This is a genomic window from Pantoea sp., assembly GCF_028283705.1.
Classification (GTDB): Bacteria; Pseudomonadota; Gammaproteobacteria; order Enterobacterales; family Enterobacteriaceae; genus Pantoea.
This window is the reverse complement of sequence record NZ_JAPWKD010000008.1, coordinates 115344-173014: the sequence shown is the minus strand read 5'-3', so window position 1 is coordinate 173014 and position 57671 is coordinate 115344. Positions and strand designations below refer to the sequence as shown.

General features: G+C 58.4%; 51 protein-coding genes (2 of these 51 cut by a window edge). 4 read left to right on the top strand and 47 right to left on the bottom strand.

Annotation, left to right across the window (positions count from 1 at the left end; translation table 11 throughout):
- The 11 genes from PW844_RS06240 to PW844_RS06190 all read right to left on the bottom strand — a co-directional run.
- Positions 1-643, bottom strand: the 5' portion of a protein-coding gene (locus PW844_RS06240) for an ABC transporter permease (protein WP_299449538.1). The gene continues 308 nt to the left of window position 1, outside the view; only the first 643 of its 951 coding nucleotides appear in the window; it begins with the start codon at positions 641-643; the stop codon falls past the left edge of the window.
- A gap of 53 nt (positions 644-696) precedes the next feature.
- Positions 697-2379 carry a peptide ABC transporter substrate-binding protein gene (locus tag PW844_RS06235; protein ID WP_299449537.1) on the bottom strand — a complete coding sequence of 561 codons (1683 nt, stop codon included), beginning with the start codon at positions 2377-2379 and terminating at the stop codon, positions 697-699.
- Between the two features lie 51 nt (positions 2380-2430).
- The gene (locus PW844_RS06230; protein WP_299449536.1) at positions 2431-3762 is read right to left on the bottom strand and encodes an FAD-binding oxidoreductase; all 1332 of its coding nucleotides are present in this window, start codon (positions 3760-3762) and stop codon (positions 2431-2433) included.
- Between the two features lie 132 nt (positions 3763-3894).
- Entirely contained in the window at positions 3895-4359 is a 465-nt protein-coding gene (locus PW844_RS06225) for a MarR family transcriptional regulator (protein WP_299449535.1), read from the bottom strand.
- 128 nt (positions 4360-4487) lie between these two features.
- Positions 4488-6119 carry an ABC transporter ATP-binding protein gene (locus tag PW844_RS06220; RefSeq protein ID WP_299449534.1) on the bottom strand — a complete coding sequence of 544 codons (1632 nt, stop codon included), beginning with the start codon at positions 6117-6119 and terminating at the stop codon, positions 4488-4490.
- Positions 6120-6363: 244 nt separating this feature from the next.
- Positions 6364-7776, bottom strand: a complete 1413-nt coding sequence (locus tag PW844_RS06215; RefSeq protein ID WP_299449533.1) for an EmmdR/YeeO family multidrug/toxin efflux MATE transporter — start codon at positions 7774-7776, stop codon at positions 6364-6366.
- Between the two features lie 114 nt (positions 7777-7890).
- On the bottom strand, positions 7891-8640 hold the full coding sequence (locus tag PW844_RS06210) for an ABC transporter ATP-binding protein (protein ID WP_299449532.1): 750 nt from the start codon (positions 8638-8640) through the stop codon (positions 7891-7893).
- Positions 8633-9508, bottom strand: a complete 876-nt coding sequence (locus tag PW844_RS06205) for an ABC transporter ATP-binding protein (RefSeq protein WP_299449531.1) — start codon at positions 9506-9508, stop codon at positions 8633-8635. The genes PW844_RS06210 and PW844_RS06205 overlap by 8 nt, the downstream gene beginning before the upstream one ends.
- Entirely contained in the window at positions 9501-10784 is a 1284-nt protein-coding gene (gene livM, locus PW844_RS06200) for a high-affinity branched-chain amino acid ABC transporter permease LivM (protein ID WP_299449530.1), read from the bottom strand. The genes PW844_RS06205 and livM overlap by 8 nt, the downstream gene beginning before the upstream one ends.
- 10 nt (positions 10785-10794) lie before the next feature.
- Positions 10795-11709, bottom strand: a complete 915-nt coding sequence (locus PW844_RS06195) for a branched-chain amino acid ABC transporter permease LivH (RefSeq protein WP_299449528.1) — start codon at positions 11707-11709, stop codon at positions 10795-10797.
- A gap of 82 nt (positions 11710-11791) precedes the next feature.
- Complete coding sequence (locus tag PW844_RS06190; protein ID WP_299449527.1) at positions 11792-12907, bottom strand: branched-chain amino acid ABC transporter substrate-binding protein; 1116 nt, start codon at positions 12905-12907, stop codon at positions 11792-11794.
- Between the two features lie 337 nt (positions 12908-13244).
- Between PW844_RS06190 and PW844_RS06185 the strand changes: the two genes are divergently transcribed.
- On the top strand, positions 13245-14699 hold the full coding sequence (locus tag PW844_RS06185) for an AMP nucleosidase (RefSeq protein WP_299449526.1): 1455 nt from the start codon (positions 13245-13247) through the stop codon (positions 14697-14699).
- A gap of 269 nt (positions 14700-14968) precedes the next feature.
- On the opposite strand, the gene PW844_RS06180 is transcribed toward PW844_RS06185, so the two are convergent.
- Positions 14969-16267, bottom strand: a complete 1299-nt coding sequence (locus tag PW844_RS06180) for an NCS2 family permease (RefSeq protein WP_217621306.1) — start codon at positions 16265-16267, stop codon at positions 14969-14971.
- Between the two features lie 431 nt (positions 16268-16698).
- Here PW844_RS06180 and PW844_RS06175 point away from each other — a divergent pair, with 431 nt between their 5' ends.
- Entirely contained in the window at positions 16699-17445 is a 747-nt protein-coding gene (locus PW844_RS06175) for a response regulator transcription factor (protein ID WP_299449524.1), read from the top strand.
- Here the strand turns inward: PW844_RS06175 and PW844_RS06170 are convergent.
- From PW844_RS06170 to PW844_RS06145, 6 genes are all read right to left on the bottom strand, one after another.
- A complete protein-coding gene (locus PW844_RS06170; RefSeq protein ID WP_299449523.1) occupies positions 17382-18434 on the bottom strand; it encodes a carbohydrate kinase family protein in 1053 nt (350 codons plus the stop codon). The genes PW844_RS06175 and PW844_RS06170 overlap by 64 nt on opposite strands.
- 1 nt (position 18435) lies before the next feature.
- Entirely contained in the window at positions 18436-19296 is an 861-nt protein-coding gene (locus PW844_RS06165; protein WP_299449522.1) for a ketose 1,6-bisphosphate aldolase, read from the bottom strand.
- A gap of 12 nt (positions 19297-19308) precedes the next feature.
- Positions 19309-19992 carry a D-lyxose/D-mannose family sugar isomerase gene (locus PW844_RS06160; protein ID WP_299449614.1) on the bottom strand — a complete coding sequence of 228 codons (684 nt, stop codon included), beginning with the start codon at positions 19990-19992 and terminating at the stop codon, positions 19309-19311.
- A gap of 58 nt (positions 19993-20050) precedes the next feature.
- Positions 20051-20989 (bottom strand): ABC transporter substrate-binding protein, encoded by a 939-nt coding sequence (locus PW844_RS06155; protein WP_084875732.1) that lies wholly within the window; start codon positions 20987-20989, stop codon positions 20051-20053.
- Between the two features lie 113 nt (positions 20990-21102).
- Positions 21103-22086 carry a ribose ABC transporter permease gene (locus PW844_RS06150; protein WP_084875734.1) on the bottom strand — a complete coding sequence of 328 codons (984 nt, stop codon included), beginning with the start codon at positions 22084-22086 and terminating at the stop codon, positions 21103-21105.
- Positions 22087-22096: 10 nt separating this feature from the next.
- Positions 22097-23602, bottom strand: coding sequence for a sugar ABC transporter ATP-binding protein (locus PW844_RS06145; protein WP_299449520.1), 1506 nt, complete (start codon positions 23600-23602; stop codon positions 22097-22099).
- A gap of 144 nt (positions 23603-23746) precedes the next feature.
- Between PW844_RS06145 and PW844_RS06140 the strand changes: the two genes are divergently transcribed.
- Positions 23747-26323, top strand: coding sequence for an ATP-binding protein (locus PW844_RS06140; RefSeq protein ID WP_299449519.1), 2577 nt, complete (start codon positions 23747-23749; stop codon positions 26321-26323).
- Here PW844_RS06140 and phnE (PW844_RS06135) read toward each other — a convergent pair.
- The 13 genes from phnE (PW844_RS06135) to phnF all read right to left on the bottom strand — a co-directional run bounded on the left by phnE (PW844_RS06135) (position 26277) and on the right by phnF (position 36881).
- Entirely contained in the window at positions 26277-27161 is an 885-nt protein-coding gene (phnE, locus tag PW844_RS06135; RefSeq protein WP_299449517.1) for a phosphonate ABC transporter, permease protein PhnE, read from the bottom strand. The two genes, PW844_RS06140 and phnE (PW844_RS06135), sit on opposite strands and share 47 nt — an antisense overlap.
- Complete coding sequence (gene phnE, locus PW844_RS06130; RefSeq protein ID WP_299449516.1) at positions 27158-28021, bottom strand: phosphonate ABC transporter, permease protein PhnE; 864 nt, start codon at positions 28019-28021, stop codon at positions 27158-27160. Before phnE (PW844_RS06130) ends, phnE (PW844_RS06135) begins: the two co-directional genes overlap by 4 nt.
- Positions 28022-28141: 120 nt before the next feature.
- Positions 28142-29071 carry a phosphonate ABC transporter substrate-binding protein gene (phnD, locus tag PW844_RS06125; protein WP_084875744.1) on the bottom strand — a complete coding sequence of 310 codons (930 nt, stop codon included), beginning with the start codon at positions 29069-29071 and terminating at the stop codon, positions 28142-28144.
- Between the two features lie 26 nt (positions 29072-29097).
- Complete coding sequence (gene phnC, locus PW844_RS06120; protein WP_299449515.1) at positions 29098-29928, bottom strand: phosphonate ABC transporter ATP-binding protein; 831 nt, start codon at positions 29926-29928, stop codon at positions 29098-29100.
- 162 nt (positions 29929-30090) lie between these two features.
- Positions 30091-30627: a ribose 1,5-bisphosphokinase gene (phnN, locus tag PW844_RS06115; protein WP_299449514.1), complete on the bottom strand. Its 537-nt coding sequence runs from the start codon at positions 30625-30627 to the stop codon at positions 30091-30093.
- The gene (gene phnM, locus PW844_RS06110) at positions 30627-31763 is read right to left on the bottom strand and encodes an alpha-D-ribose 1-methylphosphonate 5-triphosphate diphosphatase (RefSeq protein WP_208715557.1); all 1137 of its coding nucleotides are present in this window, start codon (positions 31761-31763) and stop codon (positions 30627-30629) included. Before phnM ends, phnN begins: the two co-directional genes overlap by 1 nt.
- A complete protein-coding gene (gene phnL / locus PW844_RS06105) occupies positions 31760-32464 on the bottom strand; it encodes a phosphonate C-P lyase system protein PhnL (RefSeq protein WP_299449510.1) in 705 nt (234 codons plus the stop codon). The genes phnM and phnL overlap by 4 nt, the downstream gene beginning before the upstream one ends.
- 14 nt (positions 32465-32478) lie before the next feature.
- Positions 32479-33240, bottom strand: coding sequence for a phosphonate C-P lyase system protein PhnK (phnK, locus tag PW844_RS06100; protein ID WP_084875754.1), 762 nt, complete (start codon positions 33238-33240; stop codon positions 32479-32481).
- Complete coding sequence (locus tag PW844_RS06095; RefSeq protein ID WP_084875755.1) at positions 33230-34078, bottom strand: alpha-D-ribose 1-methylphosphonate 5-phosphate C-P-lyase PhnJ; 849 nt, start codon at positions 34076-34078, stop codon at positions 33230-33232. The genes phnK and PW844_RS06095 overlap by 11 nt, the downstream gene beginning before the upstream one ends.
- Entirely contained in the window at positions 34071-35147 is a 1077-nt protein-coding gene (locus tag PW844_RS06090; protein ID WP_299449509.1) for a carbon-phosphorus lyase complex subunit PhnI, read from the bottom strand. The genes PW844_RS06095 and PW844_RS06090 overlap by 8 nt, the downstream gene beginning before the upstream one ends.
- Positions 35147-35722 (bottom strand): phosphonate C-P lyase system protein PhnH, encoded by a 576-nt coding sequence (gene phnH, locus PW844_RS06085; protein WP_084875760.1) that lies wholly within the window; start codon positions 35720-35722, stop codon positions 35147-35149. Before phnH ends, PW844_RS06090 begins: the two co-directional genes overlap by 1 nt.
- Positions 35722-36168 carry a phosphonate C-P lyase system protein PhnG gene (gene phnG, locus PW844_RS06080; protein ID WP_299449507.1) on the bottom strand — a complete coding sequence of 149 codons (447 nt, stop codon included), beginning with the start codon at positions 36166-36168 and terminating at the stop codon, positions 35722-35724. Before phnG ends, phnH begins: the two co-directional genes overlap by 1 nt.
- Positions 36168-36881 (bottom strand): phosphonate metabolism transcriptional regulator PhnF, encoded by a 714-nt coding sequence (gene phnF, locus PW844_RS06075; RefSeq protein ID WP_299449506.1) that lies wholly within the window; start codon positions 36879-36881, stop codon positions 36168-36170. The genes phnG and phnF overlap by 1 nt, the downstream gene beginning before the upstream one ends.
- 312 nt (positions 36882-37193) lie before the next feature.
- On the opposite strand from phnF, the gene PW844_RS06070 reads away from it, so the two are divergent.
- Positions 37194-39353 (top strand): EAL domain-containing protein, encoded by a 2160-nt coding sequence (locus PW844_RS06070; RefSeq protein WP_299449505.1) that lies wholly within the window; start codon positions 37194-37196, stop codon positions 39351-39353.
- Positions 39354-39437: 84 nt separating this feature from the next.
- Here PW844_RS06070 and PW844_RS06065 read toward each other — a convergent pair whose 3' ends face one another.
- The 16 genes from PW844_RS06065 to PW844_RS05990 form a co-directional block, all read right to left on the bottom strand.
- Positions 39438-40280, bottom strand: a complete 843-nt coding sequence (locus tag PW844_RS06065; RefSeq protein ID WP_299449504.1) for an oxidoreductase — start codon at positions 40278-40280, stop codon at positions 39438-39440.
- 104 nt (positions 40281-40384) lie between these two features.
- A complete protein-coding gene (locus PW844_RS06060) occupies positions 40385-42358 on the bottom strand; it encodes a hydantoinase B/oxoprolinase family protein (RefSeq protein WP_299449503.1) in 1974 nt (657 codons plus the stop codon).
- Between the two features lies 1 nt (position 42359).
- The gene (locus tag PW844_RS06055; RefSeq protein ID WP_299449502.1) at positions 42360-44408 is read right to left on the bottom strand and encodes a hydantoinase/oxoprolinase family protein; all 2049 of its coding nucleotides are present in this window, start codon (positions 44406-44408) and stop codon (positions 42360-42362) included.
- Positions 44409-44423: 15 nt separating this feature from the next.
- The gene (locus PW844_RS06050; protein WP_299449501.1) at positions 44424-44870 is read right to left on the bottom strand and encodes a GNAT family N-acetyltransferase; all 447 of its coding nucleotides are present in this window, start codon (positions 44868-44870) and stop codon (positions 44424-44426) included.
- Positions 44871-45100: 230 nt separating this feature from the next.
- A complete protein-coding gene (locus PW844_RS06045; RefSeq protein ID WP_021182786.1) occupies positions 45101-45613 on the bottom strand; it encodes an Lrp/AsnC family transcriptional regulator in 513 nt (170 codons plus the stop codon).
- A gap of 141 nt (positions 45614-45754) precedes the next feature.
- The gene (gene gabT / locus PW844_RS06040; protein WP_299449499.1) at positions 45755-47071 is read right to left on the bottom strand and encodes a 4-aminobutyrate--2-oxoglutarate transaminase; all 1317 of its coding nucleotides are present in this window, start codon (positions 47069-47071) and stop codon (positions 45755-45757) included.
- Between the two features lie 130 nt (positions 47072-47201).
- Complete coding sequence (locus PW844_RS06035; protein WP_299449498.1) at positions 47202-48128, bottom strand: glyoxylate/hydroxypyruvate reductase A; 927 nt, start codon at positions 48126-48128, stop codon at positions 47202-47204.
- Positions 48128-48976, bottom strand: coding sequence for a GNAT family N-acetyltransferase (locus PW844_RS06030; RefSeq protein WP_299449497.1), 849 nt, complete (start codon positions 48974-48976; stop codon positions 48128-48130). Before PW844_RS06030 ends, PW844_RS06035 begins: the two co-directional genes overlap by 1 nt.
- Before the next feature lie 10 nt (positions 48977-48986).
- The gene (locus PW844_RS06025) at positions 48987-50318 is read right to left on the bottom strand and encodes an FAD-binding oxidoreductase (RefSeq protein WP_299449496.1); all 1332 of its coding nucleotides are present in this window, start codon (positions 50316-50318) and stop codon (positions 48987-48989) included.
- A 72-nt stretch (positions 50319-50390) separates the two neighbouring features.
- Entirely contained in the window at positions 50391-52055 is a 1665-nt protein-coding gene (locus PW844_RS06020; protein WP_299449495.1) for an ABC transporter ATP-binding protein, read from the bottom strand.
- Positions 52052-52903, bottom strand: a complete 852-nt coding sequence (locus PW844_RS06015; protein ID WP_299449494.1) for an ABC transporter permease — start codon at positions 52901-52903, stop codon at positions 52052-52054. The genes PW844_RS06020 and PW844_RS06015 overlap by 4 nt, the downstream gene beginning before the upstream one ends.
- Positions 52903-53856, bottom strand: coding sequence for an ABC transporter permease (locus PW844_RS06010; RefSeq protein WP_299449492.1), 954 nt, complete (start codon positions 53854-53856; stop codon positions 52903-52905). The genes PW844_RS06015 and PW844_RS06010 overlap by 1 nt, the downstream gene beginning before the upstream one ends.
- Positions 53857-53882: 26 nt before the next feature.
- Complete coding sequence (locus tag PW844_RS06005) at positions 53883-55487, bottom strand: ABC transporter substrate-binding protein (protein ID WP_299449490.1); 1605 nt, start codon at positions 55485-55487, stop codon at positions 53883-53885.
- Between the two features lie 148 nt (positions 55488-55635).
- Positions 55636-56913, bottom strand: coding sequence for an FAD-binding oxidoreductase (locus PW844_RS06000; protein ID WP_299449489.1), 1278 nt, complete (start codon positions 56911-56913; stop codon positions 55636-55638).
- Between the two features lie 17 nt (positions 56914-56930).
- Positions 56931-57599: a haloacid dehalogenase type II gene (locus tag PW844_RS05995; RefSeq protein WP_299449488.1), complete on the bottom strand. Its 669-nt coding sequence runs from the start codon at positions 57597-57599 to the stop codon at positions 56931-56933.
- 31 nt (positions 57600-57630) lie between these two features.
- Positions 57631-57671: the end of an aldehyde dehydrogenase family protein gene (locus PW844_RS05990; protein WP_299449487.1), read on the bottom strand. The gene runs 1429 nt beyond the window's last position; only the last 41 of its 1470 coding nucleotides appear in the window; the start codon falls outside the window, past its right edge — the gene reads right to left on this strand; it ends in the stop codon at positions 57631-57633.

The window sequence follows — 57671 nt, the reverse complement described above, 5'->3', positions numbered from 1 at the left end:
TGAAATCCTGGTTGATTACCTCCAGCGTGGCGGTGCGCATGTAGCGGCTCCAGATCGCCACATCGACAAAAGTCAGCACCAGCACCGGCAGAATCAGATGGCGCAACACATCCAGCAGCGAACCGTCCCCCACGGTGTACATATTTCCGGCGGGCAGCCATTGCAGCTTCAGTGCAAAGAAATAAATCGCCACCAGGCCGAACCAGAAGGTGGGAATCGACAGCGCCACCATCGCCCCCATGGTCGCCATGCGATCAAACAGGCTGTCACGTTTGATGGCGCTCTGAATGCCAATCCACACGCCAATAGCGATGGAAAACACCATTGAGGTGCACATCAGCAACAAAGTGGCAGGCAGATGCGAAAAGATGATGCTGAGTACCGGCTGACCATCACGGTAAGATCGCCCCCAGTCCCCACGCAGCAAATGGCTGAGCCAGTCAAAATATTGCACCGGCAAAGGCCGGTTCAGTCCCATCTGGGTGGCGATGCGTTGCATCGCTTCCTGGGTCATCCCCGGCGTTAAGGCATATTGCGACAGTGGCCCACCGGGTGCCAGGTTCAGTGCGGCAAAGCCGATGATCGACACCAGCAACAGCAAAATGATGCTTTGGCCAACACGTCGTAGCAAAAATGCGCCCATGGCTCTCCTCCCCGGCGTGACGCGCGATCACGTCACGCGATCTGTGAATGGACTCAGGCTTTTTTGTTCCAGTACCAGGTGTTGACGTTCCAGCTATCGATGCGCACGTTGATGTTGGGAATGATATTTTCCGCACCCTGCTTGTGACCGCGCACATTGGCGAAACTGAACAACGTCAGGAACGGCAGGTCTTTGCGCACCAGCGCCTGGATTTGCAGATAAGCCGCCTTACGCTGCTCGGGGGCAAATTCGGCACTGCCCTGCGCCAGCAGCTTGTCCACCCCGGGATTTTTGTACTGGAATACGTTCTGCCCCGCCCCACCCAGGGCCGGAATGGCATCGGAACGCATGTAGGTGGCGGTGTCGGGATCGGAGCCAGTGAGGTAATTCAGACCAACAATGGCGCTATCAAATTTCGACAGCATCCAGTAATCGCCCCACATCACCGCAGGCGGCAGGTTGGAGATCTTCATCTCGACGCCAATTTCCTGGAAGCTTTGCTGCATAAACTGCTGCATTTGTTCGCGCAGATGGTTCCCGGCGGTGGTGGAGTTAGTGAACGACAGTTTGACGCCATTCTTCTCGCGTATCCCGCCCGCACCGGGCTTCCAGCCTGCCTTATCCAGCAGCGCTTTGGCTTTATCGAGACTGAATTCATGGGCCGGTAAGTCGGCGTTAAAATATGACGACTGACGCGGCATATAGGTTTCGGTCGGCTTCGGCAGGCCGTAATACAACGCATCGATAATGGTTTGTTTATCAATGGCGTAATACAGGGCTTCACGCACGGCGGGGTCCTGGAACTGTGGACGCGCCAGATTAAAGGCAAAGTTCTCAATGGTGGCGCTCTGGAACACGTCCACCACTTTACCCGGCAGCTTTTTCGCCTCGTCGTAATGATCCGCCGAGATCCACTGCAACCCGGCAATGTCGATATCGCCGGAGACAAACTGGGTGTACATCACGTTGAGATCCGGGATGTATTTATAAATCAGCCGGTCGAGTTTCGGGCCGTCGCCAAAGTAATCTTTGTTGGCCGTCAGTTCAATATGGTCGCCCGGCACCCGCTGCTGCCATTTGAACGGCCCGGTGCCCACCGGCGCGCTGTTGAACGGCGCGGTGTTTTTGTCCTGCACGTTGGCAAAGCCATGCTTCGGCACAATAAAGGTGGCGGCAAGAATCGAGGTGTAAGGCGAATAGGGTTTTTCCATGCGCCATTTGATTTCGGTCGGCGAGACGATAGTAATGTCGCGCACCAGCTCATGACCGGAACGGCTCCAGCTGCGGAAATTCGGATCTACCAGCAGTTCCAGGGTGAATTTCACATCTTCGGCAGTGAACGGCTGACCATCGTGCCACTTCACCCCTTCGCGCAGTTTGAGATGGAAATTGAGACCATCGGCGGAGATACCGCCGTTCGCCTGCGTCGGCACTTCTGTCGCCAGGGATGGGGTGAAATTGCCTTTCTCATCAATGCCAAACAGCGGATCGAACAAGCTGAAATGCAGGCCGTCGTCTACCTCGATATGGGGCATCAGCGGGTTAAACACCGTCGGTTCCTGGGAGAACCCCACCACCATCTGTCCACCACTTCCCGCTGCCCCGGTCATTGCGGCACGCGCCACGTTGCTGCCGAACAGCCCCGGCAATGCCATCACTGCGGTGCCGGAGGCCAGATAAACCAGGGCCTGCCGACGGGAAATTTTTGGCAGGGAATCTGTAAACTTATCGCTCATTGTTATTCCTCAGGTGAACAGAAACACAACGCCGCGCTGCGGCAATAAGAGTTAGTAGCCGGTCATAATTTCGATCTTTGAACCATCTGTGAAACGGGAGAAACGGAAAGCGTTGGGGTCCACTACCGGCGTGCGGTTGAGTACCAGGTCAGCGGTGAGGCGTCCGGCTCCGGGTCCGATACCAAAGCCATGGCCGGAAAAACCGGTGGCCATCACCAGGCCGGGATAACGCTCGATATGGGAAATTACCGGGATGGCATCCGGCAGCACATCAATGCAGCCTGCCCAGCGCTGCGCGACTTTCAGCCCGGCCAGTGCAGGCAGTTGCTGTTTCAGTTGCTCCAGTACCTTGTCAGTGAGTTTTCTTGACGGCGGCAGATCGAGTACGCGGCAATATTCAAACGGGCTGGGTTCATCCAGATGCCAGTGACGTGGCATGCGCCACTCGTCATAAAATCGTCCGGTGAGACGCAGGCGTAATGATCCCCATTCATGGCGCAGTGCCGGCAGGAAATTGCGGGCAAAACGAAAAGTGTCGGGCACGAAATCCACTTCGCTTTCATGCCCGGAGGCGATGGTGTAGCCACCATCCTGACGTTTACGAATAGCAAAATCGCGCGCCCAGAACGCCGCTTCCGGCCCTCCCGCCAGCGGCTCGGTGCGTACCACGCTGTTCAGCACCTTGAGCTGTGGCAGGCGCAGACCAAAGCGCTGCGCCATCAGCCCTGACCAGGCACCTCCGGCCAGCACCACGCTCTGGCAGGCAATCGCACCGCGTTCCGTCATCACGCCAGAAATACGCCCACCGCTGGTTTCGATACCGCGCACCGCGCATTCCGTCAGAATATGCGCACCGTGGCGGCGTGCCGCCTCGGCAATCGCCGGAGCCGCTTTCTGCGGTTCAGCACGCCCATCATCCGGGGTATAGAGCGCACCCACACCCTGAATTTTGTGGCCGGGGAACAGTTTCTCCACCCCGTCGCGATCCAGCATTTCAGCACGAAAGCCGGTGCCTGCCATATGCCGCGACCAGCTTTGCAGCTCGCTGAATTCCTGGTCAGTGGCGCAGTTAAAGGTGATGCCAGCACGCTGATAACCGGTGTCCGCCTGCACCCGCTGATCCAGTTGCTGCCAGATACGCAGTGATTCGGCCATCAGCGGGACTTCACGCGGGTCGCGGCGCGCCAGCCGCACCCAGCCCCAGTTGCGACTGGATTGCTCCTGACCAATGCCGCCTTTTTCGCATAACGCGACGCTGACGCCCTGTTCGGCAATTTCCAGCGCGGTGGCGCAACCAATAATGCCGCCGCCAATCACCACCACATCGACTTTCTCCGGCAATGTCACATCGCCGTGAACCGGCACAACAAACGGACCAGGCATAATAATTCCCGCAGTTTTGTCATCATTATTTCAGTCTGCCATCAGACGCCATCAGAGATATTTCGAAAACAGTTCGCCGTGCAGGTGAAATTAATTTCTCACCCACAGAAATATGCTGCTTTTATTCATGCATTACGGCTGTAAGACTTTTTTTAATAAACGGATGACGGTGTGTTTTTCTCTGGCCGTCAACCGCTGAAAAAAACGATCTTCCTGCTGTTGCGTCAGTTCGCGCACGCGCTGCGCCAGAGCCTTACCGTGATCGGTAAGAAACAGCGCCTGTGAACGGTTATCGCTGTGGTCGGCCTCGCGCGTCAGCAACTGTTGTTGCTCCATCTGCTCCAGCAGACGTGCCATGGCCGAACGGTCACGCTGGATCACATCGGCAATCACCGAAGGCCGGATACCGGGGTGGCGATCCACCACCAGCAGCGTGCTGATTTTGCCGGTGCCGCGCGCCACTTCGAGTCCAGCCAGTTGCTGGTCAAGGTCACGCGACACGGCGATGTTGATGCTACGAATGTAAAAACTCAGCATATTGCCAAGCGGTCCCAAATCCACGTCAACGGCTTGTTGCGGAACAGCTGGTTTTATCATTCTGCGCTCCACATTACTGAAAAAAAACGTCTCAGAAGAAGGGATTAAGGCAGTCAAAACTTTAATCAAGTATTGGCGAGATAGTGGACAATGACAACGACTTTTGTCATAGCTTTTTCCAATTTAACTTAAGACACCACCCGCTCTTCCGCATGGCCAGGAATGGCGCTAACCAGTTGTTGTGTATAACGATGCTGCGGCTGGCGAAACACCGCCTGCGGCGTGCCCTGCTCGACAATTTCTCCTTTAAACAGCACCGCGATACGGTCACAAATCTGGCTGGCGACACGCAGATCGTGGGTAATAAAAATCATCGCCACCTGGGTTTGCTGCTGAATGCTACGCAGCAATTCCAGTACCTGGGCCTGAATCGACACGTCCAGTGCGGAGACCGATTCATCCGCCACCAGCAGCACCGGGTCGAACATTAACGCGCGCGCGATGCCAATGCGCTGGCGCTGACCACCGGAAAACTCATGCGGGAAACGCTGCCAGGCACTGGCATCCAGGCCCACCCGTTGCAGCAGCTGTTTGGCTTTACGCTCCACTTCCGGCGGCGTCATGCCGCCCAGCGCCAGCGGACCGGCCGAGAGGATGGTGCCGATGGTGTGGCGCGGGTTAAGTGAAGCAAAGGGGTCCTGGAATATCATCTGGATATAACGCCGCAGCGGACGGAAATCCGCTTCTTTCATCGGCAGGATATCGCGCCCGTCAAACAGGATTTCCCCGCTATCCGCCGCCAGCAACTTCAGCAACACCCGGCCTAGCGAGGATTTGCCGGAACCCGACTCGCCGACAATACCCAGCGTTTCGCCCTTGTTCAGGCTGAAGCTGACGTTGTTTAACGCCTTCACCTCACGGCTGCGGCTCAGCCAGCCACCGTCGCTGCGATAGGTTTTCACCAGGTTATTGACCTGCAATACCGTTGGCGTGTCACGCACATCTTTGTCACCGGCATGCATACGTGGCACGGCGGCAATCAACTTCTGCGAATAGGGATGTCGGGGCGCACTTAACACCTGCTGTGCCGGGCCAGACTCCACCATATGGCCTTTTTCCATCACGATGACCCGGTCAGCGATCTCCTCCACCACACCAAAATCGTGGGTGATAAACATCACGCTCATCGCCTTGCGCTGTTGCAGGCCACGGATAAGTTGCAGGATTTGCGCCTGGGTGGTGACGTCCAGCGCAGTGGTGGGTTCATCGGCAATCAGAATATCGGGGTCGAGCGCCAGCGCCATGGCAATCATCACGCGCTGACGCTGCCCGCCGGACAGGCGAAACGGGTGCTGATGCTGGATTTTATCCGGTTCCGGCAACCCGACTTCTTCCAGCAGCGCCAGTACTTTTTGCTGGCGTGACGCGGGGGTGCCGACGTTGTGCGCCAGCATCACCTCGGCGATCTGCTCACCAATGGTCATCAGCGGATTGAGCGCCGACAACGGGTCCTGAAAGATGATGGCGATTGTCTTGCCCTGCAACTGACGCAGCTGATCGGCGCTGTGCTGCAACAGGTTGTTACCGCGCAACAGAATCTCTCCGCCCTGCACGCGCAGCGCCTTCGGCAGCAACCCCATCGCCGCATGGGCGGTGACGGATTTACCTGAACCGGATTCGCCAATGATGCAAAGAATTTCCCCGGGCCAGAGATCAAAACTGAGGTTTTCCACCGCAAAACGGCGGTCCATGCCGGCAGGTAACGCCACAGAAAGCTGGCGCACAGAAAATAACGGGGCGATGTTGTCAGGGTTTTCCATATTGACGCTCCTGGTTGCACTGAAAAATAGTTTTTCGGTATCGAAGCCAGCGGTTAATTAACGGAATTGACCAGCAGATGAATTTAATTTTTTAGTTAAGCAGGGAAAATGGCACAGATTAGCGGCGGGGAAATAATAGTTTTTACTTATTTCGCATTTGACTTATCCGCGCGATAAATCGCGCCGCTACAATTCATTGCACATACCGTAGCGGCGCGATTTATCGCGCATCATTAAAGGGAACTTACCCCCCGGTTTTCGCCAGCATTCGCCGATAATTATTCAGCCATGTGCCGCTGGTCAGACGCCACCAGAAGCAAATGCCGCGCACTGTCCAGTCGAGGAACATGCCGAGCCACACACCAATCACCCCCATACCCAGCACAATACCAAGCAGATAACCGGCTACCACGCGTGCGCCCCACATACTGAACATCGAAACGTACATGGTGTAACGGGCATCGCGCGCCCCTTTCAACCCGGCGGGCAGCACCCAGGAGGCGGTCCAGATCGGCATAAAAGCGGCATTCAGCCAGATCAGGTGTTTGGTCACCGTGATCACCTCCGGATCGCGGGTATAGAACTTTGCCAGCAACCCGGCAATCGGCACGGTGATCGCCGCCAGGCTACACAGGCCAATCATCGCCAGCCAGAATACATGCTTGATCTGGCGTTCGGCCTGCATCACCTGATTACGCCCGAGCCGCTTGCCGGTGATAATGGTCGAGGCCGAGCCTAATGCGTTACCGGGCAGGTTAATCAGGGTAGCAATCGAGAAGGCGATAAAGTTACCGGCGATTTCGTTGGTACCCATCCCGGCGACAAAAATCTGCGTCAGCAGCTTACCGCCGTTAAACAACACCGATTCGATACTGGCAGGCACACCAATGCTCAGCACTTCCATCAGGATGCCGTAATTCCAGCGCCGAAAGTAACTCTGGATGGAGATCTTTAGCGCCGGGTTGATACCCAGATACAGCACGTAAATCGCCGCTATTGCGCCGATATAGCGTGAGATGGTCAGCCCGAGACCGGCCCCGATAAAACCCAGGCCATGCCAGCCAAAACAGCCATAGATCAGCACGGTACTGATGATGATATTGAGGATGTTCATCCCGCCGTTGATCAGCATCGGGATTTTGGTGTTGCCCGCCCCGCGCAAAGCACCGCTACCGATCAGCGCAATCGCCGCTGCCGGATAACTCCACGCAGAAGTTTGCAGGTAGCTGAGCGCCAGCTCCTTCACCTGGGGCTCGGCGCTCCCGGCAATCACATCGATGATCAGGTGACCCCAGATCTCAATGGCGATCACCAGCAAAAATGCCAGTACCGTCATCAATCCCAGCGACTGACGGGTGGCCGCACGCGCGCGTTTGCCATTACGTTTGGCAAGGCTGAACGCCACCACCACCGTGGTGCCGAGATCGATGGCTGCAAAGAATGAGATGATCACCATATTGAAGCTGTCGGCCAGGCCTACGCCCGCCATCGCTTCTTTACCCAGCCAGCTAACCAGGAAGGTACTGAGGACGCCCATCAGCATCACGCAGAGGTTTTCGATAAAGATGGGCACGGCCAGAGGCGTAATTTCACGCCACAACAGCGTGCGATAAGAACGGCGTTTTGGGTACCACGCCGTTTTTCTGATCGCCCGCATCACTGCTACGCCAGGATTTTGCAAGGGAATACCAAATCACTTTGGACAAGAAGAATAATGATGATAGGCCGCTAACAATTATGCAAAGTGTTTCCCGTCAACATTTAATCATTATTACAAACTTTTTGTTCCCGGGGCCGCAGGATCGACCGCACCGCCCAGATAAGCACTGCGTACATCCTCGTTATGCAGCAATTCCTCGCCGCTGCCGCGCAGCAGAATTTCACCGTTGACCATGACATAGCCCCGGTCGGCCAGTTGCAGCGCATGGCGGGCATTCTGCTCCACCAGAAACAGCGTCATGCCCTGTTGTGTCAGTTCACGCAGGATGCTGAAGATCTGTTTCACCACCAGCGGTGCGAGACCGAGGCTTGGTTCATCCAACAGCAGCAGCGTTGGCCGACTCATCAGCGCACGCGCTATCGCCAGCATTTGCTGTTCGCCACCGGACAGCGTCATCGCACGTTGCTTACGCCGTTCCAGCAGGCGCGGAAACAACTGATACATACGGTCCTTATCCTCGCGCACATGACGATCGCCAAGCGAGATGGTACCCATCAGCAAATTTTCCTCCACCGTCATATCGGGGAAAATTCGCCGCCCCTCCGGGGACTGGGCAATGCCGCTGGCGGCAATCGCATGGGTCGATTTGTGGCTGATGGCTTCGCCGCGAAAGCGAATCTCCCCGGCAGCGATACGCGGCTGGCTGAAGATCGACATCAGCAGCGTGGATTTGCCCGCCCCGTTGGCCCCAATCAGCGCCACAGTTTCCCCCTCGTTCACTGTCAGGGAAACCTGTTTCAAAGCCTGTACCGGACCGTAAAACACATCCACCCCTTCAAAACTCAGCATCGGTTCAGCCATGATCACTCTCCTCTTCCGCGCCGAGATAGGCGGCAATCACTTTCGGGTCATGACGGATTTGCTGCGGGGTGCCCTGGGCAATCACATCCCCGTGATCCAGCACCACGATATGGTCAGAGATGCGCATCACCATCGGCATATCGTGTTCGATTAACAACACGCTGATGCGATGGTCAGCGCGCAGACGATGCAGAATCTGGCTTAACGCCTCGGTTTCCACCGGGTTGAGTCCGGCAGCCGGTTCATCGAGGCAGATCAGCTCCGGTCGCGTGCACATCGCGCGGGCAATTTCCAGCCGTCGCTGCTGGCCGTAAGACAAGGTGCCCGCCAGTCGATTGGCGCTGCCGACCAGGTCCACATTCTCCAGCCAATAAAACGCCCGATCCAGCGCGCGATTTTCCGCCTCGCGATAGCCGCGGGTATTCAGAATGCCCGCCAGCAGCTGGCGGTTAACCTGCATATGTTGCGCCACCAGCAGGTTCTCAATCACCGACATCTCACGAAACAGGCGGATATTCTGGAAGGTGCGCGCCAGACCGGCACGGTTCACCAGATGCGCACCGCCAAACATTTTGTACCAGACGCGCGAACCGAGCCGCGCCGGATGCAGCCAGTCAGCGGGGTGAATTTTCTGCCCCAGTACCTGAATCACGTCGGTAGATCGCTGCCTGGCATTCAGGGTGATGCGCCCACCTGTCGCCCGGTAAAAGCCGGTTAAACAGTTAAATACCGTGGTTTTTCCCGCGCCGTTGGGGCCAATCAGCGCCGTCACCGAACCACGTTCAACGGCCAGGCTGACGTCATTAAGCGCCTTAATGCCGCCAAAGCGCATCATCAGGTTATCCACCTGCAAAATAGCATCACTCATGGCGTACTCCTTTACGCAGCGGCACGCCTACGCGTGCGGTTCGCACCAGCCCGCGTGGCCGCCAGATCATCATCAGCACCATCAGCACGCCAAACAGCAGCACCCGGTACTCGGCGAAGCTGCGCAGCAGCTCGGGAGCAACGGTCAGCACAAACGCCGCCAGTACCACACCCAGCGTCGAACCCATCCCGCCCAGTACCACAATGGCGAGAATCAGTGCCGATTCGAAAAAGGTAAACGAGGTCGGATTGACGAAACCCTGATAGCTGGCAAAGAACACTCCAGCGATACCGGCGGTTGACGCGCCCAGCATAAACGCCGACAACTTGACCAATACGTGATTCAGCCCCATCGCCCGGCAGGCGATCTCATCTTCGCGCAGCGCTTCCCAGGCGCGGCCAATCGGCATGCGCGTCAGGCGATGTTTGATAAACAACACCAGCAGCACCACCAGAACCAGCACCACGTAGATAAAGATAAACTTCATGTTCGGGTTGTAGTCGAGGTGGAAAAACTCGTTATACGGCACCCCGCCCTCGCGTGCACGGCGACCAAATTCCAGCCCGAGAAAGGTGGGAGACGGCACCGACACCCCGTTGGGGCCGCCGGTAAATGTCAGCCAGTTGTTCAGCACCAGACGGATGATTTCGCCAAAGCCAAGGGTGACGATCGCCAGATAATCGCCGTGCATCCGCAGCACCGGGAAACCCAATAGCGCACCAGCAAAGGCGGCCATCAGCGCCGCGAGCGGCAACATGCTCCAGAATCCGAGGCCGAGATACTCATAACCGAGGGCCAGCCCGTAGGCACCGATGGCGTAAAACGCCACATAACCGAGATCAAGCAGCCCCGCGAGACCCACCACAATATTCAGCCCAAGACCAAGCAAGACGTAAATCAGCCCGAGAATCGCCACCGTCAGCAGGTATTTGCTGGAGAGGAATGGAAACGCCAGCGCCACCACCAGCAGCAAGGGCAGGATCCAGCGCAGGCGTGAACGATGGCCCGGTTCGCGCACGTACACGCCATCATCATTGCCTTCGAATTTACGCGCGAAGCGCTGCCCGGCAGCGGATTGCTGAAACAAGCTAAACAGCAGACGGCCCACCATCACCACCGCCACCAGCACAGCAACACGCTGCGGCGAAAGATGAAAACTGTAGCCATCCAGCACCACACCGACAATCGGGCCAAACACCACCAGCGCCACCAACCCGGCCATCAGACAATCCAGCAGCGACTGGCGCAGATCAATTCGTTGCGTCATTGCACTCATTTTGGCGTCCTCATACTTTGGCAACCAGCGGTCGTCCCAATAGCCCCTGTGGCCGGAAGATTAAAATCACCACCAGCAGGGCAAAAGAAAAAACATCTTTGTAATCGGAGTTCACCAGCCCGGCGAACTGCGCTTCTGCCACGCCAAGCAACAGGCCGCCAAGCATCGCCCCCGGCAACGAACCAATGCCACCCAGCACCGCCGCAGTAAAGGCTTTGATGCCGATGACGAAGCCAATATAGAAATCAAAGGTGCCGTAGTTCAGGGTGACCAGCACCCCGGCCAGGCCCGCCATCGCCGCGCCAATCATAAACACCAGCGAAATCACCCGGTCGGTGTTGATACCAAGAATGGCGGCCATGCGCCGGTCCTGCTGCACCGCACGGCAAATCCGTCCCAGCCGCGTGTATTGGATAATCCAGGTAAGCAACGCCATGCCGCACAACGCGGCAATCAGGATAAACACTTTGGTCCAGGTGATTTGCACCACGCCATCGCCCACTTCCATGCGCAATACACCGGACATCAGGGTGGGGATACCCTGCTGGTTCGGACCCTGACTTATCTGCACGTAGTTTTGCAAAATCAGTGACATACCAATGGCAGAAATCAGCGGTGCGAGACGAGTGGAGTTACGTAACGGACGATAGGCGATGCGCTCGATAGTCCAGCCGTAGACCGCCGTCACCACAATGGTGAAGATCAGGGTGCCGAAGATCAGCAGTGGGAAGGAGTGAATGCCAAAAAAGCTGAGCAGCCCCAGCCCGATGGCACAAAGATAGGCAGAGACCATATACACCTCGCCGTGGGCGAAGTTGATCATGCCGATGATGCCGTAAACCATGGTGTAGCCAATGGCAATCAGCCCGTAAACCGCGCCCAGTGTCAGGCCGTTCACCAGCTGCTGGAGAAAGAAGGCTTCCATATGCAAGTCCCGTGCTTAAAGGGAGCGCAAACTTCGCGCCCAATCGCGAATGGCCCCGCAACACGCGGGGCCGCGTGTCAGCTTACAGCTGGTGATATTTGCCTTTGTCGTCCCACTGATACACCACATAATCCGAGACTTTCAGATCGCCTTTGCCGTCCCAGGCTTTTTTGCCCATCACGGTATCAACGCTATTGGCCTTCAGCCACTCACTGGCTTTGGCGTTATCTTTACCTGCGGCTTTGTAAGCGGCGGCCAGCGCCTGCACTGAAGCGTAGGCATACAGGGTATAGCCTTCCGGCTCAAAACCACCGGCGCGGAATTTGGCGATCACCGCTTTGCCGTCAGGAATCTGACGCGGATCCTGACCAAATGTCATATAAACGCCCTTGGTGTATTGCGGGCCGCCCGCTGCGGTCACCATATCTTCAGTCACGATACAGTCACCGGAGAAGAAGGCCGCCGTCACACCCTGCTCACGCATCTGACGTACCAGCGGACCGGCTTCCGGGTGGCAGCCACCGAAGTACACCACATCCGGTTTGACTGAGGCGATTTTGGTCACCAGCGCGTTAAAATCTTTCTCGCCACGCGACAGACCTTCATACAGCACCTCGTTGACTCCGCGCTTTTCCAGCGCAGCCTTGGTGGCATCGGCCAGCCCCTGGCCGTAGGTGTCTTTGTCGTGGATCACCGCCACGCGTTTGGCTTTCAGCTTATCGATGATGTAGTTAGCGGCAATCGCCCCCTGCTGATCGTCGCGGCCACACATACGGAACATGGTTTTCATGCCGCGTTCGGTGATTTGCGGGTTAGTCGAGCCGGGGGTAATCGCCAGCACGCCAGCATCGTCATACACTTCGGAAGCGGGCATGGTGGAAGAGGAACAGAAGTGCCCCACCACGGCCAGTACCTTGTCCTGGTCTACCAGGCGGTTGGCAACGGCGACGGCCTGTTTCGGTTCGCAGGCATCATCCCCCTGCACCAGCACAATTTTTTCACCATTCACCCCTCCGGCCGCATTGATGTCATCGGCTGCCTGAGTCGCGCCCTTCCAGTACTGTGCGCCGTAAGTGGCGTTGGGGCCTGAGAACGGACCGGCCACCCCAATCTTAATATCCGCCTGGGCATAAAATGCCGCGCTCAGGCAACCTGCAATCACAACCTTCAATGGTAATTTTATGAATTTCAAAGACATGCTTTCAATCCTCAACGGGTCAGGAACGGAGCCATACCACGGCCTGGGAGAAATCAATTTCTGAAACTTAACGATGTGCAGTCTGTGACCAGCAGGGCCACGGTTAACAATCAAGCAAAAAGCTCGCCAAAGGTAAGCATTGGTGACAAGTTTTTGCACCGGCATCGCGCCAAAGCGGGAGGGAACGCGTCTGCTGATCTTAACCATAGCCAGCGTTTTAAGACGCACCAGCACTCTGTTGGTGCAGAATGCGGTTGATCACAGATTCTTCATGGTGCTGAGGGGTTTACCCGCTATGCTATAGCCAAATCGGCCCAAAATTGATGCGGGAGAACTTATGAATACACAACGGAACGGCATCAGCAGCCAGCAGGCGCTGGATGAACTTGAGCGGTTATACGCCAACGCGGTAGAGGCGTTACGCAACGCGATTCGCGACTTTACTAAAAACGGACGTTTGCCGGATGAGGCAGCGCGCCAGCAAGGGTTATTTGTCTATCCGGAGCTGCGTATTACCTGGGCTGGCGAGGGTCCGCAACGTAATCGTACCCGTGCCTGGGGCCGTTTTACCCACACTGGCAGCTACAGCACCACCATCACGCGCCCGGCGTTATTGCGTCACTATCTCAGTGAGCAATTGCTGATGATTGAGAAAGAGTACGAGGTGGTGATTGAAGTCGGACCCTCGCAGCAGGAAATTCCTTACCCTTATGTGATTGACGGTTCCGATTTGTCTCTGGACCGCTCGATGAGCGCCAGCATTGCACGCCATTTCCCCACCACCGAACTGTCGCAGATTGGTGATGAAACCGCCGATGGTTTGTTCCATGCTGACGCGCAGCTCCCGCTGTCACACTTTGATGCACTGCGTACCGACTTCTCGCTGGCGCGTCTGCGTCATTACACCGGCACCGCCGTGGAGCACTTCCAGCCGTTTGTACTGTTTACCAATTACACGCGTTACGTTGATGAGTTTGTCCGCTGGGCAATTGAACAGGTGCAGGATCCCAACACCTCCTACGACAGCCTCGCCTGCGCCGGTGATGTGGTGATCACCAAAGATACCCAGGACCCGGAAGCGATGATGTCGGATCTGGCGTGGAAGAAACATCAGATGCCGGCCTGGCACCTGACCTCACCCAATCGCCGTGGCATTACTCTGGTCAACATTGGCGTGGGCCCCTCCAATGCCAAAACCATCTGTGATCATCTGGCGGTGGTGCGCCCACATGCCTGGCTGATGATAGGGCACTGCGGCGGCCTGCGTGAAAGCCAGACCATTGGCGATTACGTGCTGGCACATGCTTACCTGCGTGACGATCACGTGCTGGACAGCGTACTGCCGCCGGATATTCCGATTCCGAGCATCGCCGAGGTGCAACGCGCGCTCTACGACGCCACCAAAGCGGTGAGTGGCATGCCCGGTGAAGAGGTCAAACAACGCCTGCGTACCGGAACGGTGGTGACGACAGATGACCGCAACTGGGAACTGCGTTATTCCGCTTCTGCGCTGCGCTTTAATCTCAGCCGCGCGGTAGCGGTGGATATGGAAAGCGCCACCATCGCCGCCCAGGGTTATCGTTTCCGGGTGCCTTACGGCACGCTGTTGTGCGTTTCGGATAAGCCGTTACACGGTGAAATCAAACTGCCTGGTCAGGCGAATCGTTTCTACGAGGGAGCGATTTCCGAACATTTGCAGATTGGGATTTGTGCGGTCGAGCTGCTGCGCGCCGAGGGGGATAAGCTGCATTCGCGCAAATTGCGTACTTTTAATGAACCACCGTTCAGGTAATTTTACGGCAACGGCGGTCTGGCCCTGAGAAGGTTCCGCCCGCCAGACTTTAGGCAATTTCAGGACCGCCGTGCTGAATTGCGCGATAAATCGCGCCGCTACACATGACCGCACGTAACGTAGCGGCGCGATTTATCGCGCAAAGAAGCCGCAATCGGCGCAACGCCGGGAAATGCAAAGAGGGCCGCCAGGCCCTCTTTACTCAGTCGCCGCACCGGTGAACTGAAACGATATCAGCCTGAGGCGAACCAAACCGCCTCAATGCCCGATTACGCACTCAACCAACCGAGTTTAATCACAAACAGGATCGACATAATAATCAGCGCCGCATTCACCTCTTTAGTACGACCGCTCAGCAGTTTCACTACCGTCCAGGTAATAAAACCAAACGCAATACCGTTGGCGATGGAGTAAGTCAGCGGCATGGTCAGCGCAGTCACCGTGACCGGGGCTGCAGTGGTGATGTCTTTCCAGTCAATCTCCGCCAGGCCGGATGCCATCAGTACGGCGACAAACAGCAGCGCCGGAGCCGTTGCGAATACCGGCACGCTACCCGCCAGCGGCGAGAAGAACAGGCTGAGCAGGAACAGAATGGCAACCACAATCGCCGTCAGACCGGTACGGCCACCGGCGCTGACGCCCGCTGCCGATTCCACATAACTGGTGGTGGTTGAGGTACCCAGCAGTGAACCAAACAATGCTGCCGCACTGTCGGCAATCAGCGCACGGCCCATTTTCGGCACGTTACCCTGCTCATCCGCCAGACCGGCGCGCTTCGTCACACCCAGCAACGTACCGGTGTTGTCGAACACGTCCACAAACAGGAAGGCAAAAATCACGCTCACCAGGCCGACGTTAAAGGCACCCGCGATATCCAGATGCAGGAAAGTCGGGGCGATTGACGGCGGTGCAGAGAACACGCCACCAAACGGCGTCAGGCCAATGCCCATCGACAGGAAGGTGACGATCAGAATACCGATCAGCACCGCACCGGTAACGCGACGCGCTTCCAGCACCACGATGATGACAAAGCCCAGCAGTGCCAGCAGTGGACCCGGCTTGGTCAGATCACCCAGACCCACCAGCGTCGCCGGGTTATCCACCACGATACCCGCCCCTTCCAGCGCAATCAGCGCCAGGAACAGGCCGATACCCGCCGCAATCCCGGCGCGCAATGGCAACGGAATGCTGGCAATAATCCATTCACGAATTTTGAACACCGACAAAGCAAAGAAGATACAGGCAGAGAGGAATACCGCACCCAGCGCGATTTGCCAGGTGTAACCCATATGCAGTACCACTGTGTAAGTAAAGAAGGCGTTGAGGCCCATACCCGGTGCCAGCGCAATCGGGTAGTTGGCAATCAGGCCCATCAGGACACAGCCAATCGCCGCCGCCAGACAGGTCGCCACAAAGACCGCACCCTTATCCATGCCAGTGGCACCGAGGATGCTTGGGTTAACGAACAGGATATAGGCCATTGCCAGGAAGGTGGTTATGCCCGCAATAACTTCGGTGCGGACCGTTGTGTTGTGCGCTTTTAGCTTGAATAGTTTTTCTAACATCATCATCTCTCGTGATGGGGAGACGTCACTGACGTGCGTTCTCTTGCCAATGGGGTGTGCATGCGCGTTATTGTTTCGGGAAAAAGCAGACGGGGCTGCATGCTCTGCCATCGATCCGCCTTGTAGTCAAACTCCTTTCCCCTCAGTCCTCATAGCAATTGCTATGCCATGCCGGGACGCAATCGTTTACCTTCTCAATCACAGCACCGGCTAAGACTATTCTGAACCAGAACGAGGCGCGATTATGGTGCATTGCACTATGTGCGCGCAATCGTTTTCCCACACGTCAATGAGGGCATGAAAAAAGATTGCGGTAACGCACGCTTTCGCATTCTGTCAGGCGATGTCGCTCACGTTTCTGTTGCCTGATGCAGCAGGCAAAAGTGGTCGGTATACACTCTCCGTTAACTCTTCCATAACAAAAGAGGCCCGTAATGAAGCCCGCAATTCTGGTAGTGGATGACGATCGTGCCGTCTGCGAACTGCTGCATGATGTGTTGAGTGAACATGTTTTTACCGTTTATAGCTGCCACCAGGGCAAAGACGCGCTGACCTTACTGGCGGCGCATCCGGAAATTTCGCTGGTCATGCTGGATATGATGCTGCCGGACACCAACGGCCTGCTGGTGTTGCAGCAGATGCAACGACAACGGCCCGAACTGCTGGTGATCATGCTGACCGGCATGGGATCGGAAGCGGATATGGTGGTCGGGCTGGAAATGGGCGCGGACGATTATATTGCCAAACCCTTCAATCCCCGCGTGGTGGTGGCACGCGCCCGTGCCGCGTTACGCCGTTGCGGACGGCTGGCGCAACCGGACAACCTTCAGGATGATGGCTGGCAATTTAATGGCTGGCGGCTGGATGAAGCACGTTGCCAGTTGTTCAACCCCCAGCGCGAAAGTGTGCCGCTCACCCAGGGCGAGTATGCGCTGCTGCGCGCGCTGGTGTGCCATGCACGCAAAGTGCTGACGCGTGATCAATTGCTGGAACTCACCCACAGCGAAACCCTGGATGTGTTTGATCGCACCATTGATGTGTTGATTATGCGGCTGCGGCGCAAGATTGAAATGAATCCGCACCAGCCCAGCCTGATTCGCACCATCCGCGGCCTCGGTTATGTTTTTTCCGCTGATGTGATGCGCCCGGCGTCGGTAGCGCTGGTCACGCAAATCGCCTGACCCATCCAGCGCTGCATCTCGCTCAAAGGGCGGGTGCCGTCCAGCGCATTGGCCGCCTGCAAATTGAAACAGGCGCAGGTATGCGCCAGCTTTAAGGTGTCGGTCATCGGCCAGCCCTGGTGGCTGGCATACAGCACCCCGGCACAGAAGGCATCCCCTGCGCCAACGCTGCCGACAATCTCCTCCGGCTGTAACTGCCACGCCGGTTGCCAGTGCCCTTCACCACCGACCTGCAACCCCCATGCGCCCTCGGGGGCATGGATCACCACGCGCTGACGCACCCCTTGCTGCGCCAGCCAACGGGCAGCGGCAGCAAAGCTGGCGGGCGCTGCCAGTCCCTGTGTACTGCGCAGGCTGATACCGGTGAGCGATTGCGCTTCCAGTTCGTTAATCACCAGATAGTCGAGCCAGCGTAACGCGGGCACCACCAATGCCTGATACTCCCCGGCACGCGACACCAGATCGAGTGAGGTCAGATAACCGCGCTGCTGCATCTGCGCCAGCAACTGTGCGCTGCGCGTGCCCCAGGTTGTATCCGGCACATCGAGGGCATCCAGCAGCAGCAGATACCCCAGATGGAAGATGCGATGATCGGTATTCACCGTGGCAAACTGCGCCAGATCGAGCTGCGCATTGGCTCCCCGCGCATGGAAGAAGGTGCGCTGCCCATCGGGCGTGGTCATCACCTGGGTCATGGCGGTATTCACGCTGCGGATACGCTGGACAAAACGTCGTTCAACATGATGCTGGTCCAGCAGTTGCACCAGGTAGTCGCCGTCACTGTCCTCACCAATCATCCCGACAGCCGCCAGCGGCAGGTTGATCTGCATACGTGCCAGGGTGAATAACACATTCGGCACCGCACCACCGCTACATTTTTCGCTGTGGTGGATTTCGGCCAGCCAGCCCTGCTCCGGCCAGTGGCTGATACGCTGCACATGATCCACCAGCATGCTGCCTGCCGCTAAGATGCCGCTGCGTGCCACCATCTCAGGCTCTCCCGGCGCTGCCAAATACCCGCATCTGCTGCGCCACCACGTTGGCGATATCGCGCTCCACTGCCATCAGCAGTTCGGCAAAGGCATCGTAGCGCGCTTCACGCTGGGCAATCTGGCTCTCAATTGCCCCCAGCGCCGCCTGAGACATGCCGGTGTAGAAATTGATTTTATGGATACCCAGACTGATGGCGTGACGGAAATCCGCATCGCTGATGCCGGAACCACCGTGCAGCACCAGCGGCACGCGCGTCGCATCGCGGATCGCCGCCAGCCGGTCGAAATCGAGTTTCGGTTCGCCTTTGTATTTGCCATGCGCATTACCAATCGCCACCGCCAGACAATCAATGCCGGTGCTGCGCACAAACTCCGCCGCCAGTCGGGGATCGGTAAATTTGTCGCTGTCCGCTTCACCAAACAACGCACCACCTTCATCCCCGCCGACCGCGCCGAGTTCCGCTTCCACCGACACCCCGAGCGCGTGGCAGATCTTCACCACTTCCTGGGTCTGGCGCACATTCTCGTCATAACTGAGGGTGGAACCATCAAACATCACTGAGGTAAAACCGAGACGGATCGCCTGCATCACCGCCTCGAAATGCAGGCCGTGATCGAGGTTAAGCACCACCGGAATATCGTGCAATGCCGCCTCTGTGCGGATGGCCGCAATCAGATGATCGAGGCTGACATACTTAAAATGCACTTCGGCGATATTGATGATAAACGGCGAACGCTGCTGCTCTGCCGCATGGAACAGGGCACGCAGAAAGTGGGTATCGAGCACGTTAAACGCGCCGAGGGCATAACCGTTTTGTTGCGCATGAGCCAGGCCCTGCGCCAGTGAGATCAGTGCCATATCGTTGCTCCTTCAGTCCAGCCAGCGGGCATATTCGTTACACAGCAGCCAGCGCGGATCTTCATCCTCATCAATCGGGTTGAAGCGCGCCAGCGGGGTAAGAAAAACATTGTCGTGCTCGTCATCGTTCGGCATGGAAACCTCCCCCACCAGCACGTCGCCATAACCCTCTTCGCCCCAGAAGCTGTGCCAGATACCCGGCACCAGGGTGACGCTCTCCCCCGGCGACAGGCGCAGTTGTGATCCAGCAGCATGGGTCTGACGGATGCCATCGAGGGTGACGTTCACCGGTGTGTTGGCCAGCCGATCGCCATCACGATTGTGCAGTGTCACAATCAGGTTGCCGCCGCCACGATTGATAATGTCTTCCATCTTTTGCGGGTGGTAGTGCATCGGCGTCACCTGCCCTTCCCGCACATGCATGATCTTTTCCGCGTAGGGTTTCGCCCACGGCTTGCCGCCGCGCGAACCGTTACGCAGGGTGAACAGGGTTAAACCCGTCTGAAAGAAATCCTGCGCGCCAAAGCTGGTGACATCCCAGCCGAGGTGCAGCGCCAGCAGCTCGTCGGCCGCTGGCTTATCCAGCGCACGCCACTGGCTCAGGCCGTAATCGGCCCAGCTGGGCAGATGGACATCCTGGCGCATAAAGAATTCACGGGTGAGTTGCAGAATGGTATTCACTTCCGAACGTTGCATCACTGCGTCTCCGGTCAGTGGAAAGTGGGGGCGGCCCATGGCGCACCGCCCGCGTCGGTTATTTCACCGTCCAGCCTTTGTAGCTGCTGACATTGTTGCGGTCGATCATCGACACCGGGATCAGCACTGGCTTATCCGGCGCAGGTTTGCCTTGCAGGATGTCATAACCGATCTCCACCGCTTTCGCCGCCATCACCTGCGGGTCCTGCGCCGGGGTGGCGACAAACAGTGAACCTTTGCGTTTCAGCGCCTCTTCACCGTCCGGGCTGCCATCGACGCCAACAATAAAGAATTCGTGGCGCTGCGCCTGTTTGGCGGCTAAATCCGCGCCGATGGCGGTTGGATCGTTAATGGCGAACACCGCATCAATTTTCGGGTTAGCCGACAGCAGGCCGGTCATCACTTCCAGCCCACCTTCACGGCTGCCTTTGGCGTTCTGGTTGGAGGACAGGATCTTGATATCCGGGTGGGTTTTGAACTCGTTCATGCAGCCTTCCACGCGGTTCTGCACCGCTGAAACCGGCGGTCCGTTAATGATCACCACGTTGCCTTTGTCTTTCAGGCGGTCAGAGATGTATTTACAGGCCATCGCCCCTGCTGCGGTGTTATCGGAGGTGATGGTGGCATCGGCACCTTCAGCGGCCACGTCCACCGCCACCACCACGATCCCGGCATCACGGGCGCGTTTAACGGCAGGCGCGATCCCTTTCGAGTCAGCAGCGTTGAGGATGATCATGTCCACTTTGGCGGCAATAAAGTTGTCGATTTGCGCCACCTGCTGGCCGAGATCGTAACCGCTGGAGACCAGCGTCACCTTCACGTCATCTCCCGCCAGCTTGCGTGCTTCCAATGCCGCCCCTTTGGTGATCTGCACGAAGAACGGGTTGGCGAGGTCGCCGACGGTGACACCAATGGCTTTTAACTCTTTGGCCTGGACCAGCGGTGCGCTGAGAAGCGTGGCCGCCAGCAGTCCGGTGATAATCGGATTAAAACGCATAGTCGATGTTCTCCTGCTTTTTTTGTTGGTATTGCATTGCGCGATAAATCGCGCCGCTACAAAATCGTGCGCCATCCCGTAGCGGCGCGATTTATCGCGCGTCTTTTTCTCTTTCAACCGACGTGATGCCGGGTACGGTACTTGTCGATCAACACGGCGATAATGATCACTCCCCCCTTAATCACCAGTTGCCAGAAGTACGACACCCCCATCAGCGTCATGCCGTTGTTCAGCGTGGCGATAATCAACGCACCAATCAGCGTGCCGGTGATGGTGCCGATACCGCCGACAAAGCTGGTGCCGCCGAGGATCACCGCAGCAATCGCGTCCAGCTCGTAGCCCACCCCGAGGTTGCCGTTGGCGCTGTATAGCCGCGAGGCGCTCATCAACCCGCCCAGCCCGGACAGCAGGCCACTGACGGCATAGACGAACGCCAGCACCGCCCCGACCTTGATGCCGGTGAGACGTGCCGCCTGCATATTGCCGCCCACCGCGTAGATATGAACCCCAAGCGTAGTGCGGCGCAGAATGAACCAGCACAAGGCAATCACCGCAAAGGCAATGACAATCAGCCACGGAATCGGCCCAATATAGCCATTGCCTATCCACTCAAAGTTAATGTCGGAGTTAATCACCGTAGTGCCGTCCGCCAGCAGATAAGCCGCGCCACGCAAGGCGGTGTAGGTGCCGAGGGTGACGATAAACGGCGGCAGTCCGGCCCAGGCCACCAGCAGGCCGTTGAACAGCCCCATGATCAGGCCCGCCCCCAGCGCCGCCGGGATGGTCAGGCTGGCAAACGCCGGGTCGAGCGAGACCACCATCGCCACCACCGCCGTGGTGCCGAGCATCGAACCGACCGACAAATCAATGCCGCCGGTGAGAATGACAAAGGTCATGCCTGCCGCCAGCACGATGTTAATTGATGCCTGACGGGTGATGTTCAGCAGGTTGGCTTCAGTAAAAAAGTTGGGGGCAACAAAACCAAACACCGCGACGATCAGAATCAAAATTGGCAGGATGCCGACGGTCTGCAACAGATCCGCCATCAACGCACGTTTCAGCGTCGGGTTTTTCATACGGGTGGTTTCACTGGTCATCCGCGTCTCCTCAAGGCTCGACCGGCTGTGCGCCGGTGGCCAGTGTCATAATGTTTTCCTGGCTAATCTCTTCACCGCTCAGTTCACCGGCAATGGTGCCTTCGCGCATCACGTATACCCGGTCGCTCATCCCCACCACTTCCGGCAGTTCACTGGAGATCATCAGGATTGCCACGCCCTGCTGCGCCAGCTGGCTCATCATGCGGTAGATTTCACTTTTGGCACCGACATCCACGCCACGCGTGGGTTCATCGAGGATCAGGATGCGCGGGGCAATCGCCACCCAACGCGACACCAGCAGCTTCTGCTGATTGCCGCCGGACAGGCCACCGGCGCGCACCTGGGCATGGGGAACACGAATGTTGAGAGTCTGGATCGCCTCACTGGCGATCTTCTGGCCTTTGCGGCGATTAAGCAGGCCATAGCTGGCATCACGTTCCAGCGTCGCCATCACAATGTTTTCCTGGGCGGCCAGTTCGAGAAACAACCCCTGCTCTTTACGGTTCTCGGTGAGAAAGCCAATGCCGTGGGCGATGGCTTCACGCGGGGAGTGGATTTTGACCTTCTCGCCGTCAATCCAGACCTCGCCGCCACTCGATTTGTGTACACCAAAAATCAGCTGCGCCAGTTCGCTGCGCCCGGCCCCCACCAGACCCGCCAGCCCGACAATCTCCCCGGCGCGCACCGCCAGGCTGCTGGGATGGACTTTTTTGCCGTCTGTCAGATGGTTCACCGCGAGACGAATTTCGCCGAAGGGAATGGTGCGATCTTTGTTGAACAGATCGCTGAGCGGACGCCCAACCATCATACGCACCAGTTCGCTGGCGTTGAGTTGATCACGCGTCAGACTGCCGACGTACTGACCATCACGCAGCACGCTGACGCGGTCGGAGAGTTCATACACCTCCGCCATGCGGTGGCTGATATAGATGATCGCCATCCCCGCGCTGCGCAGACGTTTGATCAAGGCAAACAGCTGCTCGGTTTCACGGTTGGAGAGCGCGGCGGTGGGTTCATCCATCACCAGGATGCGGCTGTTGCGATGCAGCGCGCGGGCGATCTCCACCTGCTGCTGCTCGGCAATGCTGAGACGGCTGACCAGATCGGTGGCGCTGAACTGCGCACCAAGGCGATCGATCACCTGCTGCGCCTCTTCCGCCATCTGGCGACGTTTGACCAGACCTACGCGGGTGATTTCGCTACCGAGAAAGATGTTTTCCGCCACCGTCAGATTGGGGGCCAGATTGATCTCCTGATAAATCAGGGTGATGCCTGCCGCCAGCGCGTCTTTCGGCCCTTTGATGACATAGGGTTGACCATCAATCAGGATTTCCCCACTGCTGGCGGTGTATGCCCCGGCCAGAATTTTCATCAGCGTGCTTTTGCCCGCGCCGTTTTCCCCCATCAGCGCATGCACCTCGCCGGGCCAGACTGTCAGATCCACCCCTTTCAGCGCGTAGAAACTGCCAAAGCGCCGGGTAATTTCCCGCATTTCCAGAATCGGTGTGGCCGCCATCGGTTCGCTCCTGCTGGCAAATCGTGCAGCGAGTTAAGCAATGACAGATAAATGGAAAATGTCAGCCACCATTCATATTTGTCATAAAGCGCCGACCTGGCACTTCTATACTCGCGCAGAAAAGGGCCGGTTGGAGGACGCAGCATGAGTCGAAGTCTGCACTGGCAGGTGGGCGCGCGCGGTCGCCTGCTGCTGTTTAATCTGCTGGTGGTGTGCGTCACCCTGGCAGTGGGTCTGGTGGCAATTAGTGGATTTCGCCACGCCGGTCACATTCAGGAACAGGCGCAGGCACAAACCCTCGCCGATATGAGCGGCAGCCTGGCGCTGGCACGCGACACCGCCAACGTGGCAACCGCCGCAGTACGGCTTTCCCAGGTGGTGGGTGCACTGGAGTACCAAAGTGAATCGGCGCGCCTGCAACAAACCCAGCAGGCGTTGCAGCACTCGCTGAATCAACTGGCGCGTGCACCGCTGGCGTTGCTGCAACCGGTCTTGCTGCAACGCATCCGTGAACGCAGCCAGATGCTGGAGCAAAGCATCAATCAGCTGCTGCTCAAGGGCCATGAGCGCCATCTGCAACGCAACCGGATGCTGAGTGGCCTGTGGCAGGCTCAGTTGCTGCTCAACCATATCGATAGCCTGGCAGTGCAGCAGCCCTTTTCCCCCGACCTGCGCCAGCAAACGACCCGCCTGCTCACCGTCGCCATTCAGTCCACTACGCCACAGGCAGCAGTACGCCAGCTGAATACGCTATTCGATGCCTGGTCAGCGCTGCCAACGCAGGGGGTACTGGCGGATAAAGTGCAGCAACTGGTCAGCACCGAACGTGCACTACTGCCGGTTGCCACCGAGCTGGATCAGAGCGATATCACCATTGCCTACGCCACCTATCGCATCAAAGCGCTGGTGGCCATGCTTAACGATGACATCACCCATTACGTGCAGCTGGTGGCGCAGCAAACTGACACTCGCAGCCAGGCCACCCATCAGGAGCTGGACTCCATCATCGGCTTTATCGGCCTGTTTATGCTGCTGGCGCTGCTGATCACCGGGTATGCCGGTTACTACATTTATCGCAACCTGGGTTCCAGCCTGACGGCCATCGCCCACGCCATGACGTTGCTGGCGCAGGGGGAGAAAAGCGTCAATGTGCCCGGGCTGGCGCGACGTGACGAGCTGGGGGATCTGGCGCGTGCCTTTAACGTGTTCGCGCGCAATACCGCCTCGCTGGCACACACCTCGCGTCTGCTGAAAGAGAAAAGTAACCAGCTGGAGTCCACCTTTCTGGCGATGCGTGATGGTTTTGCCCTGTTCGACAACAGCGGCGGGCTGGTGGTGTGGAATGCGCAATACGCGCAACTGCTGGGCATCGCGCCGCGTGAACTGCATCGTGGCCTGCATTATCAGCAATTGCTGAAACGGCTGGAGATTGAACTGAACGGGCTGGGCGAGGCCCAGGAAGTGCGGCTGGCAGATGGTCGCACGCTGGAGCTGCGTTTCAGCCCGGTGCCACGGCGTGGCATGGTCAACACCGTGCTGGAACGCACCACACGCAAAGCACTGGAAGAGGCGCTGCTGCATAGCCAGAAAATGAAGGCGGTTGGACAACTCACCGGCGGGCTGGCCCACGATTTCAACAATCTGCTGGCGGTGATTATTGGCAGCCTGGCCCTTACCGTGGATCAACTGCCACCCGGCAGCCTCGCCAGTCGTATCGAACGCGCAAGACAAGCGGCTGACCGAGCCGCCCAGCTCACCCAGCGTCTGCTGGCTTTTTCACGCAAGCAGGCACTCTACCCACGCGCCGTGTCGGTGGTCGATTTGGTAGATAATTTGCAGGGCCTGTTGCAGCACTCGCTGCTGCCAGGCCAGCAACTGGTGATTGAGGCCGAGCGCCCCGGCTGGCCCGCGTGGATCGACGCCGGGCAGCTGGAGAATGCGCTGATGAATCTGGTGGTCAATGCGCGCGATGCGATGGAAAAACAGAGCGGCACCATCCGTCTGCGCGTCTGGCATCAGCAACGCGACGAAGGCGACCGTGTCACCATTGAAGTGATCGACCACGGATGCGGCATGTCCGCCGAGGTGCAGACGCAGGTGTTCGAACCGTTTTTCACCACCAAAGCGATTGGCAGCGGTAGCGGGCTGGGGTTGTCGATGGTGTATGGCTTTGTCCGTCAGTCCGGCGGGCAAATCGAACTGGAAACCGCGCCCGGCCAGGGCACCACGGTGCGCCTGTTACTGCCGCGTGCTCCTGATGTGGCACAGCCCGCATCCGTCGTTGCGCCCCACTTGCTGAGCGCCAGTGCTGACCGGCTGGTGCTGGTACTGGATGACGAACCGTCGGTGCGCCAGACGTTGTGCGAACATTTACATCAGCTGGGCTACCTGACGCTGGAGTGTGGCGATGGCGAAAGCGCACTGACGCTGCTGCGCCAGACGCCAGATATCGAACTGCTGATCAGTGACCTGATGCTACCCGGCAACCTCAACGGTGCCGATGTGATCCGCCAGGCGCAGCAGCAGTGGCCGCAACTGGCGACGCTGCTGATCAGTGGACAGGATTTGCGCCAGACGCCGGTGATGCTGCCGCTGTGTGAGCGGCTGGCAAAACCCTGGCATCAGGCGCAGCTGGTGCAGGCGCTGGAACGCGCCTGGCAGCGCAGTGAACGGCTCAGTCGCGCGCGGCGGGCTGCCACAGCGGCACCGCTTTCCCGGTGATGTAACGTTTACGCAGACGGCTGGAGACAACATCCATAATCATCACGATCGCCGCGAGGATCACGGTGATAAACATCACCACATCCCAGTTCCACAGGCGCATGTTCTCGGCATACACCAGGCCGACACCACCTGCGCCGACAAAGCCCAGCACTGCCGCCGAGCGGGTGTTGGATTCAATCTGGTACAGGCTGAGGGCGAGGAAAGTCGGGAACGACTGGGTGAAAATACCGAAGCGGTGTTTTTGCAGGCTGTTGGCCCCGACGGCTCCCAGGCCACGGCTCGGCGAACGCTCCACCGCTTCGTGTCCTTCAGCATACAGTTTGCCGAGCAGGCCAATGTCCTGCATCACAATCGCCAGCACCCCGGCCAGCGGCCCCATGCCGACCGCGCGCACAAAGATCAGACCCCAAATCGCCATATCGATGCCGCGCAATATATCCAGTACACGACGCATCAGCAGCGAAATCGGGCGGGTAAGCGGGTCGTGCATCACGTTACGCGCCGCCAGGAAGGAAATCGGTAGCGCCAGCAGCGTCGCGGTGAAGGTACCGGCAAACACAATCGCCAGCGTGATGCCAATCTGCGACAGGTAATAACCGAATGGCCAGTTGGCGAAATCCTGCCAGACAAACATGCGCAGGAAATAACGTCCCAGCTGCTGGCAGCCAATCAACAGGCGACTCCATTCGATACCAAAAACTTCAAAGAAAAAGATGTAGTAGAGCAGCACGGCCAGCGCGATCAGCGCAATGCGGCGCAGATAACGCTTTTGCGCGGCAAACAGCGCCGGGTGTTCCTGCTTCAGTTTGCCGATATCCGGGGCCAGAGCAATCATGCGCGTTCTCCTTCCACCACGCGACGGCGCAGCCAGCCAGAGATCGTATCCAGCAGCGACACCACCACGATGATCAGCAGCAGCGTAATGCTGACCTGATCGTAACGGTCGAGTTTGATATTGGTCATCAGCTCCTGGCCGATACCCCCTGCCCCTACCAGACCCAGAATGGTGGAGGAGCGGAAATTAATCTCCAGACGCATAAAGCTGTAGGAGAGGAAGGTCGGTTTGACCTGCGGCCAGAAGGCAAAACGCATGCGCTGCAATTTGCTGGCACCGCAGGCGGCCAGGCCGCGTACCGGCTTGTCGGAAGCACTTTCAATCGATTCGTAGAACAGCTTGGTCAGGCTGCCAACAGTGTGCAATGCCAGCGCAAGAAAGCCGGGAATGGCACCGATGCCAAAGGCCATCACGAACATCACCGCCCACGCCAGTTCCGGCATGGTGCGCAAAAAGGCGACAAACGCGCGAATGGCGAGACGCACGCCAGCGGGAGATTGTGTATTGTCGGCGGCGAAAAAGGCCAGCCCGGCGGCGATAGCCACGCCAATCACCGTTGATGAAATCGCCAGCTGTAAGGTTTCCCAGATCAGCGGCAACTGAATATTCAGGCGATAGCCCCAATACGCGAAGGAACCTTCGGTTTTCACATCAGCAAACAGCACCGGAAAATGCAGCACCGGCATGGTTTCGCCAATGTAATCAAAGAAATGTGGCAATGATTGCCAGACAGTGACCAGGTTGAATTCCGCGATTTTGCCCGCAGCAAGATACAGTGCCACCAGCAACAGCGACCACAGCAACGTGTCACGCTTTTGCTGACGACGGATGCGTTGATAGTAGTGTTCGAAATCGGTCAAAGGGGAGGTCCTGTGGTTGGAATGCGTACCATAACGATGCGATTTAACGCGCAATGAATTGCGCCGCTACGGCAGTGTGCACGATTTCGTAGCGGCGCGATTTATCGCGCAGAGAAAGCGTTAGCCGCGGCTGCCCTTCATCAGGTCACGCTTCATATCAATGATGTTCTGATAGTCAGCGACAGTTGCCGGGCCGATATGCTGCTCACCGCCCACTGCTTTAACAAAGCAGCTGTGATCTTCTTTATCCAGTTTCTTGATGGTTGCCACCACTTTTTCTTTAAAGTCGGCTGGCAGATTGTTGCTCACCAGGATTGGGCCGTTCGGGATCAACGGTGATTTCCAGATGATGCGAATCTGTTTCATCAGGTCCGGGTGGTCCATACGAATCAAACGACCAAACGCACCTGAGGTGTAACCGGTGTTGTAATCACCCACCAGTGAAGTCCAGGTTACCGCGCCGTCAAACTGACCATTCAGCACGCCGAGGATGTCCTGCTCGTGGCCGCCGGAGAAGGTCACGTTAGAGAAGGTGCCTTTGTACTTATCATCCACCGTGCCGCCAAACTCTTTCTTGAATGCCTGGTTCGGCATCAGGAAGCCAGAGGTCGAATCCGGGTCGGCCATGCCGAAGGATTTACCTTTCAGGTCTTCCAGCTTTTTGTACGGGCTGTCCGCTTTAACGATCACCACCGAGTGGTAACCTTGTGAACCGTCTTTGTCATCCACCACGATACCAACGATATCGACCGCTTTCGGGTTCTGCAGGTAGACCGAGGCATACGATGCCGGTGACATGCTCAGTACCAGGTCAATTTTGTTACCCAACAGGCCCTGAATCACGCCTGAGTAGTCAGAAGAGTTACGCAGTTGGGTGTCAACATTCAGCTCTTTGTCGAAGAAAGTTTTCACACACTGGTTGTCGCCAATCTGCTGCGTGGCGTTCTGGCCACCCAGAATCCCGAGGTTAAGTTGCTTAGGGGCATCCGCTGCGTTAACGCCAAAAGCCATCAAAGCGCCAGTCAGTAAAGCTAAAGAGGTCAGTTTCATTGGTGGTTATTCTCTTGCCGTGGGAGTTAGTGGAGCTGGTTAATTTCGTCGCCGTACAGCTCATGCAGCAGGCCGTCGGTCAACTCAGAAGGATGTCCGTCAAACAGCACCTTGCCGCGCTGAATACCGATGACGCGGGTGCAGTAGTTTTTCACCAGTTCAATCGAGTGCAGGTTGACCATCACGCTGATGCCCTGCTCGCTGACCTGGCGCAGCACGTCCATGATGCGTTTGGTGTTTTTCGGGTCGAGAGAGGCTACCGGCTCATCCGCCAGCAGAATCTTCGGGTTCTGCATCAGCGCGCGACAAATCGCCACGCGCTGCATCTGACCACCAGACAGGTTTTCGGCGCGTTGCAGCGCCTGCGGCAGCATGTTCATCCACTGCAACAGCTCAATGGCCTGAGCGCGGTCAGCTTCGGAAAAGACTTTAAAGAAGGATTTCAGTGTGGAGGTCTGGCTGAGACGCCCCAGCAGCACGTTAGTCAGCACATCGAGGCGCGGCACCAGGCAGAAATCCTGGAAAATCATGCCGCATTCGCTGCGCCACTCACGCATCTGGCGACTGTTCAGTGCCACCACGTTGCGTTCCGCTTCGCCGCTACGCTGGGTGAGGATAGAACCCTCGCTGGCTGAGATGGTGCCGTTCAGCATATGTAACAATGTCGATTTGCCTGCGCCGGAGCGGCCAATCACCGCCACCAGTTCCCCCGCATGCAGATCGAAACTGACATTATCCAGTACGCGGTTTTCGCCGTACGCTTTGCACAGTCCCTGCACCGACAACACCTTGTTGCCCTGCTGCAGGTGCGGAACATAAGGATTGTCGACCACGGTTTTCAGTAATGCCTGTGCCATATTCCGCTCCGTTTCATCTGAGGTGTGAATTGCCCGCTTATTACGGCCAAACGGGATGAACACTTGATGACAGCAAAATGATCAAACCGTGACAGCGTGCCCACTAACAGCGCGATAAATCGCGCCGCTACGGTTGGGTGCGATTTGTAGCGGCGTGATTCATCACGCGGGGTTTTCCAGCAGCAAACGCAGTTGCCGCAGCGTATCCGCCAGCGCGCCATCGTTATTGAGCGGAAAGCTGTGGGCCGGGAGCGGCTCAGCGGCACGGGCGAGGCGGCGGGCGATCTCCGCCTCGCTTTCGCGTCCACGCTGCCGCAGACGCGCCGCCAGTACCTCGGGTGACACCTGCAACACCAGCGGCAGCAGTTGGCTACCGTAGCGTTGCTGCGCCACCGGCAGATGCAGCCGCGAACCATTGACCAGCACGTTAAGATCGCGTGCCAGCCAGTGGTCGATTTCTTCACCCAGACCATAGCTAAGACCGTGCGCCTGCCAGCTGAGGGCAAACAACCCGAGCGCCTCACGCCGCCGAAACTCCGCTTCGCTCAGCGCCACATGGTTCTCACCCCCGGCATCCGCCGGGCGTGTAATGTAGCGATGGGCAATCACCAGACGCTCCGGCGGTGCTTCACGCAGCGCGTTGAGCAGGCTGTCTTTCCCCGAACCAGATGGCCCGGTCAGCCAGATCAGGCGCGCCATCAGAACACCAGCCTGCCCTGCGACCATACATGACGAATATGCGGATGACCGTGATCGGTGTGCGCCAGTACCAGGTCAGCACGCAGTCCTTCGGCGATGGTGCCGCGATCCTGCAAACCGATGGCCCGCGCCGGATTACGTGTCACCAGCGCCACCGCCTGCGGCAGTTCCAGCGTGTTGCGTTCATCCGCCGTTAGGCGGAACACCGCATCCAGCAGGCTGGCTGGGTAGTAATCCGAGGAGAGAATATCCAGCAGACCGGCACTCGCCAGCTCCCAGGCTGCCACATTGCCGGAGTGCGAACCGCCGCGCACAATATTGGGCGCGCCCATCAGCACCTGCATTCCACAGGCACGTGAAGCGGCAGCGGCTTCCAGCGTGGTGGGGAATTCGGCAATCGCACTGCCGACGTCGTGAGATTCGGCCACGTGCGCCGCCGTGGCATCATCGTGGCTGGCAATCGGAATACCACGCGCCCGGCACATCGCCGCAATGGCGTTGCGGTTCGGCTGTGACCATTCGGCCGCCAGCGCCAGCTGTTCGCGTTCAAACTCGTCCATTTGTGCGTCATTGAGCTGATATTTGCCCTGATAATAATCGCGGTACTTCTCCAGGGAGGCGTACTGACGCTGGCCTGGCGAGTGATCCATCAGCGACACCAGCGACAGTTCCGGCGTGCTTACCAGCGCTTCAAACAGCGTCAGCGTGGTGTGATAAGGCAGTTCACAGCGCAGATGCAGCTGGTGATCGACGCGGTTCAACCCTTTGCGATTGCTGTCGCGGATGGCGTCGATCATCTTGTTGAGGTTATCGAGGCGATGACCGCCGTCACGCACATCACCCACGCCAATCGCATCCAGCACCGTGGTAATGCCGCTGGCAACCATCAGCGCATCATGGCTGCTCATGGCCGAATGGGCAGGCCAGTCCACTTTCGGACGCGGAGTGAAGAATTTATCCAGGTTGTCGGTATGCAGCTCCACCAGCCCAGGCAGCAGATACGCCTGTTCGCCATCCAGCGCGCCAGGTTGCTGGCTGTTGCTGTCGCTAAAGCTGGCGATACGCCCCTCGCGGATCTCCAGCGATCCGGCCACCACTTCATTTTCCAGCACCAGTCGGACGTTATTGACGATCATGCTTCTGCTCCTGTTTGTACCGGCTGCATGACGTGCAGGCGATCGGCCACGCGACTGCGCACCGCTTCGTCATGAAAAATACCTACGATGGCCGCACCCCGGGCGCGCGCCTGTTCAATCAGTTCCACCACCGCCGCGCTGTTGGCGCTGTCGAGGGAAGCGGTCGGTTCATCCAGCAGCAGCACCGGATAATCAGCGATAAAACCACGCGCGATATTGACGCGCTGCTGCTCACCGCCGGAGAAAGTTGACGGAGCCAGTGACCACAGGCGTTGTGGCACATTCAGGCGTGTCAGCAGCTCTTTGGCGCGTTTCTCGCAGAAGGCGCGCTCCACACCACGCTCCAGCAGCGGCTGCATCACGATTTCCAGCGTCGGTACGCGCGGGATGACACGCAGAAACTGGCTGACCCAGCCAATGGTGTTGCGGCGAATGGCAAGGATCTGGCGCGCCGGTGCCTGCGCCATATCGATCCATTCCCCGGCATGTTGCAGCCAGATATGGCCGCTGTTGGCCTGGTAGTTGCCGTACAGCGCACGCAACAGCGTTGATTTGCCGCTACCGGAGCGGCCATGCAGCACCACACATTCGCCCGTGTTGACTTCCAGACTGGCGTCCTGCAACACCGGCAGCGCCACGCCGCTCTGGTTGTGCAGCACAAAGGTCTTACACAGCTTCTCCACGCGCAATTGCGTATTCATGGTTGACTCCGCCATTAGTTGAGCACCGAAGAGACCAGCAGTTGTGTATAAGGATGATGCGGATCGTCCAGCACCCGATCGGTGAGGCCGCTTTCCACTACCCTGCCCTGTTTCATCACCAGCAGACGATGCGCCAGCAGGCGTGCCACACCGAGATCGTGGGTGACAATCACCACCGCCAGATTGAGTTCGCGCACCAGGGTGCGCAGTAAATCCAGCAGACGCGCCTGCACCGACACATCCAACCCGCCAGTGGGTTCATCCATAAACACCAGCGAGGGCTGGGTGACGAGGTTGCGTGCAATCTGCAAACGCTGCTGCATCCCGCCGGAGAAGGTGGTCGGCAGGTCATCGATGCGACCAGCCGGGATCTCCACATCCTGCAACCAGCGCATCGCTTCGGCGCGGATATTGCCGTAATGACGCTGCCCGACCGCCATCAAACGCTCGCCGATATTGCCGCCCGCTGTCACCTGCGGACGCAGGCCATCGAGCGGATGCTGATGGACCACGCCCCATTCGGTGCGCAGCAGGCGACGTCGGTCGCTCTCGCTCAGCTGATACAGGTCCTGATTGCGATAAATAATATTGCCCTGCTGCGGCGCTAAACGCGCTGACAGGCTGCGCAGCAGCGTGGTTTTGCCGGAGCCGGATTCGCCGACGATCCCCAGCACTTCGCCGGGATAAAGTTCAAAGCTGACCTCCTCAAAGCCTTTGCCAGGCGCGTAAAGGTGAGTAAGGTTATTGACCGCAAGCAGCGGCTGTTCACTGTGCATGCTGTTGTTCCTGCTGCTGGTGGCAAAAATCGGTATCGGAGCAAACAAACATGCGCGTACCGGCGTCATCCATCACCACTTCATCGAGATAGCTGTGACGTGAACCGCACAGCGCACAAGGTTGATCCCACTGTTGTACGCTGAATGGGTGATCGTCGAAGTCGAGACTTTCCACTTTGGTATACGGCGGCAGCGCATAGATGCGTTTCTCACGCCCGGCACCAAACAATTGCAGCGCGGGCATCATATGCATCTTCGGGTTGTCGAATTTGGGGATCGGCGAGGGGTCCATCACATAGCGATCGTTGACCTTCACCGGGTAAGCGTAGGTGGTGGCGATATGGCCGTAGCGGGCGATGTCTTCATACAGTTTCACCTGCATGATGCCGTACTCTTCCAGCGCGTGCATGGTGCGGGTTTCGGTCTCACGCGGCTCGATAAAACGCAGCGGTTCCGGGATCGGCACCTGAAAAATCAGCACCTGATCTTCCTCCAGCGGCGTCTCCGGAATGCGGTGACGTGTCTGGATCAGCGTGGCATCCACGGTGCGTTCCGTGGTGGCCGCACCGCTGACACGCTGGAAGAAGCGACGGATCGACACCGCGTTGGTAGTATCGTCTGCGCCCTGGTCAATCACCTTCAGCACGTCCTGATCGCCAATGATGCTGGCGGTGATCTGAATCCCGCCGGTACCCCAGCCATAGGGCATCGGCATTTCGCGTCCGGCAAACGGCACCTGATAACCCGGGATGGCGACCGCTTTGAGGATGGCGCGGCGGATGGTGCGTTTGGTTTGCTCATCCAGATAGCCGCTGTTATAGCCGCTCAGTTCACTCATCATTCTGCTCCTGATGCTGTTGGCGCAGCCGCTTGAGCAGCTCCAGCTCCGCCTGGAAATCGACGTAGTGCGGCAACTTCAGGTGCGAGACAAAGCCCGCGGCTTCAACGTTGTCGGCGTGGGCCAGCACAAACTCTTCGTCCTGCGCCGGGCTGGTGATGCGTTCCTGGTACTCGCGGGTTTGCAGCGCGCGATCCACCAGCGCCATCGCCATCGCTTTACGCTCGGTACGGCCAAATACCAGGCCGTAACCACGGGTAAATTGCGGTGGGTTATCGTCCTGAGAGGCGAAGCCGTTGACCATCTCACATTCGGTCAGCAGGATTTCGCCAATCTCAATCTCGAAACCCAGCTCTTCCGGGCAGATGGCGACGCTGAGATAGCCAGTACGGATTTCACCGGCGAACGGGTGGTTGCGGCCATAACCACGCTGGGTCGAATAGCCCAGCGCCAGCAGAAAACCTTCATCACCGCGCACCAGCTGTTGCAGACGCGCGGCGCGCGATGCCGGAAAAGATGGCGGTTCACGGGTGATATCGCACGGCTCGCTGCCATCATCTTCCTCACGCATGGCCAGCCCTTCGGCGGTCATCATGCTGAACATATGCGGGCAATGCTGCGGCAGCACCTGGTCGTCACGTGCGGCTGACGGGGTTTCACCGTTCGCCAGCAGGGTAAAATCCAGCAGGCGGTGGCTGTAATCATAGGTTGGGCCAAGTACCTGGCCACCGGGCAGATCTTTGTACACTGCCGAAATACGACGCTCAATACGCATCGCATCGGTGTCTAACGCCAGGCTGTCCGCCAGGCGTGGCAACGTGGTGCGATAGGCGCGCAGCAGGAAAATCGCTTCGACTAAATCGCCGCTCGCCTGCTTGATCGCCAGCGCCGCCAGCTGCGGATCGTAGATGCCGCCTTCGGTCATCACGCGATCCACCGCCAGACCCAGCTGCTCTGCCAGCTGGTCACACTGTAGCTCCGCCAACGCACGATCGCCACGACGTAAATCGGCCTGTAATTGATGGGCGCTGGCTATCGCCTTTTCGCCCCCTTTCACCGCCACATACATCAGCACACCTCCACGTCAGTGGTGCGCGGCAACGCCATCATCGCTTCGCCACAGGTGAAAATCAGATCGACGCCCTGCGGGAACGGATGCGGGCGCTCACGCAGGTAATGAAGAATCGCCGCAGGCAGCTGAGGGGCGATGGCACGCGGTTCACGCAGGCCCGGACCAGACAGACGCAGCGTCAGGCCACCGTTCAGCGATGGCACTTCAATAATCAGCGTGGTGCTTTTTTCTGGTGACAGGTTGTCACCGGCAGCGAAGTGCGCCGGATCAGGGTTGGCGCTGGCATGGGTCAGGGCAAAGGGAGCATCGCGCTCGCTGACAATCGGTACGCCGGTATGGAAACGCAGGTTGCTGCGCAGGATCTCGTTATCAATCTTCTCATCCAGCCACAGGGCGCTTTCCTGATCGACCAGCGTCAGCAGCACCGCCGTTGCCGCCGGTGACAGATCGCCCCAGCCCTGGGCCAGCGGCAATGCCACCATCACGCCCGGCTCACTCATCGCTTTCAGAATGCGACGGAAAGCGCGCTGCGCATCAGCCACCGGATGGTTAAAACTTGCCAGTAATGTCATCAGTTATCTCCGCGAACCAGCGTAAAGAAATCCACTTTGGAGCTGGCGATTTCGCGTGCGCGCAGCTGACGCTGCTCTTCACGCAGGGCCGCCAGCGGGGCAATTATTTTTTCTTCGATCAGCGCCTGGGTTTCCGGCTGCTGTAATAAGGCATCGATCAAGGCGCAACGCTCGGCATGGGCTTTATCGCGTCCCAGCACATAGCTGAACCCGAGGGTGCCATCGTGCAGTTTCACCACTGCACGCGTCATCGTGGCATCGCCCATCACAAAGCGCTTGCCACTGCCCCCCATGCGCGCCTGCAAACGGGTCAGACCGGTTTCTGCCGGACGCACCCGTTCAAAGCTCGGGTTGAGTCGGAGCGGTTGCCAGTGAGCGTCAAGCTGGCTGGCTTCGCTGTGAGCCAGCACCGACATCCAGTGCTGACGGGCCGTAGGTTGTTTCATTAGTGCTCCAGGGTCAGTTCAATCATGTCGCCACGCGTCAGGCTGACGGAGTATTCCGCTACCTGGCCGTCGCTGTTTTTATTCAGGGTGCGTACGCACAGCACCGGCGACTGCAAAGCAATCTCCAGCTGCTGGCACTCTTTGGCCTGTGCACGGCGGGTGCTGATGCGGGTCTGCGCGCGGGTCAGTTGCAGGCCGGCATGCTGCTGTAAATAGTCATGCAGCGAACCGCTGTGGAACTGTTGCAGCACCGGCCACCAGCTCAGCTCAGACAGGTAATGGTTGATGACGCAGACCGGTACGCCATTAACGCGACGCAGGGTACGCAGGTGAATAACGCTGTCCCCTTCCCTGATGCCGAGGGCGCTGGCGACGTCACTACTGGCTGGACGCAGCACCGCCAGCAGACGTTCGCTGGTGGGATGGCTGCCCTGCTCCAGCAGGTTCTGAGTGAAACGGGCCTGAGCATGCAGTGGGTAGTCATACGGACGCATCAGCACCAGGATGCCGACGCCATGACGCCGTTGCAGCAGCCCTTTATTCACCAGCTCATCTACCGCACGGCGCAGCGTGTGGCGATTGACTTCGTAATGTGCCGCCAGCTGTTGTTCGGAAGGCAGGTAATCGCCGCAGCGATAGTGTTCCTGTAGCGCCTGCTCCAGTTGGGCGGCGACCGCCTGGTACACAGTGGTCGGATGTCTGGATATCTCCATCACCATCAATACCTCGCTCGCGTAAGGTTGTGGAATCGCAGCCAGAGACGCTGCGGGATGGCGACTACCTTGACGCAGGCAAATGACAACTCCGTGACGGCTCAGTGACGCACTGATGAATTTGCTTTAAGGCAGCAGGATGCGAGTGATTCAGGCGGGAATTTAATAAAAAATTTTTAACTGTTGCCTTTGTGACGCTGCTCAAAAAAATACCGGTTATTTTCACTCCATTTACGCCACCCTTGTGCAATGCAGCTTTTCAGACTTCTGCTAAGTTAAAACATGACACCTCCTTGTTACGCGAACTTTAAAATGATTAATGCAATCAAACTGTCAGACGGTTTTCGGCGCAACTTTGTGCGTGAAGTGATCCTGCCGTTAGTGGCGATTCTGGTGCTGACCTTTGCCGGTGCCGGTGCTGGCCTGTTCTGGGGCACCCGTCTGACCAATAACGAAGCCCAGGAACAGCAGCAACGAATGATTGAGGCTTCGTTTGACCAAAGTCTGACGGAACATTTGCGCCAGCTGCGCAGCCTGACGCGCTGGGCACCGCTGGCTAATCAGCTGGATTTGCCGCAGCCGGATCAGGGCTGGCTGGATGAGAATGTCGGCAACTGGCTGTATGAAATGTTCGACCATGAGCTGGTCCTGATCCTGGGGCAGGATAATCAGCTGGTTGAGGTGTGGCGTAATGGCCAGCAGGTGCCGGATCGCCAGGTGGGGCAGCAGGTGCAGGCGATGCTCGACAGTACGCTGCTGCACACCAGTGACCATTCCGCAGATCGCGCCGATTTTGTGCGTATAGGCGATCGCGCCGCCTCAGTTGCGGTGGGTGATATCAGCCGTGACTCCCGTCTGGCTGGGCGCTACCGGCTGGTGAGTGTGAAATATCTCGATGACGGTTATCTGAACCGTCTGGCGACGCGCAGCCAGCTGCGCCAGTTGCATTTCAGCGGCAGCACACCGCAACCCAATGACCGGGCGCACTATCTGCTGAACTCGCAACAAGGCGATCCGGTGGGCTATATCAGCTGGGAGCCAGACCGCCCCGGCGCGCAGATGTTGCGCACCATCGGTCCGTCCACCCTGCTTTCGGTGGTGATGATTACCCTGGTCTGTCTGTTTATGGTCCGACGTATCTGGACCTCATCACTGAATCTGTCGCAATCCCTGCTCAGGCTGGGGGCCAGCGAAGCGCAGGCGCAGCATCTGGCGTTTCATGATGTGCTCACCGGCCTGCCCAACCGGTCGCTGGTGGAGGACCGGCTCAGCCAGGCACTGGCGATGGCGGCACGCTATGACCACCGCGTGGCGTTGTTGCTGATCGATCTCGATCGTTTTAAGAATATCAATGATACCTACGGCCACCACGCGGGCGATGATTTGATTATCGAAGTCGGGCATCGGCTGACCGGTCTGGTGCGCGCCAGCGATACCGTTGGCCGCATCGGCGGAGATGAATTTATTATCGTGATGCCGGATGTGGAGAATATCGGCCAGGTGCAGACAGTAGCGAAACGCATCATCGGTGCGTTGAGTGAGCCTTACCATTTGTTCGGCAGTGAAGCCTGGATTGGAGCCAGTATCGGTCTGGCACTGGCACCAAAAGATGGGCTGGATCGCCTGGAGTTGATGCGCAAAGCGGATATCGCGTTGTATGAAGCGAAAAACGGCGGACGCGGTCAGTATCGCCAGTTTGAGCGGGCGATGGATGAATCGCTGCGCACCCGCCAGCAAATCGCTGCCGATCTGCGCCAGGCGCTGCTGCATTACGACGGTCTGGCGGTGTGGTATCAGCCGTTGATGGAGATCAGCGGCCAGCGTGTGGTGGGCCTGGAGGCGCTGTTACGCTGGCAACATCCCACACGCGGCGAGGTCGCTCCCGGGGAGTTTATTGCTATCGCAGAAGAAACCGGTTTGATCATCCCGTTGGGCGAATGGGTACTGCGCGAAGCCTGCAAAACCTCGCTACGCATGCCGCAGCTGATCGTCGCTGTTAACGTTTCTCCGGTGCAGTTCCGCGCCAGTGGCTTTGTCGAGCGGATGATTGAAATTGTCCAGTCCGAAGGGGCCGATCCGCAGCACATGGAGCTGGAGATTACCGAAGGGGTGTTGATTGAGGATGAGCATGAGGCGCGCAACAACATCATCGCGTTACGCAATGCCGGTTTCCGCATCGCACTGGATGATTTCGGCACCGGCTATTCCAGCCTGAATTACCTCAGCACCTTCCCGGTGGACAAAATCAAGATCGACCGCTCCTTCACGCAGTCATTAGGGGTGGCGCAGAATTCGGCCGCGATTATTGAATCGGTGGTACGCCTCGGCCACGCCATGGGGTTAATGGTCACCGCCGAAGGGGTGGAAACCGAAGGCCAGATGAGCGCGCTGGCCGATGCCGGCTGTAATCAGTTGCAGGGTTATCTGTTCAGCCAGGCCGTGCCGATCGAGGAAATTGAAAGGATGGTGTGATTTTCAATTGCGCGATAAATCGCGCCGCTACGGTACTTTGCACATATTTGTAGTGGCGCGATTTATCGCGCTAAATATTAAATATTATTGCGGAAAATCCGTATCAATCGACGTTTGTTTCCATGCCTCGACCTGCGCCAGCCGTTCTTTCAGCTTATTGGTCACCGCGTCATAACCCCAGGCCCCCATCACCAGATGGCGCGGTGGGGTGGCGTTTTCGGTGATGGCAATCATCGCGCTGGCGGCGCGCGCCGGATCGCCCGCCTGGGTGCCGCTATATTCGGAGGTGGCTTTCATACGCGCAGCGGCGGTTTCGGCATACTCCGGCAGCTTGCTCGGCGTCTGATGCAGTGAACGCCCTGCCCAGTCGGTACGGAACGGGCCGGGTTCGACGCAGGTGACGTGAATGCCCAGCGGGGCGGTTTCCAGCGCCAGTGAATCCGACCAGCCCTCCACCGCGTGTTTGCTGGCCGAGTAATAACCCGAGCTGGCAAACCCCATAAATCCGGCCACCGAGGTGATATTGATAATGTGCCCGCTGCGCGCCTGACGCATCGCTGGCAGGATGGCGCGAGTCAGAGCAAATAAACCAAACACGTTGGCATCAAACTGGGCACGAATTTCCTGATCCTCGCCCTCTTCTACCGAACTCTGATAACCGTATCCGGCGTTGTTGACCAGCACATCAATGGTGCCGAACGTCGCCAGCGCTTTGGCTACCGCGGCATCAATACTGGCCTGCTGCGTAACATCCAGCGCCACCGCCAGCGCATTACTGTGCCCTTCAACCAGATCCTGCACTTTCCCCGGATCGCGTGCCGTCACCACGGTGTGGAAACCGCGCGCAATCGCCTGCTGTGCCAGTTCACGACCAAAGCCGGTGGAGCAGCCGGAAATAAACCATACGGGATGTTTTGCTGTTGCCATGCTGAGACTCTCCTGAAAAGGTCAGACGCCCAATGAACCTGCCATCGGGCAAAGAGGTTAAGCATGGCAGGAAAGTCGCAACGGTTTTAGCGTGTTGTGCGTCATCAAATCATCATCGCAGGATAACGCTGGCGCAACTGGCTGAAGATGGCGTGCATCTGCGTCGCCATGCCCGTCTCTGGCTGGCTATCCGCTGCCACCGCCTTAAACACCTGATGCTTAAGAAAATGACGCCAGCCAACCGGTGCAGCCGCCAGGAAGGTGGTCAGCAACTGATAGCGTTGCGGTGTCCATATCGCTTCGAACGCGTCACGCGCCGCACCGTGATCAAAGTGTCCGGCAGCAGGCTGGCGCATGGCGTGACGCAGTTCAGCGGTCATGACCTCGTCAACCTGGTCATTAACGATCGCCACGCCATATTGCTCACGGGCCGCCGCCAGACTGACGAAGCCGCAGCGCACATCCCGCAGCACCGCCTGCACATCACGATCCACTGCCAGACCGTAGCCCCCCGCTCCCGGACCACACACCTCGATCACATCCCCAGGCAGGCAACGAATCACATCGGTGTTGCCATGTTCGAGGGTGTCGCCATCACGCAGGGTGCGGAAGTGTGACAAACCGCCCGGTGCGCCGCCGAGCACGCCCGCCGAGGCAAATACCGAACGATTACGGTTACGGGCGGTGACCAGCGTATCCGGGGCAAAAACCTCAAACACCATCTCGCTGGCTAAGCCGCCGCGATAACGTCCGGCACCGGCGCTGTCAGGCACCAGGCCATAGCGATGGAAATGGATTGGCACTTCCGCTTCGTTGATCTCAATCGGCGTGTTTTTCAGGAAGGCGGATAAACCACCGGATCCATCCGGGCCATCGTGACGTGGCGTACCGCCCGCACCACCGCCCACCGGACCAAGCGATGCCACTACGCTGCGGTTAGCTTCATCGCTGGTGCGAATATTCATGATGGAGTTGCCACCCGGCGAGTTGGCAGGCAGACGTTCGGGGATCGCCTGGGAAAATACGCCGATGGTGGCGATCTGCGACAGAGCACAGGTCAGCGAACGCATGCCCACTGCCGCCGGTGCTTCACAGTTCATCACCGTCCCCGGTGGCAGAATGGCGCGCGTCGGGCGCAGCGTCCCCGCGTTCAGCAACAGGTTACGGTCCAGCGTGGAGAGCACATAGGTAACACCCACCAGCGCCAGCGGGTGACGTTCGCGTCCACCGGTTGGCATATTCAGCGAGGAAGCCAGCTGTGGATCGCTGCCGGTGTAATCCAGCTCCAGCGTTTCCCCCTGCACCCGCAGGGTGATCGCCACCCGGCACGGGAAGCCCCCTTCACCATCCTCGTCGGCAAAGTCGGCATAGAAATATTCACCGTCGGGAATGGTGGCGATAATGCTGCGCGCCTGGCGTTCGGCGTACTCCAGCATCCCCTCGATACCTTGCAGAAAATCCACCACCCCGAAGCGGGCGATAATCTCGTGGATTTTACGCTCACCCACGTTCACCGAAGCAAGCTGGGCTTTGAAGTCGCCCCAGTTCTGCTCAGGTACACGCACGTTGAGCCGCATAATGCGCGCTACTTCTTCATTTAACTCACCGTTACGCATGATTTTTAGCGGCGGAATGCGGATGCCTTCCTGCACGATATCGGTCAGGGAACGCGACAGCGAAGCCGGGACTGCGCCGCCCACATCAGTATTGTGAATATGCCCCACCACAAAGCAGACAATTTCCCCCTGATGAAACACCGGTTTCCAGATATGGATATCCGGCGAGTGGGTTGCCACGTTGCCCGCGTAGGAGTCGTTGGTGATGCAGATATCTCCCTCGTCATAATGGTCAATCAGGGTCAGCACCGGACCGTAATCAATCCCGCTATACCAGGGCGCGCCAAAGCTGCGCGGTGAGGCAAACGCCAGCCCGTCCCGGCTGACAATCTGGCAGGAGAAATCTTCCGTCTCTTTGACAAAAGTGGAGTGCGCGGTGCGCATCAGGGTAAACGCCATCGCGTCGGCCGCTGCCGCACAATAGTTGGCGAGAATTTGCAGGTTACGTCCGTCAATCGCCATCTTAGTGCGCCTCCCGTGGAGTAATCAGTAAGTTGCCAAACTCATCCACCAATACCTGCATGTGCGGTGGCACGCAGGTGGTGCAGTCATCCTGAGCAATAATCACCGGCCCGGTCAGCTGATGTCCGGCACGCAGGCTGGCGCGCAGCACCACATCAACCTGATGTTCTGCCCCGTCGATCCACGCGCGGGTCTGTTGCGCCACGGCTACCGGCCCGCTGGCCACAGCCAGACGATTCAGCGTGGGTTTGGGGGTCGGCGAGGCGATCACCAGCCGCAGATTGATGATCTGCACTGGCGCGCTGGCATCGCAATGACCAAACAGCTGTTTATGCTGGCGATCAAAGGCATCATGTAAGGCGCTGACATTGGCCTGCGCCAGCCAGGACTCCTCCAGCATCACTTCAATTTCGAATGACTGACCGCGATAGCGCATATCGGCGCTGTAGTGCAGGGTGAACGGCATCGCGCCACCGTGCTGATCACTCAGCCAGCCACGGGCGCGCAAGCTGAGCGCTTCCGCTTCTGTCGCCAGTTTATCCGCCAGTAAGGCATCCAGATCGCTGTACAAGGTACGGATAAAATCATTGCGGATATCCGCCACCAGCCCACCCAGCGCGGACAGTACGCCTGGCGTCGGCGGCACAATCACCCCTTTCATATTCAGTTCACGCGCCAGGAAGCAGCCCATCATCGGACCGGCACCACCAAAGGCGAGAAACCAGAATTCACGCGGATCGAGGCCAAAACGCGACAGCAGGCCGCTGGTATCGCTGTACATGCTGGAAATCGCCAGTTGGATAGCGGTTTCCGCCGTCTCCTCCACCGGGATACCCAGGGTTTCCGCCAGCGGTTGCCAGGCAGCGCGTGCAGCGGCAACGTCCACCCTGACGGCGTTGTAGCCCAGATCGCCGTGGCCGATCATGCCGCAGGCGGCAAAGGCGTCGGTGGCGGTTGGTTGTGTACCGCCGCGCTGGAAGCACACCGGCCCGGGCAGGGAGCCGGCGCTATCCGGCCCCATGTGCAGCACGCCCTGATTATCGATCCACGCCAGTGACCCCCCGCCCTGCCCAACTGATGTCACCGCCACCGAGGGGATATAGATCGGGAAATCACCGATGATTTCACCATTACCCTGTGCCACCTGGCCATCGATGATCACCGCCACATCAGCACTGGTGCCGCCAATGTCGAGGCTAAGGATTTTGTCAAAGCCGCAGGCGCTGGCAAGGAAGCTGGCACCCATCACGCCAGATGCGGTGCCGGACAGCACCATCTGCACGCATTCGCTTTTCGCCTGTTCCACTCCCATCACCCCGCCGTTGGATTTGGTGATACGCGGCGGCGGTGTCACTCCCATGGTGTTCAGGGCGTGTTCAAAGGATTCGAGATAATGGATCACCATCGGTTGAACATAGGCATTAATGGTGGCGGTGATGGTGCGTTCGTATTCACGGATGATGGGCCAGATATCTGCTGAGCAGGAGGTCAGCAATTCTGGTGCCTGGTCATTGATAATCGCTTTCACCGCTGCTTCGTTGTGGCGATTGCGGTAGCTGTGCAGCAGCGCCACCACAATGCCCTGACACCCTGCCGCCCGCGCGCCAGCAATCCCCGCCAGCACGCTGTCATGATCGACATCCTGCAACACGGCACCATTACGGTCGGTACGTTCTTTGATGGCAAACACCTGGTCACGGGAAATCAGTGGCTCTGGTCGGCGTGAGAACAGGTCGTGGATATGCGGTATTTTCAGACGCGCCAGCTCCAGCACATCGCAAAAACCCTCGGTGGCGAACAGCGCCAGTTTGACACCGCGCCGCTGGATAACCGCGTTAATCCCCACCGTGGTGCCGTGGGTGAAGTAGTCGATTTGCCGTGGTGCGATGCCGTCGCGTTGTTCCAGTTGCGCCAGCCCGGTGAGAATCTCACTGCCGGGCTGATCCGGTCGCGATAACACTTTCAAGGTGTGAATCTGATTAGTCTGCTCGTTCAGGACGGCGAAATCAGTAAAGGAGCCGCCAATATCTACGCCAACGCGGTAACCCATGGTGTTTTCCCATTATCAGGAGAGCGGAAATTCCATCAGCTTGTGCGGATCCTGCACCACACGCCAGCCGAGGCGCTGGTACAGCTGATGGGCATCATTCGTCGAAAGCATCCAGCGGCGCACCGTTTGTAACTCCGGGTGCTCCCGCACACAAGTCGCCAGCCAGCTACCCAAGCCGTGGCCGCGCCAGTTTTCATCGATGATGACGTCACATAACCAGCCGAAGCGAGTGTAGTCAGTCACCAGCCGGGCAAAGCCAATTTGTTGATTTTGATGATAGAGGCCAAACGGCAGCGACCCGGCAATCGAGCGCTCGGTTTTCGCTCGCGGCTGTCCCTTTGCCCAGTACGAACGCACCGCCAGCTGATCATGAATCCAGTCTATATCGAGGCGCTGACGTTCGGTGGAGAGAGTGAAGTCATCGCGCTGCCACTGCTGAGCGGGGATGGTTAAGGCGTCCATGGCAACTCCTTGTAAAGGGGTGAATTGAGTTTAAAGGCGTCGGGGCAAGCATAACGGCTGAAGCCGGAGCCTGAACAACTAAGATAAAGGGAATTTTGTGCCGGAAAGAAATTTTATGCTGTAGGTTTCGGATCTAATGACCATGCGCGATAAATCGCGCCGCTACGACAGCGTGCTGTTATTTGTAGCGGCGCGATTTATCGCGCAAAAACACCGGGTTGCAAACGAAACTACACCCCAAACTCAACCGAATTCTGCTTCGCGATCAGCGACCTCAACGGCACGCTGCTTTTCATAATCGGCGACTTAATCACGATATAACTGAAATACTTATCGATGCCGATTTGTGCATCCAGCATCTTTTCAATCACTTCCTGGTAATGTTCAATGCTGCGGGTAATAAAACGCAGCAAATAGTCGTAACCGCCGGTGATCAGATGGCACTCCATCAGCTCATCCACATCACGCACCGCGTTTTCGAATTTCATAAAATCTTCGCGGCGATGGCCGGAGAGCGTCACTTCGGTAAACACCGTCACCGAATCGGTAATTTTGGTGAGATTGATATGCGCTTCATAGCCGGTGATAAAACCCGCCTGCTCCAGACGTTTCACCCGTTGCAGGCAGGGGCTGGGTGAAAGTCCAACGGCGTCGGCCAGGTTGACGTTGCTGATACGGCCATCTTTTTGTAGTTGCACCAGGATGTTGATATCGATGCGGTCGAGTTTCATTAAGCCGTTCATAGCACCCCTCATTGTTGACCAACTGTGCAGGTTATCCCGATGGTATATCACGCTTTAATGTGGCTGCGCCAGCACTGACGCACGCCACGATTTTCGGGAAGCCTGAGAATAATTTCAGCAATATCAATGAGGAAGCCGGATTTATCCGAGTCGGCCACTGGCGCGTGCCAGCGCGATATCAAAGATATGCAGCGCTTCTTCCAGCTGCGAATCCGTCGTCACCAGCGGTGCCAGGAAGCGGATGGTGCTGCGGTGCAGACCACATTTAATCAGCAACAATCCTTCCTGGCAGGCGCAGTCGAGGATCTTCTGCGTCATCACCGCGTCAGGGCGTTTGGTTTCGAAATCGATAATTTCTACCGCCTGCATAAAGCCGACGCCGCGCACATCGCCGATACAGGCATATTTTTCCGCCAGCTGGTGCAGATGCGCACTGAGCTTGTCACCCAATTGATTGCTGCGCGCCAGCAGGTTGTCATTTTCCAGCAGATCAAGCACCGCCAGTGCCGCCGCACAGCCAAGCGCGTTGCCGCCATAGGTGCCGCCCAGACCACCCGGTAACGGTGCATCCATCATCGCCGCTTTACCCACCACGCCGGAGATGGGCAGACCGCCACCGAGGCTTTTCGCCACCGTGATCAGGTCCGGGGTGATACCCGAATGCTGGAAGGCGAACATTTTGCCGGTACGACCAAAACCGGTCTGCACTTCATCACAAATCAGCAAAATGCCGTGCTTCTCGGTAACGTGGCGCAGTGCCTGCATAAAACTGGCACCGGCAGGCAGGAAACCGCCATCGCCCTGCACCGGTTCGATGATGATCGCGGCGACGCGTTCCGGCGCAATCTGCACCGCAAACAATTGATCCAGCGCTTGCAGGCAATCTTCATCGCTCACGCCATAAAACGCGTTCGGGAATGGCAGGCGATACACCTCGCCCGGGAACGGACCAAAATTCTGTTTGTAAGGCTGGCTCATCCCGGTCAGGGTACACCCCAGCAAGGTACGACCATGAAATGCACCGTCAAAGGCGATGATGCCAGAGCGCTGGGTATGAGCACGGGCAATTTTCACCGCATTTTCTACCGCCTCCGCGCCGCTGGTGAAAAACACGCTTTTGAACGGCTGACCATTCCCCACCAGCTGATTCAGACGCTGTGCCAGCTCGATATAGCCCGGATAGGCCACCACCTGGAAACAGGCGTGCGACACCAGGCCCAGCTGGCGGGTGACGGCATTAACCACCGCCGGATGGTTATGGCCGACATTAAGGACACCGATGCCGCCAACGAAATCGAGGTAGCGATTGCCCTCAACGTCCCACACTTCGCTGCCTTTTGCCCGCTCGATCACCAGCGGATGTGCGGTGACCACGCCACGCGGCACATGCTGCTCACGCGCGTCCAGTAACAGGCTGTTATCGGAATATGTTTGCTGTTCCGCCATGACATTCTGCATTTTTAACCCTCATCCACGTAACGTTCGGTTGGCTCAAGTATCGCAACCCATTGGTTTCTCACGCTGCCGTAATTGCCGGAGCAGCGGCATTTCCTGTTAAAATCGTCAGCCTTTCAGCAGGGAAATGCTTTCAGTATCCCCGGTTGCGATCGATAACACCGACCATCGGTTCGTCGCGTTGATAGCGACGCAGATTGTCGAGCAACGCCGCCACCGCGCTGTCGGTTTGCGTCTGGCTGGCGATGTGCGGCGTCAGCCAGATGGCCGGATGGTGCCAGAAAGGATGCCCGGCAGGCAGCGGCTCAGGATCGGTCACGTCGATCACCGCCGCACTGATCTGACCGCTCGCCAGTGCCGCCAGCAGATGATCGTCATTGAGCTGCGGCCCACGTCCTGCCTGCACCAGCGCCGCACCGTGGGGCAGCCGGGCAAAAAGTTCGGCATTGAGCAGCCCGCGCGTACTGTCGGTAAGCGGCAACAGGCATACCAGGATGTCGCTATGGGCAAGAAATTCATCCAGCTGATCGCTACCATGCCAGCAGCGCACCCCATCGATTTCGCGAGGTGTGCGGCTCCAGCCCGCGCAATTAAAACCGAGCGATACCAGCTGTTTCAACGAGGCCTGGCCGAGTTCACCCAGCCCCATCACCCCGACCCGGCGCTCCCCGGCGGTATGTATTTTGTGGGTTTGCCACTGCTGTTCACGCTGCTGCTGGAAGTAGCGCGGCATATCGCGATGCAGTCCCAGCACGGCAAAAGTGACGTACTCCACCATGCCCTGGGTCAGGCCGGGTTCAATCATGCGCACCACCGGCAGATCCGGCGGCAGCGTGCTGAGGTCAAACTGGTCAGCACCCGCGCCTACCGACAGCAGCGCTTGCAGGTTTGGAAAGGTCGCCAGCACATCTTCCGGTGGCTGCCAGGCAATCAGCACCTCCACCTGCGCGGCATCGCCGATCTCTGGCCAGATATGCAGCCGGATATCCGGCGCATGCTGCGCCAGCCAGCGTTGCCAGTGCGCCCCGCGCACCGGGTCCGATTTATAAACGATGTGCATCAGGCCATCGCCTGGGTCATCAACCCGAACGCCTGCATCTCACCGACCTGCGGTGACCACGGCGTTCCCCGTATCATGGTGGTAGGAGCATCGACCTGATCCAGTCCCAGCGTAACCAGCCAGGCGGCCAGCGGCTGTGCACCATCGGTATCGATGCGGACAAATTCGCCGCCCAGCCCCTGCATCAGCGCGGCCACCAGCGCCTGAGCCACCGGAAGGCTTTGCGCAATCACCGGGCCAATCGCCCAGCCATGACCAAAACGCCGCAGGCTGGCAAAACCGTGGATACGCTGTTGCGCGTCCTGCAACATCACCGTCTGGCTATTGGTAATCAGCTGGTTGAGCAAACGCGGACGCCACATGCCATGCGCCTGGTGATCCAGTTCGGTCAGCAAATCCGCATCCGCCGGGTTGGCGTTACGCAGCGTCATCCCGGTCGGGATAGCCACCTGCGGTACCGCTGCCAGCGCACGCGTCTGGTGCTGCTGGATATGGCCGGTAACGTTGAAACCGAGCTTCGCATACAGCCCTTTGCCCATTTCCGTCGCGTGCAGGCGTACGTTGCAGCCAGGAAATTTCTCCAGCAACGCCAGCATCAGCTGTTTGCCGACACCGCGCCCCTGGAACTGGTCATTGACGATCACCAGCCCGATGGTGGCGGACTGCTCCCCCCAGCGCCAGCCGATGGCGCTGCCGAGGTAAGCACCGTCCTCCTCGGCCACCACGCCTTCGCCCAGTTGTTGCGCCTGCAACCAGTCTTCGCGCCGGTGCGGCCACTTCAGGTGTTGCGTCATGGCAAAACCCTGTTCAATGTCGTCCGCCGTCATCGCGCGTAGTGTGATACTCATGTTGTGCTCCTTACATCATGCCTGGTGCGTCGAGGCCACTGCCATCAACCAGACGGGAATAACGATATGGGGTCGGATCCACCACCGGCGTGCCATCGGTCGCCAGATCGGCGGCCAGCCGCCCGGCCCCCGGACCAATACCAAAACCGTGTGCGCTGTACCCGGCTGAGATCACCAGTCCCGGTAGTTTCGCCACGGTGGAGATCACCGGAATGGCATCGGGGGTGCTGTCGATCATGCCGCCCCAGGATTGCGCCAGCTTAAGATTGGCCAGCGCCGGATACTCTTTGCGCATCGCCGCCAGCCCTTCTTCCACTATGCTGGCATCCGCTGCCGGGTCGAGAATACGTACCCGTTCAAACGGCGACTGGCGATCAAACTCCCAGCTGCCCAGCGCTTCCGGGCCAGAAAAGAACGGTCTGATGCCAGGATTGAATTTAAGGTTTTTGCGGCGGCTTTTGAAGGTCGGATAGAACTGGCGTGCGTAGCGAATGCCCTGCGCACCCGGTTCAAGACGACCGCGACCGGACACCGAGACGGTATAGCTGCCGTCAATCTGCGGGCGGCAGGCAAAGCCGGGGGTGTACAGCGGCATCGCAATCGCCTGCTCGATCGGCTGGGTGCGGAAGGCAGTGCCGATCACATTGCCAAGTGGCAGATCGATGCCGTGTCGGCGGCAGAACATCGATGTCCAGGCCCCGGCGGCGCAAATCACCCGGCTGGTTTTGATCAGGCCACGCTCGGTCCACACGCCGCAGACCCGGCCTGCCGCAATGTCCAGGCCACGTACCGCGCATTGCTGGAACACCCGCGCGCCAAGACGCTGCGCACCGATCACCAGCCCAGCGGAAGCCAGTCGTGGCTCGGCATGGCCATCAGTGGGTGAGGACACCCCTCCGAGCCAGGGGGTGGTGCTGCCAGGCGTCATCGCTTTGGCCTGCTCCGCGTTGAGCATGTCGCTGCGTACCCCGTAGTTTTTGGCCATCCGTCCCCATTTTTCCCAGGCCGCGATGTCTTCTTCGTTACGCGTCGCATACACCAGGCCGCTGCGGCGGAAGCCCAGTTCTTCGCCGGTGGCCGCATTGAGTTCACCCCAGCGCTGGAGCGCATAGATAATCAGTGGCAGTTCGCGCTCGTCGCGGTTCTGCTGGCGACACCAGCCCCAGTTACGGCTCGACTGTTCCGCGCCCACCAGCCCTTTTTCCACCAACACCACTTTTAACCCCTGCTGGGCCAGCTCCCAGGTGGCGGCAGAGCCGGCGATACCGCCACCTATCACCACCACATCGGCGGACTCAGGGAAATCAGCACTGTCCTGTACATAACGAATCGGCGCAGGCATAACGTTGCTACCTCGATATTCTGTTGTTTTGACGTTGGTCGGCATGAATGCCGACCTGGGAATGGCGACACACTATTCCGCCTTCAACACTTCTTCATGCTCGTCGAGCCAGCCCTGACGCAGCTCCGGCACGGCACGTTTCAGGCGTTCGAAATACAACTCACTGGTGGGTTTATCGTAATCCGCTCGGGCGATCTGGGTGACAATGCGGCCGCTTTTCATCACCACGATATCGTCGCAAACGGCGCGCACCGCGTGCATGTCGTGGCTGATAAACAGCACAGACAGCCCCAGCTCACGCCGCAGTTCGCTGATCAGATCCAGCACCGCCGCCGCCACTACGGTGTCGAGCGCCGAGGTGACTTCATCACACAGGATCAGATCCGGCTCGGCGGCCAGCGCCCGTGCAAGGTTAACGCGCTGTTTTTGCCCACCGGAGAGCGCCCACGGACGCCGCCATAACACGCTGCGCGGCAGTTTGACCAGGTCGAGCAACTGATGCAGCCGCTGTTCGCGTGCCGCCCCACTCAGGCCGTGAAATAAGGCCAGCGGCCGTGACAGGATGCGTTCAACGCTGTGCGCCGGATTCAGCGCGGTGTCCGCCATCTGAAAGACATACTGGATACGGCGCAACTCGTTATCGGGCCGCTTGTGCATGTCACCGTTGATGTAATGACCGTTGAATAACAGATGTCCCTGGCTCGGCGCATTCAGCCCGGCTATGGCGTGCGCCAGCGTGGTTTTACCGGATCCAGATTCGCCAATAATGCCGATCGCCTGGCCTTTCCACAGTTTCAGATTGATGTCTTCGAGGATGCGGATTTTGGGCTGACCATCGCTGCCGCGTGGACCATAGCCGGCACAGAGATCGCGCACTTCCAGCAAAGGCTGCATCTCTGCCGTGGCACAACTCCAGCTGCTGGGCCGCTCGGTCTGACGTGCGGCATCCATCAGCAACTGGGTATATTCCGCCTGCGGGTCGCCGATCAGGCGTTCGGTCGTGCCGTATTCCGCTATCTGGCCGCGCAGCAGCACCAGAATGCGGTCGGCCATTTGCGCCACCACCGCCAAATCGTGGCTGACGTAGATTGCCGTGACGCCGCGCTGCGCCACCACGCGGCGAAACGCCTTCAGTACCTCCACCTGGGTGGTCACATCCAGCGCGGTGGTGGGTTCATCCAGAATCACCACATCCGGATCGCCAATCAGCGCCATTGCCGTCATTAAACGCTGTAACTGGCCGCCGGATACCTGATGCGGAAAGCGATCACCGATGGTGTCCGGATTGGGCAACGCCAGTTCACGAAACAGTGCGATAGCCTTCTCTTTCGCCGCTTTGCGTTTCATGCTGCCGTGGATCACCACCGGCTCGATCACCTGATCGAGGATACGCATACCGGGGTTAAACGACGCCGCCGCGCTCTGCGCGATATAGGCGACCTTGTTACCACGAAACTCGCGCAGCTGGGCAGGCGACAGGCTGCGGACATCAGTGCCAGCCACATGGATCATGCCATCCGCGATACGACAGCCATGACGCGCATAGCCCATCAGTGCCATGGCGATGGTGGTTTTGCCGGAGCCGGATTCACCAATCAGCGCCAGCACTTCTCCCTTCTGCACGGTAAAACGAATGTCGGAAACCAGTGAGATCTCTTCGCCTTTGTCGGTCTGCGCAGTGACGCGCAGATTCTCGACGGCGATCACCGGCATCGCGGTGTGCGGTGTCACGTTCATGCTCCCTCCTTCGCAAAACTAAGCGGACGCATCGCCTGCAAGCTGTCGATAAACAGGTTGGCACCAATGGTCAGGCTGGCTATCGCCACCGCAGGCATCAGCACCGCAGGTGAACCATCAAACAGGCCCTGGATGTTTTCACGTACCAGCGTGCCCCAGTCGGCATACGGCGGTTGTACGCCGAGACCAAGGAAACTCAGGCCGCTGAGCAGCAACACGATGTAGACAAAACGCAGACCAAAATCGGTCAGCATCGGGTGCACCATATTCGGCAGGATGTCATGAATGGCGATGTACCAGCGGCTTTCACCGCGCAGCTTCGAAGCGCGTACGTAGTCCATATTGCGCAGGCTGCTCGCCATGGCAAACGCGATACGAAAGGCACCCGGCCAGTAGGTGAAGATTGCGGTGAGAATCAGCATCGGCAGGGAAGAACCGAACACCGCCACAATCATCAGCGACAGCACTTTGCCGGGCAGCACCAGCAGCGCATCATTGACGCGTCCCAGCAGTTCCTCCAGCCAGCGCCCGGTGACGGCCGCCAGCAATGCCAGCAGCGTACCAATCAGGCTGGCCCCGATCGCCGCGCTCAGCGCCAGACCAATGGAGAACTTCGCGCCATACAGAATGCGGCTGAGGATGTCACGGCCAAGATAATCCGTACCCAGCCAGTTATCTGCGGTAAAGCCGCCCAGCATCGGGCCGCCGCCAATATCTTCGACGCTGTGCGGAGCCAGCTGCGTACCGAACAATGCCATAAACACCCAGAACAGCGAGATCAGCAGGCCAAAACGACCGGAGATCGATAGCGACTGAAAAAAGCGCCAGGGAAGTAGCAAGCTATTCATCAGCTCCTCCATTTCGGGTTAAAGGCGATGGTGAGGATGTCGGCTGCCAGCAACAACAGCAGGTAGCAGGCGGCAAACAGCATGACGCAAAATTGCACCACCGGTAGATCGCGGTTGCTGACCGCATCCACCAGCGCACTGGCGAGACCCGGGTAGCTGAAGATGGTTTCGATGATGATCACGCCACCAAACAGATACGACAGGCTGAGCGAGATGGAGTTAGCAATCGGCCCGACGGCATTAGGCAACGCATGACGCAAAACTGCGCGCAGCGGCGAGACGCCTTTTAAACGCGCCATTTCCAGATAGGGGCTGTCGAGCTGATTGATAATGGCAGCACGCGTCATGCGCGCCATTTGCGCCACCAGCACGCAGCATAGCGTCAGCACCGGCAACGCATAGGATTTCAGGTAACTGAGCAGGCTCATATCCGGGCTGCCGAATGACATTGCCGATACCCAATGCAGTTTCACCGCGAAAATCAGCACCGCCACCGTTGCCACCAGAAATTCCGGTACCGCCACCGTCGCCATGGTGCTGACCACAAGGAATCGGTCAATCATTGAACCCCGGTTCATCGCCGCCGCAATGCCGATCACCAGTGCCAGCGGTACGCAGATCAGCGTGGTGATCGCCGCCAGTTCGAAAGTGGCCGGAATGCGTTGCGCCACCAGCTGCGCCACCGGTAAATGGCTGGCGAACGAGATGCCAAAGTCGCCATGCAGCATGCCACCCAGCCAGCTGAAATAACGCACCAGCAGCGGCTGATCCAGCCCGAGCTGCTGGCGTAACGCCGCCACCGTTTCCGGTGTGGCGTTTTGCCCCAGAATCATCTGCGCCGCATCACCGGGCAGCAGGCTGGTGATAAAAAACACCACCGCCGAGACGATAAGTAAAGTCAGGACGCCCGCGCCTGCGCGCCGGGCAATCAGGAACATCATGTATCGGTTCATCGGCGTACTCCTCTCAGGGTTAGTGATCAGGCAGAGAGCCAGGCAAACTCATGGAAGCGATAACCCATCATCATGCCTGATGGCCACGCCTCCACCCCTTTCACCTTCTTGTTGTAACCATCGGTGGAGCTGATGAAGGTGGGGATGATGGTGCCGCAGTGGTCGTAAATCAGCGTCTGCATATCGCCGTACATCTGCTTGCGTTTCGCCTGATCGCGCTCACCCCTTGCCGCCACCACCAGCTGGTCAAACTGATCATTTTTCCAGCCGGATTCATTGTTCGACGCGGTGGAGAGATAGAATTGAGAGAACAGCATATCCAGTGTCGGACGCGGGTTGATGGAGCCGTAGCCGACCGGATCTTTGGTCCAGTGCGTTGACCAGTAGCCGTCATACGGCACGCGACGCACCTTGAAATTCACCCCGGTATTGCGCGCCACCTGCTGAATCAGCTGGCCCCCCTCCACAGCCCCTTCGATGTTCGGTGTGGTGATGATTTCCACGTTGGCCCCGACCATGCCGGCTTTTTTGAAGTGGAATTTGGCTTTTTCCACATCCATCGGACGCGGCTTCAGGTCCGCGTTGTACAGCGGATGCCAGGGCGGTACAGGCGTGTCATTACTCACGTCGCCATATCCCTGCAACACGGTTTTCACCAGCATTTCGCGCGGTTGCAGATACTTCATCCCCAGCACGAAATCTTCGTTGCTGCCGGGCTTCATGTCGGTGCGCACGATCAGGTTGGTGTACATGCCGGATTTACTCTCCAGCACGCCGAAATCACTGGTGGCTTTGATACGTTTGCAATCGGCAGCGCTGAGGGTGGAGATGATATGCAGGTCACCCGACATCAGCGCATTGACGCGCGCGGCCTGGTCGGTCACGCCCAGCAGTTCCACCTCGTCGAGATGTGGTAAATCGGGTTTGAAGTAGTTGGGATTCTTCACGCCCACGGTACGCACGCCGGGGCTGAATTCTTTCAGTTTGAACGGCCCGGTGCCGATGCCTTTGCTGAAATCTTTGGTACCATCCTGCACGATCAGGAACGGTGCCGCCGCCAGCATATAAGGAACGTCAAAGTTAGCCTGGCTCAGCACCAGCTGCACTTCGTTATCATTGACGGCGGTGAAGGTTTTAAATTGATCGGCCAATTTGAAGGCGTTGGAAGCGACCGCTGGATCTTTGTGGCGGCTCAGGGAATAAATCACATCTTTGGCGGTGAGCGGTTTGCCATCGTGGAAGGTCACGCCCTTGCGCAGTTTGATTTGCCAGGTAATGCCATCACTGGATGCCACCGATTCCGCCAGCCCCGGCTGAATTTGCAGGTTTTTGTCCAGTTCAGTCAGACCGCTGTAGACCATAAACTGACGGGTGTAGTCGCCGCTGTTGTTGCCTTTGGCGGGATCGAGCGTATCGGTGGCTGAGGCGTTGGCCATCGCCGCGCGCAGCTTACCGCCTTTGATCGGCGTTTCCGCCGCAAAACCCATTTCCGGAAAACCGATCAGGCCGGTGCTCATCACCGCACCGGCGGACAACAACTTCATCAGGCTGCGACGGGACAGTGACCCTTCGGTCAATGCACGCGTCAGAGCCGGATTCACAGCGTCAGATTCTTTCTTAAATTTACTCATCTGCACACCCTCAATATGAAATGTTGTTTGCTTTGATAATCGTTACTGACACCCTGCGCCTTGCCGTTTTGCGCAATAAATTGCGCCGCTACAGACCGCACCCCGCCGTAGCTGCGCGATTTATCGCGCGAACAGGCGCAGGAGATGATCAGGAGAGCCGGTCCTTAGCTTTGTAATACAAGCCCGCGAGAGGCAAAAACCACGGTTTGCCGTGGTAACCGGGCAACGCAGGCCAGGCCTCTCGCTGCCACGGGTTATCATTGCGTTTTTCGGCCAGCACATCGGCCATCACCCGCCCCATCCAGGTTGACATCTGGGTGCCATGCCCGCTGTAGCCGAGGGAATAGAACACGCCGTCGTGCTCACCGGCACGCGGCAGCCGGTCGGCGGTCATATCGACCATGCCGCCCCAGCAGTAATCAATGCCGGCCTTGCCCAGCTGCGGGAACAGCGCGGTCATCGCCGCCCGTAACACCTCGCCGCTGCGCGAGTCTGACGTCGGATTGCTGACGGCAAAGCGGGCGCGGCCGCCAAACACCAGACGACGGTCGGCAGTGGTACGGAAGTAGTTACCGATATTCAGCGAGGTGACGTAGGTACGATCCTGCGGCAGGATCTGGCGCAGCAACTCATCGCCCAGCGGTTCTGTCACCACAATAAAACTGCCCACCGGCACGATGCGGCGCTGGAACCACGGAAATGGCCCTTCGTTTGAAACACCGGTGGCCATCAACACCTTGTCGGCCACGATTTCGCCCTGCGTGGTGGTGATACGGTGGCGATAGCCGTTCAGACGGGTTAGCCCGGTAACCGCGTGATGCGGGAAAATCTTCGCCCCGCTGCGAGCAGCCGCTTCTGCCAGTCCGACACCAAATTTCCCCATATGCATCTGACCGCCACGCTTTTGCAGCAGGCCACCGTGAAAGGCATCGCTACCCACTTCACGCCGTATGTCATCTTTGCTAATCAGCTCGATCTCCGGGTCCACGGTATCGCGCATCAGTTGCCAGGCGCTGCGCAAGCCGGGGAAGTGCGTGGCCTTGCTGGCGAGTTTCAGTTTGCCGCACAGGCGGAAGTCGCAATCGATCTGCTCGTCATGCACCAGCTGCTCGACATAGCTCACTGCCCCATCGAAAGCACGATAGAAGCGGCTGGCCTGTTCCAGCCCCTGGCTGGCAACCAGTGCGGCAAAGTTTTGTGAGACACCGGTATTGCAGTGGCCGCCGTTGCGCGCCGAGGCCTGGCTCATGATGTCGCCACTTTCCAGCAGCACCACATCGATGCCGCTCCGTGCCAGGTTGAGCGCTGCCGAGACGCCGGTAAAACCACCGCCAATAACCACCACGCTGGCCGTGGCGGGCAGCGCACCCGTGGCTGCGCCGGTAAATTGCGGGGCGGTGGCCTGCCAGAAAGATTCGAGTTTCATTGCGCTGCCCTCCGGGCTTAGAGTCCGACCACAGCGGGCAGACCGCCGATATCTTTGATCTCGGTGTAGCCGTAAGCCGGGTTGGCAGGATCGTGACCACGATTGACCCACACCTTGTTGGTGATCCCCATGTCATGGCAGGTCATCAGGTCATAACGCAGACTGGAGGAAACATGCAGAATTTCGTCCGGGCGGCAGTCAAGTTTTTCCAGCATGTATTCAAAGCCTTTCATCTGCGGCTTGTATGCGCCGACCTCTTCTGCGGTGATCGCCATGTGGATCGGCGCACCGAGACGCGGAATATGATGTGGCAGCAGGTCTTTCATCGAGTTGGAGAGCAGCACCAGCGGGAATTCTTGCGCCACTTTCGCCAGGCCAGCAGGCACATCCGCATGCGGACCCCAGGTGGCGCAGTCGGTGTAGATAAAGTCGCTGTCGGCCTTGTCCCACTGCACGCCCCACTTGTTACAGGCGCGTTGCAGCGCGTGACTCACCACGTCGTAATAGGGTTTCCATGCGCCCAGCACTTCATCCATACGGTAGCGGGCGAAATCGGTGGTGAACGCCCGCATCGCTTCCGGTGCCACGCGATCGTTGAAGCAGCGTTCCGCCGCTCCTGCCATATCGAAGTTGATCAGGGTGCCGTAGCAATCAAAGGTGATGTATTTCGGTTTAAACAGTGCCATGACGCGACCTCGTCGTTGTCTGAAACGGAAATTAAAAATCGATTAATACACTCTTCTGGCGCTGACAGGCCT

What these genes read in the sequence shown, in the direction of transcription:
- PW844_RS06160 (WP_299449614.1), bottom strand. Translation starts at nt 19,992, where the DNA reads ATGCAACGTTCGGAAGTGAATACCATTCTGCAACTCACCCGTGAATTC.
- PW844_RS06005 (WP_299449490.1), bottom strand. Translation starts at nt 55,487, where the DNA reads ATGAGTAAATTTAAGAAAGAATCTGACGCTGTGAATCCGGCTCTGACG.
- PW844_RS06055 (WP_299449502.1), bottom strand. Translation starts at nt 44,408, where the DNA reads ATGGGTTACCGCGTTGGCGTAGATATTGGCGGCTCCTTTACTGATTTC.
- PW844_RS06210 (WP_299449532.1), bottom strand. Translation starts at nt 8,640, where the DNA reads ATGGCTGAACCGATGCTGAGTTTTGAAGGGGTGGATGTGTTTTACGGT.
- PW844_RS06020 (WP_299449495.1), bottom strand. Translation starts at nt 52,055, where the DNA reads ATGAACGTGACACCGCACACCGCGATGCCGGTGATCGCCGTCGAGAAT.
- PW844_RS06010 (WP_299449492.1), bottom strand. Translation starts at nt 53,856, where the DNA reads ATGAACCGATACATGATGTTCCTGATTGCCCGGCGCGCAGGCGCGGGC.
- livM (WP_299449530.1), bottom strand. Translation starts at nt 10,784, where the DNA reads ATGAGTGCAATGACGCAACGAATTGATCTGCGCCAGTCGCTGCTGGAT.
- PW844_RS06035 (WP_299449498.1), bottom strand. Translation starts at nt 48,128, where the DNA reads ATGCACATCGTTTATAAATCGGACCCGGTGCGCGGGGCGCACTGGCAA.
- PW844_RS06000 (WP_299449489.1), bottom strand. Translation starts at nt 56,913, where the DNA reads ATGAAACTCGAATCTTTCTGGCAGGCCACCGCCCCGCAATTTACCGGC.
- phnG (WP_299449507.1), bottom strand. Translation starts at nt 36,168, where the DNA reads ATGAAACAACCTACGGCCCGTCAGCACTGGATGTCGGTGCTGGCTCAC.
- phnF (WP_299449506.1), bottom strand. Translation starts at nt 36,881, where the DNA reads ATGGAGATATCCAGACATCCGACCACTGTGTACCAGGCGGTCGCCGCC.
- PW844_RS06090 (WP_299449509.1), bottom strand. Translation starts at nt 35,147, where the DNA reads ATGTATGTGGCGGTGAAAGGGGGCGAAAAGGCGATAGCCAGCGCCCAT.
- PW844_RS06065 (WP_299449504.1), bottom strand. Translation starts at nt 40,280, where the DNA reads ATGGCAACAGCAAAACATCCCGTATGGTTTATTTCCGGCTGCTCCACC.
- PW844_RS06070 (WP_299449505.1), top strand. Translation starts at nt 37,194, where the DNA reads ATGATTAATGCAATCAAACTGTCAGACGGTTTTCGGCGCAACTTTGTG.
- PW844_RS06140 (WP_299449519.1), top strand. Translation starts at nt 23,747, where the DNA reads ATGAGTCGAAGTCTGCACTGGCAGGTGGGCGCGCGCGGTCGCCTGCTG.
- phnK (WP_084875754.1), bottom strand. Translation starts at nt 33,240, where the DNA reads ATGCACAGTGAACAGCCGCTGCTTGCGGTCAATAACCTTACTCACCTT.
- PW844_RS05995 (WP_299449488.1), bottom strand. Translation starts at nt 57,599, where the DNA reads ATGGCACTGTTTAAACCGAAATACATCACCTTTGATTGCTACGGCACC.
- PW844_RS06030 (WP_299449497.1), bottom strand. Translation starts at nt 48,976, where the DNA reads ATGAGTATCACACTACGCGCGATGACGGCGGACGACATTGAACAGGGT.
- phnC (WP_299449515.1), bottom strand. Translation starts at nt 29,928, where the DNA reads ATGGCACAGGCATTACTGAAAACCGTGGTCGACAATCCTTATGTTCCG.
- PW844_RS06060 (WP_299449503.1), bottom strand. Translation starts at nt 42,358, where the DNA reads ATGGCGATTGACGGACGTAACCTGCAAATTCTCGCCAACTATTGTGCG.
- PW844_RS06220 (WP_299449534.1), bottom strand. Translation starts at nt 6,119, where the DNA reads ATGGAAAACCCTGACAACATCGCCCCGTTATTTTCTGTGCGCCAGCTT.
- PW844_RS06195 (WP_299449528.1), bottom strand. Translation starts at nt 11,709, where the DNA reads ATGGAAGCCTTCTTTCTCCAGCAGCTGGTGAACGGCCTGACACTGGGC.
- PW844_RS06190 (WP_299449527.1), bottom strand. Translation starts at nt 12,907, where the DNA reads ATGTCTTTGAAATTCATAAAATTACCATTGAAGGTTGTGATTGCAGGT.
- PW844_RS06165 (WP_299449522.1), bottom strand. Translation starts at nt 19,296, where the DNA reads ATGGCACTGATCTCACTGGCGCAGGGCCTGGCTCATGCGCAACAAAAC.
- PW844_RS06095 (WP_084875755.1), bottom strand. Translation starts at nt 34,078, where the DNA reads ATGAGTGAACTGAGCGGCTATAACAGCGGCTATCTGGATGAGCAAACC.
- phnM (WP_208715557.1), bottom strand. Translation starts at nt 31,763, where the DNA reads ATGATCGTCAATAACGTCCGACTGGTGCTGGAAAATGAAGTGGTGGCC.
- PW844_RS06025 (WP_299449496.1), bottom strand. Translation starts at nt 50,318, where the DNA reads ATGCCTGCGCCGATTCGTTATGTACAGGACAGTGCTGATTTCCCTGAG.
- PW844_RS06045 (WP_021182786.1), bottom strand. Translation starts at nt 45,613, where the DNA reads ATGAACGGCTTAATGAAACTCGACCGCATCGATATCAACATCCTGGTG.
- phnH (WP_084875760.1), bottom strand. Translation starts at nt 35,722, where the DNA reads ATGACATTACTGGCAAGTTTTAACCATCCGGTGGCTGATGCGCAGCGC.
- phnL (WP_299449510.1), bottom strand. Translation starts at nt 32,464, where the DNA reads ATGAATACGCAATTGCGCGTGGAGAAGCTGTGTAAGACCTTTGTGCTG.
- gabT (WP_299449499.1), bottom strand. Translation starts at nt 47,071, where the DNA reads ATGCAGAATGTCATGGCGGAACAGCAAACATATTCCGATAACAGCCTG.
- PW844_RS06235 (WP_299449537.1), bottom strand. Translation starts at nt 2,379, where the DNA reads ATGAGCGATAAGTTTACAGATTCCCTGCCAAAAATTTCCCGTCGGCAG.
- PW844_RS06180 (WP_217621306.1), bottom strand. Translation starts at nt 16,267, where the DNA reads ATGATGTTAGAAAAACTATTCAAGCTAAAAGCGCACAACACAACGGTC.
- PW844_RS06145 (WP_299449520.1), bottom strand. Translation starts at nt 23,602, where the DNA reads ATGGCGGCCACACCGATTCTGGAAATGCGGGAAATTACCCGGCGCTTT.
- PW844_RS06170 (WP_299449523.1), bottom strand. Translation starts at nt 18,434, where the DNA reads ATGGTGGCACGCAGCGGCATCTTAGCGGCAGGCAGCATGCTGGTGGAT.
- PW844_RS06155 (WP_084875732.1), bottom strand. Translation starts at nt 20,989, where the DNA reads ATGCGTTTTAATCCGATTATCACCGGACTGCTGGCGGCCACGCTTCTC.
- PW844_RS06230 (WP_299449536.1), bottom strand. Translation starts at nt 3,762, where the DNA reads ATGCCTGGTCCGTTTGTTGTGCCGGTTCACGGCGATGTGACATTGCCG.
- PW844_RS06015 (WP_299449494.1), bottom strand. Translation starts at nt 52,903, where the DNA reads ATGAATAGCTTGCTACTTCCCTGGCGCTTTTTTCAGTCGCTATCGATC.
- PW844_RS06215 (WP_299449533.1), bottom strand. Translation starts at nt 7,776, where the DNA reads ATGCGGGCGATCAGAAAAACGGCGTGGTACCCAAAACGCCGTTCTTAT.
- phnN (WP_299449514.1), bottom strand. Translation starts at nt 30,627, where the DNA reads ATGGCGCGCCTGATCTGGCTGACCGGGCCATCTGGTTCGGGGAAAGAC.
- PW844_RS06225 (WP_299449535.1), bottom strand. Translation starts at nt 4,359, where the DNA reads ATGATAAAACCAGCTGTTCCGCAACAAGCCGTTGACGTGGATTTGGGA.
- PW844_RS06185 (WP_299449526.1), top strand. Translation starts at nt 13,245, where the DNA reads ATGAATACACAACGGAACGGCATCAGCAGCCAGCAGGCGCTGGATGAA.
- PW844_RS06205 (WP_299449531.1), bottom strand. Translation starts at nt 9,508, where the DNA reads ATGAGTGATGCTATTTTGCAGGTGGATAACCTGATGATGCGCTTTGGC.
- phnE (WP_299449517.1), bottom strand. Translation starts at nt 27,161, where the DNA reads ATGATTGCTCTGGCCCCGGATATCGGCAAACTGAAGCAGGAACACCCG.
- PW844_RS06050 (WP_299449501.1), bottom strand. Translation starts at nt 44,870, where the DNA reads ATGGACGCCTTAACCATCCCCGCTCAGCAGTGGCAGCGCGATGACTTC.
- PW844_RS06175 (WP_299449524.1), top strand. Translation starts at nt 16,699, where the DNA reads ATGAAGCCCGCAATTCTGGTAGTGGATGACGATCGTGCCGTCTGCGAA.
- phnD (WP_084875744.1), bottom strand. Translation starts at nt 29,071, where the DNA reads ATGAAACTGACCTCTTTAGCTTTACTGACTGGCGCTTTGATGGCTTTT.
- PW844_RS06150 (WP_084875734.1), bottom strand. Translation starts at nt 22,086, where the DNA reads ATGACCAGTGAAACCACCCGTATGAAAAACCCGACGCTGAAACGTGCG.